Source organism: Bradyrhizobium sp. MV1.5 (genome assembly GCF_055807615.1).
Genome location: NZ_JBVVPL010000022.1, coordinates 79,571 through 123,388, shown reverse-complemented (window position 1 = coordinate 123,388; position 43,818 = coordinate 79,571). Strand labels below are relative to the sequence as shown.

The window sequence follows — 43,818 nt, the reverse complement described above, 5'->3', positions numbered from 1 at the left end:
CACACGGTTTCACGATTCTGGAATCCCCAGATGCCGATCTGAGTCAATCCGCCGCACCAGATATGTGCATGCCCTAGGGCCTTCGCCGGGACGACAATGGAGCGAGAGTGTGCTTCAATTCGCCCGCACCTCCGCCCGTATCATATCCGCCGCCTTCTCTCCGATCATGATGGTCGGGGCATTGGTGTTGCCGCCGATCAGTGTCGGCATGATCGAGGCGTCGACGACGCGCAGACCCTCGATGCCGTGCACCTTCAGCGCCGGATCGACCACGGCCATCGCGTCGGTGCCCATCTTGCAGGTGCCGACGGGGTGATAGACGGTGTCGACGCGCGCGCGCAGGATGGCGCGGATGTCGTCGTCCGTTCTCACATCGGACGTGAACATGTCCTTCTTCTGCAACGCGCGCATCGCGGGCGTCTCCATCAGCCGTCGCGTGGTCTGGAAGCCCGCGACCATCGTCTCGAGATCCTCCGCCTCGCCCAGGAAATTCGGGTCGATCATCGGCGCTGCCAGCGGATCGGCGCTTTTCAGCCAAACGCTGCCACGACTCTTCGGTCGCAACAGGCAGACATGGCATGAGAAGCCCGCCTCCTTGTGCTTCTTGCGGCCGTGATCGTCGAGCATCGCGATGATGAAGTGCAGCTGGATGTCGGGCACATCGAGGTCGGCTCGGGTCTTCAGGAAGCCGCCACACTCGGCGAAATTGGTGGTCATCAGGCCGCGCCGCTCCCGGCGGTATCGCTGGATGGCGCGGAGCAGAGCTGGCAGCCGACCGATCGACGAATGGACAAAGTGCGGATAGTCGGAGGCGTAGACGAACACGAAATCCGGATGATCCTGCAGATTGCGTCCGACGCCCGGCAAATGATGCACGACGCCGATCCCGTGCGCGGCAAGCGCCTCGCCGTCGCCGATGCCCGACAGCATCAAAAGCTGCGGTGACTGGAATGCGCCGGCGGCGAGGATCACCTCGCGGCGGGCGCGCAGCTGCTTTGTCTGCTTGCCCTGGATGTATTCGATGCCGACCGCGCGCCCGCCTTCGAACAGGACGCGCGTGGCATGCGCTCCCGTCTCGACACGCAGATTCGCGCGCTTGTCCATGTGGGGATGCAGATAGGCGCGCGCGGCGCTCCAGCGCTCGCCATTATGCTGGGTCACCTGGTAGCTGCCGAGTCCCTCGTGATCCTCTTCATTGAAGTCCTCGCGGATGCGGAACTGCGCCTCGCGCGCGGCCTGATGGAAGACGTCGTGGATCGGATTTTCGGAGCGCAGCCTGTTGACATGCAGCGGGCCGTCCTTGCCATGATACGCGCCGTCGAAATCTGCGTTGTTCTCGGAAGCCTTGAAATAGGGCAGCACGTCCGCATACGACCAGCCGGCATTGCCGAGCGAGGCCCAGTGGTCGTAGTCCCATTTGTTGCCGCGGATATAGACCATGGCATTGATCGCCGAGGACCCGCCGAGCCCCTTGCCGCGCGGTTGATAGCCGATACGACCGTTCAATCCCTTCTGCGGCACCGTATCGAAGCCCCAGTTCGCGGCCTTGTATGGCAAAGCGAGCCCGAACGGCGTGGTGATCCGCCAATTGTCGTTCCGTCCGCCGGCATCGAGCAGCGCCACGGATGTCCCCGCATCCTCCGACAGCCGCCCCGCCACCGCGCAGCCGCCGGAGCCCGCGCCCACGACGACGAAATCGAATGTGTCAGTCACTGATGTTTCCCCCGTTATCGTCATTCCGGGGCGATGCGGAGCATCGAACCCGGAATCTCGAGGTTCCGGGTTCGCTACGCGCCCCGGAACGACCGCCCCTACGACATGAACCGCATCATCTTCTCCAGCCGCGCGATCTTGCCGCCATAGGGCGGATAGAGGTCGGCGAGGCGGTTGAGTTTCGAACGATAGAACACCGGCTTCAGCTTGCTGAACGTGCGAAAGCCCCACTCGCCGTGATAGGCGCCGGTGCCGGATGCGCCGACGCCGCCCATCGGCTGGTTGATTTGCGCGAAGTGGAACAGGCAGTCGTTGATGGTGACGCCGCCGGAGACGGTGCGCGCCAGCACCTCGTCGCGCGCAATGCGGTCCTTGCCGAACCAGTACAGCGCCAGCGGCCGGTCGCGGGCGTTGACGAAGGCGATGGCGTCGGCCGGTTCGCGATAGCCGAGCACCGGCAGCACCGGTCCAAAAATCTCCTCCTGCATCACGGCCATGTCCTCGGTCGCGCCCTCGATCAGCGTCGGCGGGAATTTGCGGTGTGCCTTCCAGTTGGGATCGTCCGCCTTCGCCGGCTGCAGGATCTTGGCGCCGCGACGTGCCGCATCCGCGACGAGATTTTCCAGCCGCGCATAATGCCGGTCGGAGATCACGGAGGTGTAGTCCTTGTTGGCGGGATCGGTGCCGAACATGCGCCGCATCTGCGCACGGACTTTTTCGGCGAAGGCCTGCAACGCGCGCTCGGGCACCAGCACATAGTCGGGCGCGATGCAGGTCTGCCCGGCATTGAGCAGCTTGCCGTAGGCGATGCGCTCGGCGGCCTCGTCGAGATCGGCCGAAGCGTCGATGACAACAGGCGACTTGCCGCCGAGCTCGAGCGTGACGGGCGTCAGATTGCGCCCCGCTGCCTCCGCCACCAGCCGCCCCACCCGGGTCGAGCCGGTGAACACCAGATGATCGAACGGCAGGTGTGCGAAGGCCTTCGCGATCTCGTCCTCGACGCCGGTGACGAGCAGCTCCGCAGCGTCGAATTTTTGCGCGACCGTCTCCTTCAGCAGCGCTGAGAAATGCGGCACGAGCTCGCTCGGCTTGATGATGACACGGTTGCCGGCGGCGAGCGCGCCGATCGCGGGCGCGAGCGTCAGCTGCAGCGGATAATTCCAGGGCGCGATGATGCCGACGACGCCGAGCGGCTGCGGCATCAGCCGATTGCGCGCGGGCAAAAATTGCAGCGCCGTCGAAACGCGCTGCGGCGCCATCCAGCTCTTGAGGTGTTTCGTGGCATGACGGATCTCGGAGAACACCATCATGGTCTCGGCGATATTGGTCTCGACCGCGCAGCGGTGGCCGAAATCGGCCGAGATCGCCTGCCGGAAGCGCTCCTCGTTGTCGGCAACGACAGTGCGCAGCCGCGCCAGCCGGTCGAGCCGCTCGGCGAGGCCAGGCGCCGGCTCGGCCCGCGACCGCGCGACCATGGTATGGAAGGCGTCTTCGACGGCCCGAAGCGGGGCGCTCGGCGGGGGGCGGTCCAAGGGGCGATCGGAAGGGCGATCGGAGGGGCGGTCCAAGGCGTGGTCCATGGCGTTCTCCCTCTTTAAGTGGCGTTTCCGCCTGGTTTTGTTGCCGCAAGCTGGCCCCTCGTGGAACTTCTGGCAAGGGCGGGCCAAACAGGCCACAAATTCGTCCACTGCGCTGTCATAAAGTCGAAAAAAACGTCCCCGCAGCCCTTTCCAAAGCCACCCCGGGTTGGTACATACCGCCCGCACCCAAGGGCTTTGCCCGGGGTTGCCTTCCAAGGAAGCCTTTGGGACGGACGAAGCAAGCCACGCGAACAGCGCCGGCCCTTCATTCACCGTCCCCGGCACTTTCACGAAGGCAAAGCAACGGTTAACGCGGGGTGGAGCAGCCCGGTAGCTCGTCAGGCTCATAACCTGAAGGTCATAGGTTCAAATCCTATCCCCGCAACCAAGTTCGGACCTTACCGGTCCCGATCCGAAAATGGCCCGCATCACGCGGGCCATTTTTGTTTTGGGAGGCGCTGCGGCGGAAACGTTGGCCGCACCTTGCGCAAGAGTGGGGGAAGCCCTCACTCCGGATAGCTAAGGATCATCTTCAGCAGCTTCGGAAACCGCGCATTGATGTCCTCCTCGCGCAGGACATTGCGGTGCTGGACGCCTTGCTTGGAGGTCCGGATCAGGCCGGCCTCGCGCAGGATGCGAAAATGGTTCGACAGGGTCGACTTCGCCATGTCAGGGCAGGGCGCCGCCTCGGTGCACGACATGCAATCGTTCTGCGCGGCCAGGCTCTTGACGATACGCAGCCGCATCGGGTCCGCGAGCGCTCCCAGCACCCCAGCCAGTGAAATCTCGCTCCGCGGTGGGTGAACGAACTGCACCATGAACAAAATATAGCACCTCCCTTGAACTCATTCAATAGTTCACTAGTATTGAACTATTGAATATCGGCGTCGTGCCGGACGGTGGAGAATATGTGATGACCAAGAGACTCGAAGGAAAAGTTGCGCTCGTGACCGGCGCTTCCAAAGGCATCGGCGCCGAAATCGCCGCTCGGCTCGCGGCCGAGGGCGCGGCGGTCGCCGTCAACTACAGCTCCAGCAAGCAGGCCGCCGACCGCGTGGTCGCCGCCATCGTCGCCAAGGGTGGCAAAGCCGTCGCGGTCCACGGCAATCTGGCCGACGCCAAGGACGTGACAAACGTGGTCGCAGAGACCGTAAAGGCGTTCGGCGCGATCGATATCCTCGTCAACAACGCGGGCATTTACGAATTCGCCCCGCTCGAGGCCATCACGCCTGAGCATTTCCATAGGCAATTCGACCTCAATGTGCTTGGCCTGCTGCTGGTCTCGGGCGAAGCTTCGAAGCACTTCAACGCCAATGGCGGAAGCATCATCAACATCAGCTCCGGCGTATCGACCATCGCGCCGGCGAACACAGCCGTCTACACCGCGACCAAGGCGTCGGTGGATGCAATCTCCGCCGTCCTGGCGAAGGAGCTTGCGCCGCGCAAGATCCGCGTCAACGCCGTCAACCCGGGCATGATCGCGACCGAAGGCGTCGTCTCGGCCGGCCTGCACGAAGGTGATATGCGCACCTGGATCGAATCCACCACCCCGCTCGGCCGCATCGGCAAGGTCGAGGAGATCGCCGCCGCGGTCGCCTTCTTCGCTTCGGACGACGCGTCGTACGTCACGGGCGAGACGCTGCATGTGACAGGCGGCCTGCGCTGACGGAGCGCGAAGCTTAAGGGTTCTATGAGGAGATGGCCCGCGTCGTGCGGGCCATCTTTATCGCGCGTCTCTCAAAACTCTTTAATCGCCTTCCCGTCCGCCCCCACCAAACTCGACGGCGCCTCGCCGAACACCAGTCCCTCCGGCTGAAACTTGATGGTCTTTCCGCCCTCGACGAACTCCGCAAAATTGCGCGGCGTCGCCGAGTGCACGCCGTTCTCCAGGAAGTCGTCGATCTCGTAGCAGGTGTCGGGCTTGCCACCGGAGCCTTCGCCCAAGAACTTCTGGAAATTCTGGCTCGTCACCTTGGCCTTCTTGCGCGCCGACCAATTGGCGTAGCGGCGGTAGAGCTTTGGCATGATCACCGGGCCCTTGTCGGTCGCGAGCACGTCGGTCTCGTTTGTCTTGGGTTCGCGCAGGTCGAAGTCGAAGGCGGGAATCGTCCTGGCGAGGTGCTTCCAGACCGGCAGCTTCCTCGTTCGCGCGGTCTTGGCCAGCGCGAGGAAAGCTTTGATTTCGTCGTCGTTCATCGAGGAGTAGAACGTCGGATAGGCAAAGCCCTGCTCGACCAGCCATTGATTGATGTCGACCTTGTGGCCGCTGACCGTCACCTCGATGTCGCCGACCAGCCGCCCATAGGTGTCGAACACCTCGTTCGGCGCATCGACATGGGTGAAGACCCGGCAGGCGAGCGTCGCTTCGCCGGCGCTGCTGAGGAAATCATGCAGCGCCTTGCTCGCGGTGGCGCCGAGGAATTGCCGGTAGGAATGGGTGACCTCGTGATAGGCCTGCCGTTTGGCGTCCGTCAGCCCCTTCTTCTCCGCGGGCGAGAGCGGCGAGGGCTGGTAGTGCAACTCCGGCGCGTCAATGCCCTGGAGGCGGATGGTGAGCTTGCCGTTCTTGATCGGCGCCGTGTTGGTTCGGCCCTTGACCTTGGCGTTGTCGAACACGTGGGTCGACTGGAACGGCGAGCTGTCGTTCTTCCGGAAGCGGATCGCGTCCGGCGCGACGGCCACCACGAGCTTGGTGGTGTCGGCGTCCGACCGCCCCTCCGGCCAGAACTGCTTGACCTCGATGGTGCCTTCGACCTCCAGCAGTCCAACGGGCATCGGCCGCTCCTGTCATGGTTCAGGAGGCAGCGAATCATTTTCGTACGACAAGCCCGTGACGGAAGATGGGACAGGAACGGCACCTCGCGGACGCGCCGGAGGTTCTAACCCGCGCGCTTGTAGCCCGCGGGCGGAGACGATCTTCCGAACGAAGCAGAATGTATCTTCAGCTCAGGATCTGTGCGGGCAGACCATCGTCAAATTGAGCAGCGTCGGCTTGTCCGAGCCCTTCTTGTAGTCCCACTCCAGCCGGATCTCGTGCCGGTGCGCGAAAGCGTCGCTGGCTTCGTGGGTGATGATCTTCGTCTTCATCGGGATCGGCGGCTCGGAGTTGAAGCATTTCCGGACGCAGGCATCGAGCAGATCGCATCGCGTCAGGGGAATGACGCCCGGCTCATCCCTGGACAGGGGAACTGTGTTCGGCTGGGTGCTGAGGTCGAGACGGGCCCGACCCTTCTCCTTGTGCCAGTACTTGGCGCTTTCCTGCGGCCAGCTCGACGCCGGCGTCAGAATCAGGTGGTACTGGCCATACTCCAGGGTCGGCAGATCGATGTCGTCCGACGCTTTGAGCTTCGCCACGCTCTTTTTCATGTTCGCCAGCGGGTAGTAATTGCTGTTCATCAAGTCTCTGAACTGCTTGCCGTTGTAAGTCCTCGAGCCCATCGCCTTTTCCCTCAATATGTCCGTGGCCTTGCCAAAATACATGCAGCTCCGCGGCGCCGGTCAGTTTGGCCAAACCTCGCGCCGCCGAACATATGACCCATCTTTGCTGGGATTTAGTTACGCTACCACTCAGGACTGTGTTTCGTCCAGATCGCCAACCGCGCCATGCCCCGCTCATGGTGAAGGCTGAGCCCGATTGCTAAGCGGTTCTCGATAGGTATTCTTATCGAGAGGTGCTTGCGGTTCTGGTCGACAGAATGACCGCGGCCTTTGAGGCGCAGGAATGAATTGCTTCACGTGTCAGTCTGCGATCGGTCCGGACGATAGCTGGTGCTCCAAATGCGGGGCGGCGGTCCGCCAGCGCGTCGATCCCGACAGCGAACGAAGGTTTGTGACGATTCTGCGCGCCGACGTCGTCGACTCCACGGGTCTTGTTGCCGAGCTGGAGCCGGAGGCGGCGGTATCGCGCCTCGAACCGGCTCTTGCGGCGATGAGAGGCGCGGTGCGCCAGTTCGGCGGCATCGTCAGCAAGGAGTTGGGTGACGGGTTGGCCGCCGTCTTCGGCGCCCCGATCGCCGACGACAACCACGCCCCCCTGGCCTGCCACGCGGCCATCGAGCTGGTTCGGCGCGTTGGCAGTCTGGGCGATCCAGGACTTCAAGTCCGGGTCGGCATCCACTCGGGTCATGTGGTGGCCTACATGGTCGCGAGCGAATTTTCCAAGGTCTACGAGATCGGCGGCGCCGCCCAGCACCTGGCGGCGCGGCTGGAGGCAGCGGCCGAGGCGAACCAGATCTACGTGTCCGAAGCCTGTCAGAAGCTTGCGGACGGACATGTCCGCTTTGATTTTCTTGGCCGCAAGACTCTGCGCGGCTTTAACGAAGCTCTGCCGGTCTATCGGATCATTGGAGCAAGCGATCTTTCGAGCTGGCGGGTGCGACGCGCTCGTAGCGTCTCCCGGTTTGTCGACCGGACGACGGAGCGGGCGCTGCTATGGCGCGCTGCGGAGAAGGTTGTCACCAGCGGGCAGACGGTTCTGCTGATGGGGGATGCGGGCATTGGAAAGTCGCGGCTTGCGCACGAATTTGCGCAGGACCTCAGGGCTGACGGCTGGCGGTTGCTCGACGTCGAGTGCAGCCCAAATCTTCAGGGCGCGCCATTTAGCACCCTGAAGCGACTGGTGCTTTCCCTCCTGGAGGCAGTCTCCAAGGACTCAGATCGCCTGGCAGACCCTCGAAAGGTATTGTCGGCGGTCCATCAGTTTGCAATCGACGCGGTGCTGGATTTGCCTATTTCCGATCCGCGTTGGAGCGAATTGGAGCCCTACGCGCGGGGGCGGGCGATTTCGGAGGCCAGCTGCGCAATCCTGGAAGGCGTGGCCCGTCACAGCGGCACCGTTCTTCTCATCGAGGATCTGCACTGGGTTGATCGAGCCAGCGACACAGTTATTGCCGCCATAGCGTCGCTACAGGTGCCGAATCTGTTTGTTTTCCTCACGAGCAGGCCGAACGGAATGCCGGAATGGATCGCGCGTTGTCGTGCAGAAGTGATCGCGATGCGGTCATTGGATGATGAATCTGGAATGGCCATGTTGGCCGACATGCTCGGCACGTCCGTGACAAATGCAGGCTTGAAGGACCGGATCATCTCTCACACGGCCAACGTTCCGCTGTTTATCGAGGAGGTCTGCCGTGGTCTGAAGGATAACGGCACACTTCGCGGCCAGTGGGGTGATCTGGCCCTGGTGCGTCCGATAGAAGAGCTAGGTATCCCCACAAGTATCCAAGGTGTGATTGCGGCGCGGCTCGATCGGGTGTCGAGGCAGGAGCGCCTGGTTTTGCAGGTCGCTGCCGCATTGGGGCCGCGATCCAGCGAAGCCGTCGTGCGGAAAGTCTCCGAGTTGCCCGAAGACGCCCTGCGGGACTGCCTTGCAGCGCTCGATCGGGCCGAGCTGCTGGTCAAGATCGACAGCGACATCGCGGACTCGCTTGAGTTTCGACACGAGATGGTTCGCCAGGTGACCTACGAGACGATGGTCGAAAAGGTCCGCGAGAGCGTACATGCGCGGGTTCTCGCGGCATTCGAGAACGACGACATATCGAGAGATGATCCTGACGCCCTCTGCTACCACGCAATGCGTGCCAAGGACTGGCCCAAGGCGTTCAACTATGGGAGAATCGCCGCACAGAAGTGTCTTTTGCGCTCGGCATATGCAGACGCGGTCGACTACTTCCGGACAGCGATGAGTTCACTCGATAAGACGCCAATAACCAGTTCGAGAGAGACGAATGCCATTGATCTCCGGATGGAGGCGCGCATGGCGTTCATCTGGTCCGGCCGGGTTGCCGAGTGGATCGATCTGGGAAAGGAAGCCGACCAACGGGCCAGCGAGATCAATGATGTCGGCAGAAGGGTTGCCGCCAAGACGGTCATGGCGGGTGGGCAGAACTTCTATGGGACACCTACGGAGGCCGTTACGCTTGGCGAGGAGGTCGTTGGTCTTGCCGAAGAGTCCGGCAATCCCGGTTGGCGCAACCTTGCGCAATACAATCTCGGGCAGGCCTATTTTCTTGCCGGGCGCTATCGCGAGGCGGAGCGGACTATCGCACGAGCCCGTGCCCATCTGATGGGCCCGGACGCGAGTGCGCCGTTCGGCACGCCCCCGAAATACACCCTCCTGCTCTGCTGCATGATGAAAAGCTTCACCCACACCGTGATGGGTGAGTTCGAGGCCGCCGAGCAGCTCCAGCAACAGGCCGCCGCGATCGCGGAGGAGACCGGCCGCCCCTACGACCGCGTCGCCGCTGCCTATAGCGGCGGCTGGCTGAAGCTCGGCCGCGGCGAGCCGGCGGCGGCCGCCGGCATTCTCGAGGACGGTTTTGTCCTGGCGCAGAAGCACGGCATCCGGCTGTTCGTGCCGGTGCTCGCCTGCCATCTCGGCATGGCCTATCTGGAGCAGGGGCTGTTCGACCGGGCGCGCGGCATGCTGACGGAGGCGCGCGAGGAGGCCAAGGCGGTCGGCTATACCTCGGCGGTGCTGCGCAGCTCGATCTACCTGGCGCTCGCCACCCACCGTCTCGGCGACGTCCAGGCCGCGCAGAACATGCTGCGCGAAGCGCGCAACACTGCGCGGCAACAGGGGTTCTCCGGCCTGGAGGCGGAGGCCCTGTTCGGCGAGGCCGTGGTGACGCCGCCGTCGGATGCGCAGGCCAAGGCGGCCATCCTCGCCGCCCTGCGCGCGACCATCGCGATCGCCGCCGAGAGCGGCGCGCTGCCGCTGCGGCACAAGGCCGAGGCGATGCTCAACGAGATGCAGGCGACGGGTGACGAGCTAAGCTGACGGCGGCGGCGGCCGGGCCGCCGTCGCTGCCGAAATCTGCCCGACGCGTCAAATAAATTCAGCAGGCGCCGCAAGGAGTTAGCTACTGTGCATGGGGTTGTTTTTGCCCTTTTATCTTGAAGGGCCCTTCATGGTGCAGCGCGGAGGACGGCACGCTTGTGCGGCGCTCCGATGACTATGCTCTTGCACGCGCAGCAAGGTCGGCTACCGTCAGCCCTGGCCACACGGCCAGGCGACTTTTGATTTCAATTTTTTAGCATCCGATTTTTCGGCGCCGCGACGGCGCGACGCCCACCGAACGAGGCGGGGCCATGATCATACGGGACCAGTCGGCGCTGCTCGCTCCGGTCGAGCGCGACCTGCGGCTCGATCTCTTCCGCGGCATCGGTCTGTGGATGATCTTCCTCGACCACATCCCGCACGACGTCGTGGCCTGGCTGACCTTGCGCAATTACGGCTTCAGCGATGCCGCCGAATTCTTCGTCTTCATCTCCGGTTATCTGGTCGGCTGGATCTACGGGCCGATCGTCGCGGGCGGCTGGTTTGTCGCCGCGCTGAAGCGGCTGTGGCGGCGCGCGGCCGAGATGTATGTCGCCCACATCATGCTGTTCCTGCTGTTCACGGCGCAGATCGCCCGCACCGTGCGCCGCTTCGACAATCCCATGTACGAGCACGAGTTCAACGTTCACAATTTCCTCGAGCATCCGGACGTTCTGATCGGGCAGGCGCTCTCACTGCGCTACAAGCCGGTCAATCTCGACGTGCTGCCGCTTTACATCACGCTGGTGTTCGCTGCGCCCTTCATCGTGTGGTGCCTGGTGCGCCGGCCGAACCTGACGCTCGCCGCGTCCGTGGTGCTCTACGTGCTGTCGCGCTGGTTCAACTGGAACATCGCCTCCTATCCGCCCGGCACGACCTGGTACTTCAACCCGTTCTGCTGGCAGCTGATGTTCGTGTTCGCGGCCTGGTGCGGCATCGGCCAGATCGAGAAGATCGCGAGATGGGTGTGGTCGAAGGCGGCGCTGACGCTGGCCGCGGCCTGGCTCGCCTTCGCGCTGCTGATCGTGATGACCTGGCACGTCCCCGCGCTCGAAGCCCTGATCCCGAAATGGATGATCAAGGCGATCTACCCGATCGACAAGACCGACCTCGACATGCTGCGCTTCACGCATTTTCTGGCGCTGGCGATCTGGGTGACGCATCTCATCTCGCGCAAATGGCGGACCCTGCACGGGGCCTGGCTGCGCCCCGTGATCCTCTGCGGTCAGCATTCGCTGCCGATCTTCTGCCTCGGCGTCTTCCTGTCGTTCTCGGCGCACTGGATCCTGACGCAATACACCAGGGGCGTCTGGGAGCAGCTCGCGGTCTCCGCCGTCGGCATCGTCATCATGATAGCAGCCGCCTGGCTGCTCGACCGGGCCGAACGGGTGCCGAACCTGTTCGTGAAGGTGACGGAGGTCGAGGAGGCCGACACCGCCCTGGAAAGCGCGCCTGCGGACAGGTCTGCCGTGGCGCCCGCGGGTCATTGAGTACCGCCCGCATTTCGTCGAGAGGTCCAACGGAGAGGTTTATGTCCAGACTTGTGTTGACGATCGCCGGCACCCTCCTGCTCCTGATCTCGGGTGCATCGGCGCAAGCACCCTCGCCGGAGGCGATGAGCGCGGCGCGCAAGCTCGTGGTCACCTTGAAGATCGGGGATCAGTATCGCGCGCTGCTGCCGCAACTCCTGCTCAAGCTGAGGCCCGTGGTCGCGCAGGACAGGCCGGAGATCGAGCGCGACTATGACGCGGTGACGGCACCCGGCTCCGAGATCTACACCCCGGCCCTCACCTCGATGGTCGACCAGGTCGCCGCCCTCTATGCCCAGAGCTTCAGCATCGACGAGCTGCGCCAGATCGAGGCCTTCTATGCCCAGCCGGCCGGGAAGAAGCTTCTGGAGAAGTCGGATGCGCTGGCACAGGCAAGCGCGCAGATCGGCCAGGACGTCAGCCAGAAGACGGCCGACGAGCTGAAGCTGCGCCTCATCGAGGCGCTGCGCAAGAAAGGGCACAAGCTCTGAGCTCAACTCTTGCGTAACGGCGCCGCGCTCCCTGATTTGACGCGGCCGTTCGCGCCGACTACGCTTTTGCAAAGACAAGAAACGCGTGAATGCCGTGGCCTGATTCTGTGCTCGGGGCGGCCCTCACGCCAAGAGAAAAATTCTGGGAAGCGGAAATGACCGGCGACATCGCAGCCACCATCTCGAAGGCCCGCGAGCATTCCATCGGCGACCTCCTGCGCCGCGCAGGCAGCCGCGATCCGGGCAAGCTCGCGGTGAGCTGCGGCAATGTCAGCTGGACCTTTGCCGAGATGGACGCGATCTGCAATCGGCTCGGCCGCGGCCTGCTTGGCCTCGGCGTGAAAAAGGGTGACCGCCTCGCCGTGCTCTCGCGTAATTCGCACGCCTTTGCGGCACTCCGGTTCGCGTTGGCCCGGATCGGCGCGGTGCTGGTGCCGATCAACTTCATGCTCAATCCGGACGAGATCAATTTCATCCTGAAAAGCTCCGGCGCAAAGCTGCTCGCGGCCGGCCCTGATTTCGTCGAGCCCGCGCGCGCGGCCAGCGCCAGGGATTGCGCGGTCGAGAAGATGATCTGGCTGCCGGGTGAGGATCCCGCCGCGGCGCCCGCGGGCCTCACCACCTTCGACGATCTCCTCGACGCCAACGACTCGTACCTCGATGCGTCCGTCGACAGCCGCGATCTCGCGCAGATCGTCTACACCAGCGGCACGGAGTCGCTGCCCAAAGGCGCGATGCTGACCCATGAAGCGGTGATGTGGCAGTATGTCAGCTGCATCATCGACGGCGGCATGAGCGTGGACGACAAATTCCTGCACGCGCTTCCGCTCTATCATTGCGCGCAGCTCGACGTGTTCCTGGGGCCGCAAATCTATCTCGGCGCCTCCGGCGTGATCACGGGCAAGCCGGCGGCCGACAACATTCTGTCATTGATCCAGACGCACAACATCACGTCGTTCTTCGCGCCGCCGACAATCTGGATCGCGATGCTGCGCTCGCCCAATTTCGACAAGACGGACTTGTCGACCTTGCAGAAGGGCTATTACGGCGCCTCGATCATGCCGGTGGAGGTGCTGCTCGAGCTTCAGCGCCGCCTGCCCAGCGTGAAATTCTGGAATTTCTACGGCCAGACCGAGATCGCGCCGCTCGCGACCGTGCTGGGACCTGCGGACCAGCTGCGCAAGGCCGGCTCGGCGGGCAAGCCCGTGCTCAATGTCGAGACCCGCGTCGTCAACAGCTCGATGGAGGATGTGAAGGTCGGCGAAGTGGGCGAGATCGTGCACCGCTCGCCGCATCTGCTCTCCGGCTATTACAACGATCCGGTCAAGACGGCGGCGGCGTTCTCCGGCGGCTGGTTTCACTCCGGCGATCTCGCCACCGTCGATGACGAGGGCCACATCACCGTGGTCGATCGCGTCAAGGACATGATCAAGACCGGTGGCGAGAACGTCGCGAGCCGCGAGGTCGAGGAGATGGTCTACCGCATCCCCGCCGTGTCCGAGGTTGCGGTGGTAGGCCTGCCCGATCCGCGCTGGATCGAGGCGGTGACTGCGATTGTCGTGGTCAAGAGCGGCGAGAAGCTCGACGAGGAGTTCGTCATCAAGCATTGCGCCGGCCAGATGGCGCATTTCAAGGTGCCCAAGCGCGTCATCTTCGTCGATGCCTTGCCCAAGAACCCGAGCGGCAAGCTGCTCAAGCGCGAGCTGCGCCAGCGCTTTGTCGGCGGCGAAACGCTCGACAAGGCGATCCAGAAGAATTTTGGCACGTGAAGCGGAGCGCCCGACCATGAAAGTCTGGCAAATCGCGCGGGACTGGTCGATCGAGGGAATGGAGCTCGCCGATCTACCCGAGCCCAAGCCCGGTCCGGGGCAGGTCGCGGTGCGCATGCGGGCGGCATCGCTGAATTATCGCGACCTGCTCACGGTGCAGGGCAAGGGTGGCGTCACCAGATTGCCGCTGATCCCGTTCTCCGATGGCGCCGGCGAGGTGATCGCCGCCGGCGACGGCGTTTCCCGCGTAGCAGTCGGGGACCGCGTCTGCTCGATGTTCTTCCAATCGTGGATCGACGGAGCGGTTTCAGCCGCGAGCCGGCGCTACGCGCTCGGTGGCACACGTCCGGGTGTGTTGCAGGAAGTCATGTTGCTGGACGCGGAGGGTGTCAGCCGCATTCCGTCGCATCTCTCTTTCCAGGAAGCGGCGACGCTGCCTTGCGCCGGGCTAACCGCCTGGCGCGCGCTGTTCGAGGAAGCCAAGGTGAAGCCCGGCGACACCGTTCTGGTGCAGGGTACCGGCGGTGTGTCGATCTTCGCATTGCAATTTGCCAAACTTGCGGGCGGGAGCGTGATCGTAACGTCATCGAGTGACGAGAAGCTCGAACGCGCTCGTGCGCTCGGCGCCGATCACACGATCAACTATCGCTCGGTTCCTGAGTGGGCCAAGGCCGCGGCAGAGTGGACCGGCGGCGGCGTCGACCACGTCGTCGAGGTCGGCGGCAAGGATACGTTCTCGCAGTCACTCGAGGCGGCGCGGATCGGCGGTACCATTCTGGTGATTGGCGTGCTCTCCGGCTTCTCGCAGCAGATCGCGATTCCAAGCCTGTTCTCCAAGAACTTGCACGTCGTCGGCCTCTCTGTCGGCAGCCGCCGTATGTTCGAGGGTATGACGGCAGCGATCAGCCGCAATGGCATGAAGCCGGTGATCGACCGCAGTTTTGCCTTCGATGCCGTGCCCGACGCGTTGCGGTTGATGCAGCAAGGCGGCCATTTCGGCAAGATCGTGGTGGAGTTTGGTTGAGCGGAATTCGGCGAGAGCTGTAGCGCGCAACTCGCCCTACAGCCTGGATTGCTTCGTCGCTTCGCTCCTCGCAATGACGGCTGAGAAGGCTGACCTCAATACTTCTTTACAGCCGCGCCGAACGCGAACCACAGCGCCATGGACGCGAGGCCAAAACCGCCGAGCAGCAGGAAAGTCGGGCCGTAGCCGATCCATTGCGCGATCCAGCCGCCAAGCGCGGGACTGAGGCTCGCGCCGACGCCCTGCACGGTGATCACGGCACCCTGGCCGAGATTGATGCGGCCGGTGCCGTTGAGCGAGCGCGCGACCATGCCGGGGACGGCAACCGTCTGGAGTCCCGTGCCGATGCCGTCGAGCACCTGCATCGGCACAACGCCCCACCATCCCGTGACGAAGAAGGCGAGCACGCCACGGATGGGCAGGAACATGAAGGAGACGAGGATCACAGGCCAGTAGTTGCGCTTGCTCGCCGCCTTCATTGCGATCAGCGATGTGATGATCATCACGCCTTGCGCGATCACCACGGTGGTCGCGACGAAGCTCGGGCCGTTGGCCTGGCCTTCGGCGACCGCCGCCAGGCCATAGAGTGGAACGATGGCGGCATTGCCGAGATGGAATAGTGCGAGCGCCAGTGCCAGCACCAGCAGCGCGCGGTGCTTGAGCAGCATCGTGAACGCGTCCGGCGCGCTGTCGGGATCGTCCTCCTTGCTGCCGCGCGCGGCGCGGTCGTCGATCGCCTTGGCCGGGATCATCATCACGCAGGCGATCGCGATGGCGCCGAACACCGCCGCCAGCACGAACACGGAGACATAGCCGAACTTGTAACCGAGATAGCCCGACAGCGCGGCGCCGACCATGTTGCCGGCGTGGTTGAACGCCTGGTTGCGGCCGTTGAGCGCGTTGAAGCCCTTCTGCTTGGCGATGCCGAGCGTGATGCCTGTAACCGCCGGCACGATCGCGGCGCTCGCCAGGGATTGTGCGACCTGCGAGAACGTCACCGCCCAGAAATTCTGCGAGATCAGGATGATCGCGGACGCGAGCACCACGCAAATGCCGGGAATGACGACCCACATGCGCTTGTTGCGGCTGGCGTCAATGAAGCCACCGATCGGCGTCGTGATCAGCATGCCCGCGACATTGCCGATCGTCATCGCGGTACCGATCAACCCGCTCGCCCAGCCGCGCTCCTGGAGAAATACGCCGACGAAGGGGCCGATGCCCGACTGCATGTCGGCCATGAAGAAGTTGAGAGCGAACAGGGGCCAGATACGAGACGAGGAGGGGGACCGCGATGTCATCGATACCAAAACGTGGTCTCAGCCGGGAAACGGCGGATGGGACAGTATCCTTTCAGCCAATCGTTCTGGCGCGGACGAGAGTTTAACGAGCGCTGCTCGGGTTGGTTCCAACCCTTACCCGGGCGGCGGGCCTTGCGGTCATGGCCAGCGAGTCCCTATTGAAGTTGGATCGTCTCTGTTGGGAGTACGGCATGCCTCTCTGGACCTGCGAAACCTGCGGCGCGCAATTCCCGGATGGCGAAAATCCGCCAACGTCCTGTCAAATTTGCGAGGACGAACGGCAATACGTCGGCTGGAAGGGGCAGACTTTCCTTACGCGCGAGGCGCTCTCGGAACGTCACCGCATGGTCTGGCGCGACGATCTCGGCCTGACCGGCATCGCACTCGAGCCAAGCTTTGCCATCGGCCAACGCGCGCTGCTGGTGCCGCTCGCGGATGGCTGCTTGATGTGGGACTGCGTCCCGCTGGCGACACCCGAGGCGATCGCGCATGTGCGATCACGCGGCGGGCTGAAGGCGATCGCGATCTCGCATCCGCATTACTATGGCGCGCTCGCCGACTGGAGCGAGGCGTTTGGCGAGGTGCCAGTCTATTTGCACGCCGATGATCGCCAATGGGTGACGCGTCCGCATGCGTCGATCGTGCACTGGACCGGCGAAAGCCATCGCATCTCCGACGATGTGCTGCTGCTGCGCACCGGCGGTCATTTCGCCGGCGCCACCATGCTGCACCATGCGAGTGGTGCGGAGGGCAGGGGCGGGCTGCTCACCGGCGATATCGCGCAGGTGACGATGGATCGCCGCTTCGTCAGCTTCATGTACTCCTATCCGAACTACACGCCGCTCAATGCCGCCGCGGTGCGACGGATCGCGGCTGCCGTCGAGCCGCTGGCCTTCGACCGCATCTACGGCGCCTGGTGGGGTCGCAACATCGCCGCAGGCGCCAAGGCCGCATTCGCTGCCTCTGTCGCGCGCTATCTGGCAGCCATCTCCTGAGCCGCCTCGCGACCGGATCTATCTTGCCGATCCGCAATAAATGGACTATAAGTACAGTTATTGAGCGTGACGCAGACGATGCGTCTGCGGGACCGGCATGATCGATGCATCGCTGTTTCCGCGGCGCGCTTGCCGCGTGAGCGGGAGTTCGGTCCATGACGGCAGGGCGCGACTACCAGATATTCGAGGCCGGCGACGTCACGCTCCGGTCCGGGGCCGTCTTCCCTTCGCTCAAGCTCGCCTACAAGACCTACGGCACGCTCAGTCCGGACAAGGACAACGTCATTCTCTACCCGACCTCGTTCAGCGCGCAGCACACTGACACCGACTGGCTGATCAGTCCCGACGGGGTGCTCGACCCCACACGCTACTTCATCGTGATCCCGAACCTGTTCGGTAACGGCCTGTCGTCGTCGCCGTCGAATGCCGCCGCGCCATTCCCGATCCTGACCTATCACGATGCCATCGCGGTCCAGCATCGGCTGCTCGCCGAGCGGTTCGGCATCTCGAAGCTTGCCCTGGTCTATGGCTGGTCGATGGGCGGCATGCAGGCCTATCACTGGGCGGCGCTGCATCCTGAAATGGTCGAGCGGGCGGCCGTCGTCTGCGGCAGTGCCCGCTGCGCGCCCTATAATTACGTCTTCCTGGAAAGCGTGAAGGCCGCGCTGACCGCCGATCCCGCCTTCCGCGACGGTCGCTTCGTCGACAAGCCCGTCGCCGGCTATCGCGCCATGGGGCGCGTCTACGCGGGTTGGGCGATGTCGCACGGTTTCTATCGCGACGAGATCTGGCGCGAAGCGGGCTTCACCTCGCTGGACGACTATCTCGTCCGCACCTGGGACGCGGCGTTTGCCCGGCGCGACGCCAATGATCTCCTGGCTCAGATCGGGATCTGGCAGAACGGCGATATCAGTCGCTGCGCCGCATTCGGCGGCGATTTCGATCGCGCGCTCGGTGCGATCACGGCCCACATGCTGCTGATGCCCGGTGCGACCGACCGCTATTTCGACGTTCGCGACAACGAGGACGAACTCGGCCGGCTGGTCAATGCGCGCTCTGCGGTGCTGCACCCGATCCCGTCGCTGCACGGCCATCGCGCCGGCAACCCCGTCAACAATCCGCGCGATCGGGCCTTCATCAAGGCCGAGATCGCAGGGCTTCTCGGCAAGTAGGGCAGACATCCGATCATGAGCGACGCAACCGTTTCAGAATCCGGCCATCGGCTGAAGCCGCTGGCGCCGGCGATGCTGCGCGAATTGTCGATGCGGTCCAACTTCAGGGGCGCCGTGCAGAGCCTCGGCCACTACGGCTTGGTCGTACTGGTCGGCGCGCTGATCTGGAGGGTCTCTTCGACCTGGGGTGTCCTTTGGGCGTTGCCGCTGATGGCGGTGCAGGGCTATCTCGTCGCCTTCCTGTTCATGGCCGTGCACGAGACCGCGCACAAGACCGCGTTCAAAAGCCGCGGCCTCAATCTCGCCGTCGGCTATCTCTCAGGCTTCATCATCGGATTGCCTTACGAGTATTACTGCCTGTTTCACTGGGACCATCACCGCTACACCCAGGATCCGGACAAGGACCCCGAACTGATCGTCGGCGTGAAACCGAAATCCGACACGCAGCTCGCGCTCGCCTATAGCGGCGTGCTGCAGGTCGCCGGACGCCTGCGGCTGATGCTCGGCCATGCCGTCACCGGGAAGGTCGTCGTGCCCTGGATCCCCGAGAACAGGCGGCCCATCATCGTCACCGAGGCGCGCGCCTATGCCGCGCTCTATGCGTTGCTGCTCGTGCTGTCGCTATGGTTCTCGTCGCCGCTGCTGCTCTGGGTCTGGATCGTGCCGCTGATCATTGGGCAGTTCTTCCTGCGGCCCTATCTCTACGCCGAGCACACCGGCTGCGAGCGCACCCGCAGCGCATTCCAGAACACCCGCACCACCTACACCGGCGCGATCGTCAAATGGATCGCGTGGAACATGCCCTATCATGTCGAGCATCACGCTTATCCCTCGATCCCGTTCCACGCACTGCCGAAGCTGAACGGGATCGTCGACGGCGAGATCGTCCATCGTGGCCGCGGCTACGTCAGGACGACGCGCGAGACCTGGGCCTGGTTTCGCCGGCAGCGGCAGGGCAGTTAGCCAAACGCAAAGGCCCCGATCGCGGTGCGATCGGGGCTTTGTCGTGAATGCTGGATATCAGTAGATCCCGTACGCGCACACGTTCACGACGCGGACGCGCAGGCCGTGGCGGGTCTGGACGACGCGCTCCTGATAGCAATTGTTGACGCCGCTGTTGACGTAGACGCCGCCAAAGCCCCAGCTGGGACCCCAGTGATGGTGGAAGCCGTGGGCCGACGCGGCGGTGGGAGCGAGAGCGGCAATGCCGAGCGAGCCGGCGGCGATCAGACCAAGTGCAAGCTTACGAAACATCTTCATTCTCCAGAATGGCGCAAGGGCCGTTGTTGTGTCCCTGCATCTCGGTCGAGCCGAAACGCGAATGCGTTCATGCGGCGAGTAGAGAATCGTGTTTCAGGAGTGTTTCGTCGGTCGCGGCCGGTTGCGCCGCGGTCCTGTTTTCCGCGCCGCGCGATAGCGCACGGCCATCGCCCCTGTCAGTTCCGCCATCTTCTCGCGCAGATCGGCCGGCTCCAGCACTTCGGCCTCGGGACCGAGCCGCAACAATTCGGCGGCGGAATGCCATGACGTCTTGCCGGTCGGTACTCTGGCGATGCGCCAGCCGTCTGCATCAGCGGTCTCTTCAAGCTGCGTCCGCGCTTTGACGTAAGGTTGGCTCAGCGCGTCGAGCAGTTTCACGCCAAAGGGCGACAGCCGAACGATCGCGACATTGGGATGCATCTCGGCCTCGAGACGCAGCGTTGCGTCCCGCCAATAGGCGGCGAGATCGAAACCGGCGGGCCGCTCACAGCGATCGTCGAGCGCGGTGCAGTCGAGCACGCGCGCGACGCGATAGGTCCGCACGCTGCCGTCGACCAGACCTGCGAGATACCAGCTGCCACCTTTCAGCACGAGACCAAGCGGCGCGACGCGGCGCTGCTTCTCGGCGCGCCAGCTCTGGTAGCGAATCTTGATCAGTGTCCCGCGCAGGGTCGCGCCGGCGATGGTGCGCAGGTGCCTTGGTTGTTCCGCCTCGCCGAACCAGCCCGGCGCGTCGAGATGAAAACGCTCCTGCATCCGTCCGGCGTCTTCACGCAAATTGGCTGGCAGAGCGGCCATCAGCTTGTTCTGTGCCGCGATCATCGCCGCATCCAGCCCGAACGCCGCCGCCGGGCCCGGTAATCCCGTCAGAAACAGCGCTTCCGCCTCGCTTTGCGACAGACCGTTCAGCCGCACGCGATAGCCGTCGAGCAGGCGATAGCCGCCCTCCGCGCCGCGGTCGGCATAGACAGGGACGCCGGACGCCGCGAGCGCGTCGATGTCACGGTATATCGTGCGCACCGAGACTTCGCAGGCCTCGGCGAGCTCAGGCGCGGTGACCTGCCCCTTGGCCTGGAGGGTGGTGAGGATCGACAGCATCCGGCTCGCGCGCATGATCCCTTAAACCATACCTGACACAGGATGTCAGGTATGGTCCGCTACAACGCCATCGCCAGCCGGCCAGATGGAGACCTGCCATGACCGATCCGAACCGCATCACGCTATATTATTCGCCGCAAAGCCGCGCCACCGGCACGCGGGTGCTGCTGGAGGAACTGGGGGCGCCTTATGATCTTCATGTCCTCAACATGAAGGCCGGCGAGCAGCGCCAGCCGGCCTATCTCGCCATCAACCCGCTCGGCAAGGTGCCGGCGATCCGCCATAACGGGCAGCTGGTGACCGAACAGGTCGCGATCACCATCTATCTCGCCGATCTGTTTCCGCAGGCGGGGCTGACGCCTGCGCCGGACGATCCGCTGCGCGGCCCTTATCTGCGCTGGATCGCCTATTACGGCGCCTCGTTCGAGCCGGCCCTGATCGACAAGTTCATGCAGCGCGAGCCGGCGCCGATCACGCAATCGCCGTATGCCGACTATGACACCATGCTCGGCGCGCTCGAGGCGCAGCTGTCGAAGGGACCGTATCTGCTCGGCGAGCGCATGACGGCCGCGGATGTTCTCTGGGGTGTTGCGTTCAGCTGGACCATGATGTTCGGCATCGTGCCGAAGAAGGATGTGTTCGTCCGCTATGCCGAACGCATGACCTCGCGGCCGGCGTTCCAGCGGATCACTGCGGCTGACGATGAGATGGCCGCGCAGCATGCCGCGGCTGCCGGTGGGTAAGGCGCACGAGCCTCACATTCTGTGTCGTCCCGGCGAAGGCCGGGACCCATAACCACAAGGAGAAGTTTGGCGAAGACGCGTCGTTCGGGATCTATACCATCCGCAATCGCTAGACCTCGCGGTATGGGTCCCGGCCTTTGCCGGAACGACACCGACGAATAGCGGCTGCAGCTCCGCTCATTCAAAACCGCGGCGGTCGCTTTTCCGCGAACGCCTTGATGCCTTCCTTGATTTCGTCGCCGCGCATGCTGTCGCGGTGGCGCTGATCGGCGGCTTGTGCGTCCAATTCGCCGCGGGCGAATTCGTTGATGGCGCGCTTCATGCCGCGCATCGCCTGCGGCGCGTTGCCGGCGAGGATGTTGGCGAGCCTGTCGACCTCCTCGTCCAGAAATTCCATCGCCACCATGTCGGTGAGATAGCCGATCCGTAGCATCTCCGGCGCGCTGATCTTTTGCGCGGTCAGGAATAGTTTTTTTGCATTGTCCACGCCGAGCCGCGTCACATAGCGTTTGATGCCGCTGCTGTAATAGTGCAGCCCGAGCCGGGCCGCGGGCATGAACATCTCCGCGGTGTCGACGCCGATGCGGAAATCGCAGGCGAGCGCGAGGTCGGTCGAGCCGCCATAGACGCCGCCATTGAGCCGGCAGATCGTGGGTACGCCGAGATCCTCAAGCCGGTTGACGACCACCTCGAAGGCGGAGCCCGCGCTCTGCTGCTCGCTCGCGCTGACCGCGCGCTCGGCAACGGAATTGAGGTCATAGCCCGCAGAGAAGGCGCGCCCCGTGCCGGTCAGCACCAGCACGCGGATAGCAGGATCGGCCTCGACCCGGTCGAACAGTTTGACCAGCTCGCCGAGGTCCTCGGCCTGGAGCCGGTTGAGATGTTTGGGCCGGTTGAGGCGGATGGTGGCGCGTGCGCCAATGAGTTCGAGCACCGGGCCAGTGGCTGCGTCGGCTGTGTCCGACATTCTTGTCTCCATTTATTTGCTTATCGCGATTTATTTGTTCTCAAGCGTGCGCCGCTTCGCCTCGGCATCGATGGTCTCGGCGAGATCGGGATGCCGCGCCATCAGCACGCGAAAGTCGACGAGGTCGAGCACGAGAAGCCGCGACACCTTGGTGGTCGAGACATTGGCGCCGCGCAGATTGTTGCCGAGCAAGGCCATCTCGCCGAAGAAGGCGCCGTCGCCGAGCTGCACCTTCTTGCCGGGCAGGTCGACCTCGACCTCGCCAGCGGCGATGAAATACATGCAGTCGCCCTGCGTACCCTTGCGAATAATCATGGTGCGCGCCGGCAGCTCCATGGTCCGCAGCATGTGGGTGACGTCGGCGATGGCGGCCGGTCCAAGCGCCGCAAAGAACGGCACCTTGCTGACCGATTCCCAGGTCTTGAGGAAATTGTCGCGCCGGGTCTCCGCGGCAAAGCCGGTCGCCAGGATGCCGGTCCAGAGGCCGAACACGCCGAGGCCGGAGATCATCACCAGCGCGGCCACCATCCGGCCCAGCGGCGTCACCGGCACGACGTCGCCATAGCCCGTCGTCGTCAGCGTCGCGACGGCCCACCACAGCGCGGCCGGCACGCTGCCGAACGTCTGCGGCTGCACGTCCCGCTCCAGGAAATATTCGGCGACCGAGGCCAGGAAGACCACCATCAGGAAGATCACGAGCACGCTGACCAGCGGCCCCGATTCGAGCACCAGCACGCGGCGGAGCTGCCGCAGGCCGGGAATGCCCGGCACCACCTTCAGCACCCAGAGCACGCTGAGCAGCCACGCCGTCCTGGGCTCGATCCCCAGAATCAGCGCGGCCGGCACGGCCAACGCTCCGACGGCGTCGACCAGCCCGGCGGAGGAGGACATGTAGAGTGCCAGGCGCCCCTGTCGTGCCATATGGCGCAGCCGGACCACCCATTCGAACACGAAGTAGATGAGGCAGGTCCAAAGCAGGGCATCGACCCAGCGATGCGCCGTCTCATAGGCCGGGTTGACCGTCAGGAGCACCATGGCGAGCACGCCGACGGTGACGGCCACATAGGCCGCCCTGGTCATGTTGCGGCCGGCCGTGGCGGCCGCGAACTGGGCCAGAGCGGAGATCAGCGGCTTGGACATGCGGGAAGGCGGCTCGGTTTTGTCTTTGCGGTCCCCGGCTGGAACCTCGGTGCCAAAGTGCCTGCCCAGGCCGAGGCCGTCAACGACGGGCGCGTCCGCCGGACCACGCGCCGCTACTTGAAATGCGGTGGTTCGTCGTAGCCGCGACGGCTGCTGAAGAACAGCAGCACCATCAAGCCGATGCCGACAAGAACGGAAAACCCGGCCCCCAGCGCCAGCGCCACATAGCCTTCCGTCGGGATCGGCTCGCCCTCCACCGCCATCGCGGAATAAGCGAAATAGCCAACCGCTGCCAACATTCCCAGCAGGAAGATGATGAGGAGTGCACGCATGGCGCGGTCTCCGGTTGATCCGAGAACAAACGGTTGTGGACGGGGACGGTTCCCTGACTAGGGCCCCGGGTCGCTTGTGGGGGAATGACGTCTCAGCGGCGCCTGAGCGAGCGCCTCGTCCTTCGAGACGACCGCTTCGCGGCTTCCGCAGGATGAGGCTCAGCTGCAAGCATCTGCGTTCAATGCTGCCGCATACTCATCCCTCATCCTGAGGGCCCGCCGCAGGCGGGCGTCTCGAAGGATGGCCGCAGCCGAGCTTCGATAGCTCAGGCACTCTGAGCTGTCTTCACCACCACGATGTTACTTTCGTCGTGCTGGGGAGGGGCCACATCCTGTGCGGCCTTCGCGCCCTCGCCGGCATGGCGCTTGAGGTAGTCGCGGCGCATGCCGATCTCGTCGCGGACGAATTCGTAGCCGAGCTTGAACGTGTCGAGCCCGTCGGTACTGATCGTGCCGTCTCTGAGGCCGATGACGGCGCCGCGTAAAATGCCTTCCAGCTCGTCCTGGAGACATTCGAGCTGGTCCAGCGAATGCGCGTGTTCGATCCGCTCGCCGATGTCGAGGATGGCGGTGGAGAGCTCGCTGGCCTTCTCCGGCGCGATCCGGGTGATCTTGGCGTAGATCGCGGCGAAGATCGAACCGATGACGCTGAGCGCGGCAGCGCCCAGATACATCAGGTCGCTGTACTTATCCATAAACGACTTGGTGTCGTCATTGATGTAGTCGGCCGCCCCTTTGTGCGCCATCACGAAGGCGTCCTTCTCGACGGAGGCGGGCTCGATTCTGCTGGCAAAGCCGCCGTCGAGCCCGAGCGCGGACTTGTTCTCGTAGACGGTGCGCGCGAGCTCCCCGGCCGCCGTCGGCGACATCCTTGATTGGGCGACCAGCAGCCATTCGAGCCCGATCGTGTCGAGATCGTCGTCGGGAATTTCCGGTGATGCAGACAGCGTGCCCGCCGTCAGCGTCTCGCTGGAAATGCCGGGGATCTTGCGTGCCAGCGCTTTCGCCTCGTCGATCGCGTTCAGAGTGAAGCCGCCGCGCCTGGCGACCTGCTCATACGCAGTGTCCCGCACCGCCCGCGAGGCGTGGACGATGGCGACGACCGCGCCAAAACCGCTTGCCGGCGCGAACAGCTTGTCGAGCGTTGCGCCCTGCGGCGCCATCTGGATCTTCGCCGCGTCCGCACCGTCGGGAATGTCGAGGATGCCGCGGACGAAGGCGAGCGAGGATTCGTTCTCGGCGAGGACGGCGACCTTCTTCTTCTTCAGCTCGGCGAGCGACTTGATCTTCTTGTTTCCCGGCCCGAGCAGCAGCACGAGATCGTGCTCGAGGATCGCGAGCGTGCGCGCCCGCAGCGGCACCTTGGCGTCGGTGCGCAGCACCGCGAGGTCGGCCTGCTTGCGGTCGAACTGGGCGATCGCCTTGGCGTTGTCGGCGTTGTTGACGATCTTGATCCGGAAGCGCGAGGCGTTGTTCTTCAGGACGGCGGCGAGCTTGGCTGCGAACAGCGCCTCGTCGCTGTTGGGGGCGCCGACGGCAAAGGTCAGCGTTTCCGAATTGTGCACCAGCATGCGGCCGCCCCAGACGGTGGCAAGCGACAACAGCAGGGTCAGCACGACATAGAGGAAGACCTGCTGCTGGTTGGTCTTGATCACCTTGGGTCGCCGGGGCGGCGGCTCGATCGGCGATGAGGTCGGGCCCTCAGTACTCATGGCAGCACTCTGGCCTTATGCTTCCGGTGGCGGCGGCTCGCGGATGTGATCGCTGCGGTCGCCCTGTAATTCGTAAACGTCTGAAAAAAGAACGATATTCTCTACTGGCGATGATAGCGCGCAGGCCGCGGAATGCAAATTCCGAGCCGAAGGTAACCTTACTCAACTCGGCCGCGGCGATTGGCCATCCTATCACCAGTTAGCCACAGTTGGCGATTTTCCGGTTCCCCCGGCTGCATTCCGCCGCGGGAGGTGTCATAAATCGCAAGTCCCGGCGATTTGACCGGTCCAGGAAGAGATTGCGCTGAACGCTCCAATTCTTCTTGTCACGTCAACGAGGGCGCCTTGTCGTTTCCACCCCTGTCATCGGCGGTCCCGGTCGAAGCGCTCATTGGTTGGATGTTGCTGCTGACGTTCAAGCACATCATCGCCGATTTCGTCCTCCAGACCGCGTGGATGGCGCACGGCAAGGACCAGAAGCACGGCTGGGCCCTGCCGCTCCTGGTGCACTGCCTGGTTCACCTTGCGGTTGCGCTGCCGCTGATCCTGATCGTGGCGCCGAAATTCTGGTTTGTGGCGTTGATCGACTTCGTGATCCACATCACGATCGACCGCGCCAAGGGCCTCGTCTCGGCCAATTTCGGTGTCGATCTTGCGCATCCCTGGTTCTGGACCCTGATCGGTGTCGACCAGGCCCTGCACCATCTGACCGGCTTCGGCCTCTCCATTTTCATGGCGGCGAACTGAGGGACGGCGGCCCTCTGGAGTGGCTGCCGGGCCTGCATGGTTCGAGACGGCGCTTCGCGCCTCCTCACCATGAGGGGTGAGATTCTTTCAGCAGGAACAGACCTCATCCTGAGGGCCCGCCGAAGGCGGGCGTCTCAAAGGATGGCCAGAGAGAAAACCCTTTCCAGCCCATTGATTCGCGGCTCACGCGCAATGACCCCGGGTGACTACCGGGCAGCGTGGTTAACCTTTCGTTAGAGAATTGCACTGCATCTTCCCCCACGAGGGAGAACTGCAATGTTTTCAAGCCGCGATACCTTTGAAGGCGATTCGTGCCCGGTCCGCGACGAACTCCTTGGCGAGATGTACCGCGCCAGCGAGAGTGGCCTGCCGAGGCTGGTTGAAAGTGTTTCCCCTGACGCGCGCGCCAGGCTGGCGCTGTTCTGCTATCGCCGCAGCCATCTGCACTCGCTGGCGGTCGCGATCGCCGGCAGCTGTAACGAGCGCGACCTGATCGAGAATGGCGGCCGTGTCGGCTCGACGCTCTACGCGCTTGCGCGCGAAGGCGCGGCGAAATCCTCGCCGTCGCTGTCCGGTGGCCGCAAGCCGATCACGCTGTCGACCAAGCCGCTCTCGGTGCTCGCGCCGCTGGACGACGAGATCGACGACGAGATCAGCGAAGCCGTCCCGGCCTAAAGCGCGATAGATCGCGCTTTAGCTCTCTATTGGCGCATGATCTCGGCGGAAAACCGCTGCACACTTTTCCGGATCATGCGCTGGTCGCCTCGATCACCGGCAGCCCGAATTTCCGTCGCGCCATCGCGCATTCGGCATCGCCCGGCATGCAGGTGCGGCACACCTCCGGCCGCACTGCGTAGATGCCACACGCGGTCGCTTGTCCGATCTCTCCATGCAACGCTGAACAGCGATCGCCTTCGCAGCGCATGCCGGATTGACGGTCGTTGACGAGCGCTTCGGGAATCGCGGCAAGCTCCTCGTCGCTTTCGATCGAGAAGCGCGGCCAGTTTGCCGAATAGCCGCAGCAGGCGCCGCAACTCTGGCAACAGCTCGACAGGTCGATGGGGGCGTTCTCATCCATCGTCACGTGTCCTTCACGTATCCTTGGGCGGGCCCCAGACCAGGCTCTGGCGCCATTTCGCGCGCAGCACGTCGCGCCTCTCAGGATATCTCTCGTCGGGATAGCTCGCATCCACCACGCGGTCGGTGCGGAAGCTGCGGAAGTCTCCGCGCAGCTCGCACCAGGCCGCGAGCAGGCGCACGGCTTCGAGATAGCCGATCGAAATCGGCCAGATCATGCGCTCGCTGGCGCGGCCCTGCTCGTCGCGATAGCGCAGCATGATCTTCTTGCCTTCGTGGATCTGGGTGCGCGTGCGTGCCATGTCCAGGCGGTCCGGCTCCCTGTTCCAGCTCGGCCGGGCCCGGCTTGCCGGCTCCAGCACGAAGGGACGCAGGCGCTCAGGGACAGTGTCGGCGATCTTGGCCATCAAGTCTTCAGCCGCACGCGCCAGCGCGGGATCGGCATGGCCGGCGACCCATTGCGCGCCCAGCACCGCCGCCTCGATCTCGTCGGGTGTCAGCATCAAAGGCGGCAGATCAAAACCCTTTTCCAGGATGTAGCCCATGCCGGCTTCGCCGCGGATGGGCACGCGCTGGCCGATCAGCGTGGCGATGTCGCGATAGATCGTGCGTTTCGAGGTCTCGAGCTCGGCCGCGATGGCGTCCGCCGTCAGCGGCTTACGCGTGCGCCTCAGCACCTGGATGATTTGAAACAGCCGGTCGGCGCGTCTCATGACGGGTCTCTTGTCGGTGGTTTTTCAGAAGGCGGCGCGCGGCTGCTGACAGGATGTTGGCAGCAGGGGAGTTCTATACCGGGTCAACACGTCGACTGAAGAGGATTTGTCCATGATCATTCCAACTCACTTCGGCCCGGCCGCTACCCTGTGGCGGACCCAGCCTTTACGGGTCCCGCCTTTGCAAGTCCTGCGTCTGCAAGTCCTGAGTTTGCAAGTCCGAGCTTGGTACGCATGGGCGTTCGGCCGCCTCGTATCCCTTGATCTCATGGTCGTCGACCTCCGCCTTGCGCTCGCGACCGTGGTGGCTCGCTTCCTGGTCCAGGCCGCGGACGCGCTGGTCCGTCATGTCATGGCCCGCGCCTGGCGGGGAGCCCGTTTCGCAGAAGATATCACGGCTGCTGCCACCATGGTGGCAGCAGCCCGCGGCTAAGTTCCCTCAACTCTTTCGGTCGTTTCAGGAGAGCCTTCATGATCACGCTTTACGGCTTTGGCGCCGGCTTCGGCCTGCCGGAAATCAGCCCCTTCGTCACCAAGACGGAGGTGCAGCTCAAGATGGCGGGACTGCCCTACCGGAAGGAGCGGGCGATGCCGCCCGCCTCTCCCAAGGGGCAGCTGCCTTTCATCGACGATGGCGGCGAGGCGGTGGCCGATTCCACCTTCATCCGCGCCCATATCGAGCGCCGCTACGGCTTCGATTTCGACGCCGGTCTGTCGCTCGTCGAGCGCGCGCAGGCTTGGGCATTCGAGCGCATGATCGAGCACCACGTTTATTTTGCGCTGGTCGGGGCGCGCTGGGTCGACCCGGTCAACTTCGCCAAGGGGCCTGCGCATTTCTTCGACGGCGCGCCGGAGCACAATCGCGAGAAGTTGCGCGAGGACGCGCAATTCCGTGTCGCCGAGAACTACCTGCTCTCCGGATTAGGCCGGCACGCGCCCGATGACGACGTCGATCTCGCCGTGCGCTCGCTGTTTGCGCTCTCGGTGCAGCTCGGCGACAAGTCCTATCTGATGGGCAACAAGCCCTGCGGCGTCGATGCCACCGCCTTCGGTGCACTCGCCGGGATCCTGACGCCGTTTTTCGAATCCACGCTGCGCCGTCGCGCCGAAGGATTTCCGAACCTCACCGCTTATGTCGACCGGATGATGGACATTTACTATCCGGAGTTCGCCTGGACCCCGCTGCGGCAGGCGGCCTGATGACAGCGCGCCCGCAGGCTCGGTGCACCTCTCCCGCTTGCGGGAGAGGTCGACACGCTCGCAGAGCGTGGCGGGTGAGGGCTATCTCCTCTGGGGGGCTTTGCCCGTAGACTCAGACAATCCCAATGCGGAGGCACCCTCACCCCAACCCTCTCCCGCAAGCGGGAGAGGGGGCGCAGCGACACCGGAGGTGCGGCTCGCTCATACAGCCAAAACAAAAGAGCCGGCCCATCGGGCCGGCTCTCGTCGTCTCAATCCTGCCGCTGCGTCTATTTCACCAGCATGTACTTGCCGTTCTTCACCGTGAGCAGGATGCGCGAGCGCTCGTCGAGGCCGTAGCGATCCTTCTCGGTGAAATTGTAGACACCCTGGCTCGCCGCAAGCTCCTTCTCCGACAGCAGCGCCTGGCGGATCGCTTCGCGGAATTCCGGCGTGCCGGGTTTCGCCGTCTTGAGTGCCGCCGGGATGATGCGCTTGAGAATCTCGAACGCGTCGTAAGAGTGACCGGCGAACTGGCTGCGGCTGTTCGGGCCGTACTTGGCTTCATAGGCCGAGTTGAGCGCGAGGCCCGGCTTCTTGGTGGCGGCTTCGTCCGGCTGGTCCTCGGGATCCATGACGGGACCAGAGGCCATCAGCACGCCTTCCGCCGCTTTGCCGGCGATGCGGATGAAGTCCATGCTGGCGGCGCCGTGGGTCTGGTAGATCAGGCCCTGATAGCCACGCTCGCGCAGCTCGGTCTGCGGCAGCGCGGCGGCGGTGCCGGAAGCGCCGACCAGAATGGCGTCGGGATTCGCCGCCACGAGCTTCAGCACCTGTCCGGTCACCGAGGTATCGGGGCGAGCGAAGCGCTCCTCGTCGGCGATGGTTATGCCCATCGGCACGGCCTGCGCCTTCAAATCGTTGAACCAGAGGTCGCCATAGGAGTCGGAATAGCCGATATAGCCGACGGTCTTCACGCCCTTGGCCTTCATGTGGTTGTACAGCACCTTGCCCACGATCGGGATCGGCTGCGGCATCGCCACCGACCACTTCATGCGCTCCGGTGTGATCGGGAACGGCGCCAGGCCGAAATGCGGAATGCCGGCTTCGTTGGCGACGTTGGACACCGCGATGGTCGGCGGCGTCAGCGCCGAGCCCATGATGATGTCGGCCTTGGATTCGGTCACGAAGCGGCGGCCGTTGGTGGTCGCGGTGGTGGGATCGCCGCCGTCGTCGAGCACGATCACCTTCAGCGGAACGCCGCCGATCTCCTTCGGCACGAACTCCAGCGCATTGCGCTCGGGAATGCCCAACGCTGCGCCCGGGCCGGTCGTGGTGGTGGTGATGCCGATGGTGACCTCGGCGGTCTGGGCCAGCGCGGGCACGGCCGGTAGCGCAAGCGCGGCCGCGGTGACGGCGGCGGTCAGGTAAAAGCGTTTCATCTATTCCTCCCTTTATGTGTTTCTTTGAAAGCAGAAATCGGGGGGTAATTCAGCCCCCTCTTTTGGTGATGTGGCGATTTAGCTCCGGGCCTCGCTCCCCGTGAATTTGGCTACCATTTCCGCAGGAAACGGTGCCGATTTCAGTTTGTCGGGGTTAACGGGGTCGCGGCCGACCAGGACACGGGTCTCGAAACCCTCGATCGCCAGCGCCTCGCCCTTGTAGACGCTGTGCTTCACCTCGAAACTCGAGCGCTTGATGCTCTCGACCTTCGTCTCGATGGTGATCCAGTCGCCGTAAGTCGAGGGGATGTAGAACTTGGCGCGCGTGTCGACCATGGGAATGCCCACCAGGCCGTATTTCTTGACCAGGTCCTGCTTGGAGAACCCGGCGACCTCGAACAGGGTCGACGTCGAATCGTCGAACATCGCGAAATAACGCGGGTAATAGACGATGTTGGCGGGGTCGCAGTCACCCCACTGGATCTGGACGTCGCGCCGGTTCACGAACATATGTCGCGCCCTATTTCGGTGCCATGCGCAGCGAGCCGTCGAGGCGCACCACTTCGCCGTTCAGGTAGGAATTCTCGACCATGTGCAGGGCGAGCGCCGCGAACTCGTCGGCGTGGCCGAGCCGGCGCGGGAACGGGATTGCGGCGGCGAGTGAGTCCTGGGCTTCCTGCGGCAGGTTGGCCAGCAGCGGCGTGAGGAACAGGCCGGGCGCGATCGTCAGCACGCGGACGCCGAACTGCGCCAGCTCGCGCGCGATCGGCAGCGTCATGCCGACGATGCCGCCCTTCGAGGCCGAATAGGCCGATTGCCCGATCTGGCCGTCATAAGCGGCAACGGACGCCGTGTTGATGATGACGCCGCGCTCGCCGGTTGCCTGCGGCTCGAGTTTGGACATCTCGTTCGCGGCAAGGCGAAGCATATTGAAGGTGCCGATCAAATTGACCTTGATCACCTTGTCGAAATCGGCGAGCGCCATCGGGCCGTCGCGGCCGACGACGCGCTTGGCAACGCCGATGCCGGCGCAATTGACCAGCACGCGCGCGGGTCCATGGGCCTTGGTCGCCTGCGCGATCGCCGCCTCAGCGGAAGCCGCATCGGAAACATCGCAGGTCACCGCGACGCCCTTGATCTCGGCGGCCACGGTTTCCGCGAGCTTGGCATTGAGATCGAACACTGCGACCTTGGCGCCCTGCGCCGCCAGCTTTCGCGCGGTCGCCGCGCCCAGTCCCGACGCGCCGCCCGTGACGATGACAGCCTGATCCTTCAACAACATGGCGTTCTCCCTGTAGTTTTCTTACCCGACCGATATCACACGGTCCGATGGATTGGCAGCGTAGAGCTCCTCGATCAGCAGGCTGCGATGCTCGAGCACCGCGCGCTGGTTGATCGAGCCCTTGTCGGTGACTTCGCCCTTGTCGATCGAGAGTGGCGTGTCCATGAGGATCGCGCGCGTGATCCGCGTCGAGGAGCCGGTAGCCGCGCCGAGAAAGCGGGTCAGCCGTTCACGAAATGCCTCGCGCACCAGCCGGTCGCGGGTCGCGACGACGAGATCGTCGGTCGGCAGCGTCGGGTTGATCAGCCGGCAGCCGTCGAGATCGAGCACGACGAGCGCGGAGACCTCGTCACGGTTGATGCCGGCGATGACGACGTCGCGCACCAGCGGTGCGCAGGCCGCAACGAAGCGCGCGCGCAACGGGCCGACGCTGACCCAGGTGCCGCTGCCGAGCTTGAAATCCTCACCGATGCGGCCGTCGAAATCGAAGCCGGCGTTGAGATCATCGGGATCGACGGGCTTGAGGGCATCGCCCAGCTTGTAGAAGCCCTCTTCGTCGAACGAATTTGCGGTGATGTCGGGCTGGCGCCAGTAGCCGGGCATCACGTTCGGCCCCTTGCAACGAACTTCCATCTTGCCGTTGTTCGGCACCAGCTTGGCGTCGTTGCCGGATACGGGAAGCCCGACATGGCCGGAGCGGCTGGTGCGCGGGTTGACGGACATGAAGAACGGCGCGGTCTCGGTTGCACCCAAGCCGGTCAGCATCGGCACGCGGTAGCCTTTTTCCTTCACCGCGAGCTCGTCGAGGCTGTTCCAGACGAACGGAGACAGCGCCGCGCCCGAGAAGAACATCGCGTGCAGCCGGTCGAAGAATTTTGCGCGCAGGCCCTGGTCGTCGCGCAGATAAGGCAGCAGCGACTCGTAGCCCTTGGGCACGTTGAAATAAACCGTCGGCGAAATCTCCTGGAGATTGCGTACGGTTTCCTCGATGCCTCCAGGCACCGGCTTGCCGGCATCGAGATACATCGAGCCGCCATTGTAGAGCGTCAGCCCGATATTGTGGTTGCCGCCAAAAGTGTGATTCCAGGGCAACCAGTCGATGATGACCGGCGGCTCGTCCTTGAGGAAGGCGAGCGTCTCGCGCAGCATCACCTGGTTGGCGCAGATCATGCGCTGGGTGTTGATGACCGCCTTGGGGTTGCCGGTCGAGCCCGAGGTCAGCAGGAATTTCGCGATGGTGTCGGGGCCGATCTTGCCGTGGATCTCCTCCAGATCGGCGCGGATCGGCGTCGCCATGAGGTCGGCGAGCAAGGTGACGTCGCGGCCCGGCACGCGGCCGTAGGACGCCGCGATCTCGGTGCCGAGCGAGACGTTGACCGCGAGCGCGTCGGCGAATTTGTCGGCGTCCTCGGCGAAGACGAGGCCGGGCGTCAGCAGCTTCATCAAATAGGAGAGCTTGCCGTAATCCTTCGACACCAGCGAATAGGCCGGCGACACCGGGCAGAACGGAACGCCGGCATAGAACGCGCCGAACGCCAGCAATGCGTGGTCGATCGAATTGCCGGAGAGGATGACGACCGGCCGTTCCGCCGACAACCCGCGCGCAATGAGCCCTGAGGCGATGTGCCGGCTCGCGGCGAGCAGCTCGGCGTAGCTGATCTTGCGCCAGAAGCGGCCGCCTTCGCGCTCGGCCATGAAGACGCGATCCGGCGTCGCGCTCGCCCAGTGATGCAGGCGGTCGGTGATGCGGGCCGGATAGTCGCCGAGCGGCTGTTTGGGCCGCAGGTAAATCGTGCCGTCGTCGCGCCGCTCGATATTCACGACGGGATCGCCGAATGAAATGGGCCGCAGCGGGGAAGTGCTCGCGCCGCGCTCCATGCTGGAAGAGGACGACGGCTGCGCGCTCATGATTTCGGCTTCACCTTTGCGGTCTTGTGTTCGAGGAACTCGCGAATCCTGCGCTTGGCTTCCTTGTCGCTCTGCGCCACCGTCGCCATCAGCGATTCCATCAACAGGCCGGTCTGCGGATTGGCCTCCGCGATCATCGGGAGCGCCTGGAGCACGGCGAAATTGGTTAGCGGCGCGTTGGAGGCGACCTTGGTCGCAAGCTCCATCGCCTTGCCGAGGCCGTTGCCGGCTTCCGTGACATATTGCGCAAAGCCGTAGGAGGTGCCTTCGGTCGCGGAATAGACGCGGCCGGTCAGCATCATGTCCATCATCCTGGCGACGCCGATCAGGCGCGGCAGGCGCACCGAACCGCCGCCACCGACGAAGATGCCGCGCTGCCCCTCCGGCAGCGCGAAATAGGTCGACGGTTCGGCGACACGGATATGCGCCGCACAGGCAAGCTCCAGCCCGCCGCCGATCACGGCGCCTCTGAGCGCCGCGATCACCGGCACCCGGCTGTACTGGATGCGGTCGAACACCCGGTGCCACATCTGGGAATGGAGAAGGCCGCCGGTGGCGTCATGGTCGGTCAGTTCGGAGAGATCGAGACCGCTGGAGAAATGGTCGCCGATGCCATGGATGACGACCGCGCCGATATCCTCGGGCAGGGACGCAAAACACTCGCCGATCTCCAGGATGATGCCGTCGTTGAGTGCATTGCGCTTCGCCGGCCGATTGAGGCCGACGGTCAAAACCCGATCCGCCCGCTCGATCTTCAATAGCCCGGAGGCGCCCGCGTCAGCGGTCTCGGCGTTTCCCTGTGTCATTTGCGTCCTTGTCAGAATAGTTATGTTGTATAACGAATTCAGGGGGAGTCAATACGGCTGACAGCGGGGAAGCCGATCCATAGTCCGCAAAAGGGACGACAGTCCGGGTGCAGCGCCCGTACCCGAATGCCGATGCGCAAGATTGGGATGAATATCGCCGACGCCGATGCTATCCGGCCGCTACGCCGCCTTGGTTCCGCTTTGGGGTTGCGCCACAAGATTGATACCCATGGCGTGGAGAACTTTTATCACAGTGCCGAATTCGGGTTTGGCCTCGCCGCCAAGCGAGCGATACAAGTTCTCACGGGATAGACCGGCCTTTTCGGCAATGGCGCCCATGCCCTGAGAGCGGGCTACGGCGCCGATTGCCATCGTTATTGCGGACGGATCGTCGGATTCGAAGGCTTCGGTGAGATAGGCCGCAATCATCTCGGGGCTGTCGAGGTACTCCGCAGTATCAAATGATTTCACTTTTGCCATTGCTCAGACCTCCAATTCGCTCGCGATCTTCTTTGCCAACGCTATGTCCCCCGGCTGAGAGCCTTTATCGCCCCCGCAAAGGAGAACAATGATCTCCTCGCCCTCGGGGCAACGTAATAGATCCGGTAGCCGGCGCCCTCATGGACTCTCATTTCGCTGATGCCGCCTCCGACCGGAGCAACGTCTCCGGGATTGCCGAGCGCCAGCCGCTCGATCCGGGCGAGGATTTTCGCCTTCGCTCTCCGGTCTCGCAGGTTTCTAAGCCAGTCAGAGAATTCGTCGGTTCTCTTGATCGTTGGCATTTGTAGCGTATACGCTACAGATGCCGTACTGTCAATGGACTAGCCGGTCCTTGGGTGCGGCGCGCGTTCACATCACCTGATGCACGTCGATCACGACGCGATCCGCATGCCGCGCTGCTGAACCGACAAAAATGTGCTGCATCAGCCAGCGGTAGTTCTCGTGCCCCGTTTCGAATTTCGGCACGGTGCGGAAATAGATCAGTTTGGGATCCACCGGCTCGCCGCGCTTGAGCTTTTGCAACAGCTCGACCGGGCCGAAGCGCATGCCCTTGTTCTCGACATAGACGACGGCGCCGTCGTCGGTTTCGAACGCGTACTTCGCTTCGAGATCGATCAGCTCATTCGGGCGGATGGTCTGGAAGTCGGCACCGAACGGCAGCACGCGGCCGGTGATCGCGCCCGTCACCTCGCCGCCGATGATCGGGATGATGCGGCGAATGCCGATGCCGGTCTCGCCGGCGGTGACGACGTCGCCGATGCGTGCGGTAACGGTGAAGACGTATTTGGTTTCCAGTACGGGTATGGTCATCGCTTCACCTCATCAATGCGCCATCATCCGCGTCGGCAGCCACGTCGCCAGCAGCGGGAAGGCGATCAGGATCACCAGGCGCACGAGGTCTGTCGCCACGAACGGAATCACGCCCTTGAAGATGGTGGAGAAGGAGACGTCCTTCACCACGCTCTTGATGACGAAGACGTTCATGCCCACCGGCGGATGGATCAGTCCGAGCTCGACCGTCATGACGATGATGACGCCGAACCAGATCGGGTCGAAACCGAGATGCATGATCACGGGGAAGATGATCGGCACGGTGAGAATGATCATCGCCATGGCGTCCATCAGGCAGCCGAGCACGAGATACATCACCATGATCAGCGCCAGCACGCCGTAGGGGCCGAGACCGAGGCCGGTGAGGAATTCCGTCACCTTCTGCGGGGTCTGCGTCACCGTGAGGAAATAGCCGAAGATCAGTGCGCCGATCAGCACGGTGAACACGGCCGCCGCCGTGCGCGTCGCCTGGAGCAGCGAGGCCAGAATCTTCTCGCGGTCGAGGCGGCCGGTCGCCACGCCGATGATGAAGGCGCCGGCAGCGCCGACGCCGCCCGCTTCCGTCGGCGTGAAGCGCGGCAGATAGGGCAGGCCGTAAAGGCCGCCGATCACGAACACGAACAGCAGCACCGGCGCCCAGATGTCCTTCAGACCGGCGAAGCGCTCGCGCCACGGCAGCACCTTGCCCTTGGGCAGGAAGTCCGGCCGGAAATAGCCGATCAGGAAGATCGTGATCATGTACATGGTCATCGCCAGGATGCCCGGGATGATGCCGGCGATGAACAGCTTGCCGATGTCCTGCTCGGTGATGATGCCGTAGACGGCGAGCACGGTGGACGGCGGCAGCATCGCGCCCAGCGTGCCGCCGGCCGCGATCACGCCGGTGGCAAACGATTGCGGATAGCCGAAACGGCGCATCTCGGGGTACGCGACCGCTGAGAAGGTCGCGGCGGTCGCGACCGAGGAGCCGCAGATCGCGGCAAACCCGCCGCAGGCGCCGACGGTGGCGATGCCGAGCCCGCCGCGCAAATGGCCGACGAAGCCGTTGGCGGCGCGGAACAGCTCACGGCTCATGCCGGAATTGCTGACGAAGGAGCCCATCAACAGAAACATCGGAATGACGCCGAAGGTGTAGTCGGTCACCGTGCGCATCGAGGTCTGGCCGACCAGCTTCAGCGCCGGCGTGGCGCCGACGAGATAGGAGAAGCCGGAGACGCCGACGAGGCCCATGGCCATGCCGACGGGCACGCGCAGCAGCATCAGGGCGAACAGGGAAACAAAGCCGATAACGGCGACGGCATCGGTGCTCATGATTACTCCGTCGCCTTCAGCTTGGGGTCGTGCATCTCTTCGGGATGGAAGATCAACCGGTAGGTGCGGATCGCGATCAGCAGCACGGCCGAGACGTCGCCGATCCAGGCGATCGCGAAGAACGGCCAGGTCGGCATGTGCATGTCGAAGGTCTGGACGTTGTCGTTGTAGGTGCCGCGCACCTTGTCGAACAGCGTCCAGGTCTGCACCGTCACGACGAACAGCAGCACCAGTGTCGCGAACACGTCGATCCAGCGCTGGTAGCGCGGCCCGACATTGCCCCAGACCAGATCGACCGTGATGTGGGTGCCGCGATAGGAGGTTGCGGCGATGCCCCAGAAGATGAGGATGCCGAGCAGCATGCGGCCGATGTCGAAACTATCGGGGATCGAATAGTTCAGCGTGTTGCGCAGCAGCACCGACAGGAAGATGTCGAGCGCGACGATGCCGACGAAAGCCGCGGCGATCCATTCGATCGAATCGATAACGCGATCCATCCAGCTGCGCTTCATGGGAGCTTCCAAAGAGATGCCATCCTCAGACGGGAGAGGGAGGGAACGCGCGATGCGCTCCTCCGTCTCGACCCGCTTGCAGAACAACGGCGGCGAGATGCATCCCGCCGCCGCATGTGTTTCGACGCGGAGCTACTCCGCCAGCGCGTTGTATTTCTTCAGCGAGGCCTTCAGCTCGCTAAGCGCCGCGTCCGGATCCGCGCCGGCCTTCTTCGCGCCGTCGGACCAGGTCTTCACCAGCGGCTCGGCGGCCTTCTTCCAGGCGGCGGTCTGCTCGGGCGTCAGCTTGTAGACCTCGTGGCTGGTCTCCGCCTTGACCTTGTCGATGCCGGCATCCTCGAACTTGCCCCAGTGCTCGCCGACCACGCCTGCCATCTCGACCGTGCAATTCTTGTCGATCGCCGCCTTCTGCTTGTCGGACATCGCATTGTACTTGTCCTTGTTCATGACGAACACGAAGGTCGTGGTGTAGAGCGGCGCCTCCATGTCGTATTTGGTCACCTTGTCGATGCCGAACAGCACCAGCGAGCCCCAGGGAAAGGTGACGCCGTCGGCGACGCCGCGCTCGATGATGTCGCGCACTTCGGGCGCGGAGGACTGCACATTGGTGCCGCCGAGCGAGGTGACGAAATTCGCCATGGTGGCGTGGGCGGGGCGGATCTTCAGCCCCTTCACGTCCTCCGGCATCACGATCTTCTTGGTCTTGGAATGGAAGGAGGAGGGCGAGTGGACGAAGGCGAGGCAGTACTTGACGTCCTTCATCTCCTTCTCGGCGTATTTGCGATACCAGGCATCCAGCCCCATCGAGCCGCCCTTGGCGTCCGAGATCAGGAACGGCAGCTCGCCGGCGCCGATGATCGGGAAACGGCCGGGCTGGTAGCCGGGATTGACGTAGGTGACGTCGGCGATGCCGTCGCGCGCCATATCGTAATGGTCGAAGGCCTTGCCCATCTGCTGGGCCGGGAACACCTTGCCCTTGATGGTGCCGCCGGAATCCTTCTCGACCGCGGCTGCCCAATCCTCGAGCGATTTCTGCAGCGGATGCGAGGCCGGCACCCAGTGCGAGATCTTCAAATCGAAGGTCTTATCCTGCGCGAACGCAGGGCTCACACTTGCTGCCAGCAGCAACGCCAGACAGGCTTTCCTCATCACGCGTCTCTCCCTCTTTTGACGGCGGGCTTCGATGGCCCGGTCTCGTTAATTAACATGTTATCTAATTGGCCGGCGCGTTCAAGCCGGAACTGGCGCGGCGTGCCGCCGCGCACTCCCTTTTGCCCAACCGTTATATGATATAATTATCGTGCGCGGACGGCTGCGACAAGCGAGCCGCGACGAAAGCCTACAGGATCGGGAGGAGCAAGTATTGCGGACAAAAGTCGCAATCATCGGGGCAGGGCCGGCTGGATTGTTGCTTGGGCAACTGCTGCACCGATACGGCATCGACAATGTCATTCTGGAGCGGCAGAGCCCGGATTATGTGCTCGGCCGCATCCGTGCCGGGCTGCTGGAGGAGGGAACCGTTGCGCTGCTCGACCAGATCGGCGCCGGCGCACGGGCGCATGCCGAAGGGCTGGTGCATGAAGGGATCGAGCTCGCCTTCTCGGGGCGCCGGCACCGCATCGACATGAAGGCTGCGACCGGCAAGACGGTCATGATCTACGGCCAGACCGAGGTCACGCTGGATCTGATGAATGCGCGCACGGCCGCCGGCCTCACCTCGGTCTACGAGGCCAGGGACGTGCAGCCGCATGATTTCGACGGCAGTCACCCGCGCGTAACCTACGTGAAGGATGGCGTCACCCACACCATCGATTGCGATTTCATCGCCGGCTGCGACGGCTTTCACGGCGTGAGCCGCGCCAGCGTTCCGGCTTCGGCGATCGAGGAGTTCGAGCGCATCTACCCGTTCGGCTGGCTCGGCATCCTCTCGGAGACGCCGCCGGTCAGCCACGAGCTGATCTATTCGAACCACGCCCGCGGCTTTGCGCTGTGCACCATGCGCTCGACCAGACGCAGCCGTTACTATGTGCAATGCGCGCTCGACGACCATGTTGACCAATGGCCGGACGACCGTTTCTGGGACGAGCTCAAGCGCCGGCTCGATCAGGACGCCGCGGACAGCCTCGTCACGGGTCCCTCGATCGAGAAGAGCATTGCGCCGCTGCGCAGCTTCGTCGCCGAGCCGATGCGTTTCGGCAAGTTGTTCCTGTGCGGCGACGCCGCCCATATCGTGCCGCCGACCGGCGCCAAGGGGCTGAACCTGGCCGCGAGCGACGCGCATTATCTGTCGAGTGCGTTCCGCGAGTTCTACGATGAAAAATCCAGCGCCGGAATTGATGGCTATTCGGCGAAGGCACTGGCGCGGGTCTGGAAGGCCGTGCGCTTCTCCTGGTGGATGACCTCGATGCTGCACAAATTCCCCGACACCGGCACGATCGGCGCGCGCATCCAGCTCGCGGAACTCGATTACGTCACGCAGTCGCAGGCCGCGATGACGTCGCTATCGGAGAATTACGTGGGGTTGCCGTTTTAGAGGCGCGGCTGGTACCGCATACTCCCGTCATTGCGAGCGTAGCGAAGCAATCCAGTGTCCCTCCGAGGAGGCAGTCTGGATTGCTTCGTCGCATCAGCGCAAAATTGCTTTGCAATTTTGTCGCGAGCTCCTCGCAATGACAGGGGGGCGACCATTTCAAACGCCCGCGCAAATGTCGTTTAAAACTTTGTAGGTGATGCAACCGTCACGTCCCTCGCGTTCAATGGCGGCCGCCACCAACGCGAGACAGACATGACCAGCACCGACATTCCGCTCGGCTTCGAGCCGCATTTCCGCAAAGCCCCGCTCACCGACCCCTGGGAGCCGCTTTACTCCAGGAAGACCGACAACGGCGTCACCGTGGGATTGCGGCTGGCAAAGCCGCACACCAACGCGCGCGGGCTGATCCATGGCGGCCTGATCGCGGCGCTGGCCGATGCCGCCATGGGCTACAGCTGCGCGCAGGCGACAGGCTGGACCACCTCGTTGGTCACGATCTCGCTGTCGGTCGATTATGTCGGCGCCGGCGAGATCGGCCAATGGCTCGCGGTCGAGGGCGAGGCGATCAAGACCGGTAGCACCATCTGCTTCGCGCAGTGCCTCGCGAAGGCCGACGACGCCGTGATCGCCCGCGCCAGCGGCACCTTTCGCGTCGTGCCGAAGAAGGGGTGACGTCTCCGTGCCCCGGACGCAGCGCAGCGCTCTTGCGTTGCGCTGCAGAGCCGGGGCCCATTCATCCACGCGCAAAGAACTGGGTCCCGGCTCGCGCTGCGCGCGTCCGGGACACGAGATCTACCCAAACCTCCACTCCGCGGTCTCGACCACGAGATCGACGAAGGCGCGCACCTTGGCGGAGAGCAGGCGCGAGGTCGGGTAAACGATGTGGATCGGCAGCGCCGGCTGCTCGTAGTTCGCCAGCACGATCTTGAGCCTCCCGCGCCGCAAGCCTTCGGCGGCCTGATAGGCCAGCACCCGGGTCAGGCCGCCGCCGGCCTCGGCATATTGCAGGGCGGCGTCGGCGCTGTTGCTGGCGAACCGTGGATTCGGCGCCACCTCGATATCGCGGCCGTCCTGCACGAACCGCCAGTTCGCAGATGCACCGAACGCGATGGTCTCGTGCGTAAGCAATGCCTCCGGCGTTTTCGGCTCGCCATGCCGCTTGAGATAGCCTGGCGTCGCCACCACGATCCGCCGCATCTCGCCGACCTGGCGCGCGACGAGGGAGGAGTCGGAGAGATGGCCGATCCGCACCGCGACGTCGACGGCATCTTCCACGAGATTGACCATGTTGTCCGACAGCCGCAATTCGCAGGCGACCTCGGGATAGCGCTTGAGGTAGGCGATCATGACAGGCCCGACATGGAGCCGGCCGAAGCCGACCGGCGCCGACACCACCAGCCGCCCGCTCGGCCGGTTGCGCTCCTCCCGTGCAGAGCCGTCGGCCTCCTCGACATCGGCGAGGATGCGACGCGCACGCTCAAGATAGCGCGTGCCCACGTCGGTCAGCCCCACCTGCCGGGTGGTTCGCTGCAACAGCCGCGCGCCGAGATGCTCCTCCAGCGCCGCGATCAGCCGCGTCACCGCGGAGGGGGACAGCCGCAGCTTTCGTGCCGCCGGTGCGAAGCCGCGCAGGTCGGCGACGGTGACGAAAACATGCATGGCTTCAAGGCGGTCCATGACATTGTTGCATATACCGCAATGATGAAGTGTCAAGCGGCCTGATTGTTTTAGCCGGTGAAAAGTCCATTTTAGATGGCGAAGACGCAGGGATGCGCCGGGATTTCAGGAGATGCTCCGATGACGGCAACTCACACCTACGCCAGCGACGTGGCATTCACGCCGGCGGTTAAGTCGATCCAGACCCGAAAGGGATCACGCGAAGGCTATGCGCATGCCGAGCAGCGCGGCTGGCGCACCGAGGTTGATGAGAACCTCGCGGCGTTTCTGGCCGACGCCAACAGCTTTTATCTCGCCACCGCCTCGGCCGACGGCCAGCCCTACATCCAGCATCGCGGCGGCCCGAAGGGCTTCTTGAGGGTGCTGGACAAGCAGACGCTGGCTTTCACGGACTACGCCGGCAATCGGCAATACATCACGCAGGGAAACCTGTCCGAAAATCCCAAGGCCTACATCTTCGTGATGGACTACGCCCATCGCCGTCGAGTGAAGATCTGGGGCGAGGCGCGGGTGGTCGAGGACGACGAGGCGCTGACGACATCGCTGATGCCGAAAGGCTATCGCGCCCGGCCCGAGCAGGTGATCCTGTTCAAGATCGAAGCGTGGGACACGAACTGCCCGCAGCACATCCCGCAGAAGTTCGACGCGTCGGATGTTGCGGCGGCGCTGGCGGCAAGGGATGCGAAAATCGCGGAGCTGGAAGCGGAGGTCGCGGCGCTGAAGGGGGAGACGAAGTCACCATCCAGTGAAAGCTAGAGCGGCTGGCGCGGTGCACCCTCTCCCCTTGCGGGAGAGGGTGGCTCGTCGCGGAGCGACGAGACGGGTGAGGGGTCTCTCTCCGCAGCCGATGGTCCCACGTCGTCATTAGCGGAGAGAACCCATCCGGTGCTTCGCGCCACCTTCTCCCGAAAGGGGAGAAGGAAGGCGAGTTCGCGGCGACGTTACAACCCGTTCGCGGCTTCGTGCTGGAAGCCGAGATAGCTGGCGGCGACGCGCTCGTTCGCCGCGATGTCGCTGGCCTTGCCGCTGAGCACGAACTCCCCGAGCTCCATGACGTAGGCCTGATCCGCGATCTTGAGCGCGGCCTGGGCGTTCTGCTCGACCAGCAGCACGGAGACGCCGGCGGCGCGCAGTTCGGTGACGATGCGGAAAATGTCGGCGACGATGATCGGGGCGAGGCCGAGGCTCGGCTCGTCCAGCATCAGGAGCTTGGGATCGCCCATCAGTGCGCGGCCCATTGCGAGCATCTGCTGCTCGCCGCCGGAGAGCGTGCCGGCGAGTTGCTTGCGCCGCTCCTTGAGCCGCGGAAACAGCGTGTAGACCCGCTCCATCGAGGTTTTCGCCTTGCTTCTCTCGATGCGGAAGGCCCCTAACTCGAGATTGTCCTCGACATTCATGGTCACGAACAATTCGCGGTGCTCGGGAACGAGGCCAAGCCCCATGGCAACGCGGTCCTCGATGTCGAGCCGCGACAGGTCCTGACCTGCGAATGAAACGCGCCCCTTCAGCGGCAAGATGCCGATGATGGCGGAGAGCAGCGTGGTCTTGCCGGCGCCGTTCGGGCCGATGATGGTGGTGATGGTGTGTTTTTGGCCACAGAAGCAGACACCCCGCCCCCGCCCCCCCCAAGCAGAAATCACCAATGGGGGCGGCCGCCGC

The 43,818-nt window shown here is 64.0% G+C and carries 43 protein-coding genes, 1 tRNA gene and 1 pseudogene; 18 read left to right on the top strand and 27 right to left on the bottom strand.

Annotated features, from left to right (window positions below; all coding sequences use genetic code 11):
- Positions 1 to 114: 114 nt before the first annotated feature.
- Positions 115 to 1,713 (bottom strand): GMC family oxidoreductase, encoded by a 1,599-nt coding sequence (locus AC0L2J_RS21260; RefSeq protein ID WP_473393889.1) that lies wholly within the window; start codon positions 1,711 to 1,713, stop codon positions 115 to 117.
- Between the two features lie 98 nt (positions 1,714 to 1,811).
- Entirely contained in the window at positions 1,812 to 3,293 is a 1,482-nt protein-coding gene (locus AC0L2J_RS21255; protein ID WP_473393886.1) for a coniferyl aldehyde dehydrogenase, read from the bottom strand.
- A 311-nt stretch (positions 3,294 to 3,604) separates the two neighbouring features.
- On the opposite strand from AC0L2J_RS21255, the gene AC0L2J_RS21250 reads away from it, so the two are divergent.
- Positions 3,605 to 3,681 (top strand) — tRNA-Met (locus AC0L2J_RS21250).
- Positions 3,682 to 3,799: 118 nt separating this feature from the next.
- On the opposite strand, the gene AC0L2J_RS21245 is transcribed toward AC0L2J_RS21250, so the two are convergent.
- A complete protein-coding gene (locus AC0L2J_RS21245) occupies positions 3,800 to 4,111 on the bottom strand; it encodes an ArsR/SmtB family transcription factor (RefSeq protein ID WP_035973552.1) in 312 nt (103 codons plus the stop codon).
- Between the two features lie 95 nt (positions 4,112 to 4,206).
- Between AC0L2J_RS21245 and AC0L2J_RS21240 the strand changes: the two genes are divergently transcribed.
- On the top strand, positions 4,207 to 4,959 hold the full coding sequence (locus AC0L2J_RS21240; protein WP_473393883.1) for an SDR family NAD(P)-dependent oxidoreductase: 753 nt from the start codon (positions 4,207 to 4,209) through the stop codon (positions 4,957 to 4,959).
- A gap of 71 nt (positions 4,960 to 5,030) precedes the next feature.
- On the opposite strand, the gene AC0L2J_RS21235 is transcribed toward AC0L2J_RS21240, so the two are convergent.
- Positions 5,031 to 6,068, bottom strand: coding sequence for a thermonuclease family protein (locus AC0L2J_RS21235; protein WP_473393880.1), 1,038 nt, complete (start codon positions 6,066 to 6,068; stop codon positions 5,031 to 5,033).
- A gap of 171 nt (positions 6,069 to 6,239) precedes the next feature.
- Positions 6,240 to 6,731, bottom strand: coding sequence for a hypothetical protein (locus AC0L2J_RS21230; RefSeq protein ID WP_473248204.1), 492 nt, complete (start codon positions 6,729 to 6,731; stop codon positions 6,240 to 6,242).
- Between the two features lie 283 nt (positions 6,732 to 7,014).
- On the opposite strand from AC0L2J_RS21230, the gene AC0L2J_RS21225 reads away from it, so the two are divergent.
- The 5 genes from AC0L2J_RS21225 to AC0L2J_RS21205 all read left to right on the top strand — a co-directional run bounded on the left by AC0L2J_RS21225 (position 7,015) and on the right by AC0L2J_RS21205 (position 14,923).
- Positions 7,015 to 10,071 carry an ATP-binding protein gene (locus tag AC0L2J_RS21225; protein ID WP_473393876.1) on the top strand — a complete coding sequence of 1,019 codons (3,057 nt, stop codon included), beginning with the start codon at positions 7,015 to 7,017 and terminating at the stop codon, positions 10,069 to 10,071.
- Positions 10,072 to 10,382: 311 nt separating this feature from the next.
- Positions 10,383 to 11,600, top strand: coding sequence for an OpgC domain-containing protein (locus tag AC0L2J_RS21220; protein ID WP_007605241.1), 1,218 nt, complete (start codon positions 10,383 to 10,385; stop codon positions 11,598 to 11,600).
- A 41-nt stretch (positions 11,601 to 11,641) separates the two neighbouring features.
- Positions 11,642 to 12,130, top strand: coding sequence for a DUF2059 domain-containing protein (locus tag AC0L2J_RS21215; RefSeq protein ID WP_473393870.1), 489 nt, complete (start codon positions 11,642 to 11,644; stop codon positions 12,128 to 12,130).
- Between the two features lie 155 nt (positions 12,131 to 12,285).
- Positions 12,286 to 13,899, top strand: a complete 1,614-nt coding sequence (locus AC0L2J_RS21210) for an acyl-CoA synthetase (protein WP_473393866.1) — start codon at positions 12,286 to 12,288, stop codon at positions 13,897 to 13,899.
- 16 nt (positions 13,900 to 13,915) lie between these two features.
- The gene (locus tag AC0L2J_RS21205) at positions 13,916 to 14,923 is read left to right on the top strand and encodes a zinc-dependent alcohol dehydrogenase family protein (protein ID WP_473393862.1); all 1,008 of its coding nucleotides are present in this window, start codon (positions 13,916 to 13,918) and stop codon (positions 14,921 to 14,923) included.
- A gap of 95 nt (positions 14,924 to 15,018) precedes the next feature.
- Here AC0L2J_RS21205 and AC0L2J_RS21200 read toward each other — a convergent pair whose 3' ends face one another.
- Entirely contained in the window at positions 15,019 to 16,221 is a 1,203-nt protein-coding gene (locus tag AC0L2J_RS21200; protein ID WP_473393858.1) for an MFS transporter, read from the bottom strand.
- A 191-nt stretch (positions 16,222 to 16,412) separates the two neighbouring features.
- On the opposite strand from AC0L2J_RS21200, the gene AC0L2J_RS21195 reads away from it, so the two are divergent.
- The 3 genes from AC0L2J_RS21195 (at position 16,413) to AC0L2J_RS21185 (ending at position 19,351) form a co-directional block, all read left to right on the top strand.
- The gene (locus AC0L2J_RS21195) at positions 16,413 to 17,216 is read left to right on the top strand and encodes an MBL fold metallo-hydrolase (RefSeq protein ID WP_473393854.1); all 804 of its coding nucleotides are present in this window, start codon (positions 16,413 to 16,415) and stop codon (positions 17,214 to 17,216) included.
- A 155-nt stretch (positions 17,217 to 17,371) separates the two neighbouring features.
- The gene (locus tag AC0L2J_RS21190) at positions 17,372 to 18,388 is read left to right on the top strand and encodes an alpha/beta fold hydrolase (RefSeq protein WP_473393850.1); all 1,017 of its coding nucleotides are present in this window, start codon (positions 17,372 to 17,374) and stop codon (positions 18,386 to 18,388) included.
- A gap of 15 nt (positions 18,389 to 18,403) precedes the next feature.
- Positions 18,404 to 19,351 carry a fatty acid desaturase gene (locus tag AC0L2J_RS21185; RefSeq protein WP_473393847.1) on the top strand — a complete coding sequence of 316 codons (948 nt, stop codon included), beginning with the start codon at positions 18,404 to 18,406 and terminating at the stop codon, positions 19,349 to 19,351.
- A gap of 57 nt (positions 19,352 to 19,408) precedes the next feature.
- Here AC0L2J_RS21185 and AC0L2J_RS21180 read toward each other — a convergent pair whose 3' ends face one another.
- Positions 19,409 to 19,642, bottom strand: a complete 234-nt coding sequence (locus AC0L2J_RS21180) for a hypothetical protein (RefSeq protein ID WP_007605255.1) — start codon at positions 19,640 to 19,642, stop codon at positions 19,409 to 19,411.
- A gap of 99 nt (positions 19,643 to 19,741) precedes the next feature.
- On the bottom strand, positions 19,742 to 20,761 hold the full coding sequence (locus AC0L2J_RS21175) for a helix-turn-helix transcriptional regulator (RefSeq protein ID WP_473393842.1): 1,020 nt from the start codon (positions 20,759 to 20,761) through the stop codon (positions 19,742 to 19,744).
- Between the two features lie 83 nt (positions 20,762 to 20,844).
- Here AC0L2J_RS21175 and AC0L2J_RS21170 point away from each other — a divergent pair, with 83 nt between their 5' ends.
- Complete coding sequence (locus tag AC0L2J_RS21170) at positions 20,845 to 21,489, top strand: glutathione S-transferase family protein (RefSeq protein ID WP_473393838.1); 645 nt, start codon at positions 20,845 to 20,847, stop codon at positions 21,487 to 21,489.
- Between the two features lie 181 nt (positions 21,490 to 21,670).
- Here the strand turns inward: AC0L2J_RS21170 and AC0L2J_RS21165 are convergent, their stop codons facing one another.
- The 4 genes from AC0L2J_RS21165 to AC0L2J_RS21150 all read right to left on the bottom strand — a co-directional run bounded on the left by AC0L2J_RS21165 (position 21,671) and on the right by AC0L2J_RS21150 (position 25,640).
- The gene (locus AC0L2J_RS21165; protein ID WP_473248215.1) at positions 21,671 to 22,456 is read right to left on the bottom strand and encodes an enoyl-CoA hydratase/isomerase family protein; all 786 of its coding nucleotides are present in this window, start codon (positions 22,454 to 22,456) and stop codon (positions 21,671 to 21,673) included.
- A gap of 30 nt (positions 22,457 to 22,486) precedes the next feature.
- A complete protein-coding gene (locus tag AC0L2J_RS21160; RefSeq protein WP_063994634.1) occupies positions 22,487 to 23,596 on the bottom strand; it encodes a cyclic nucleotide-gated ion channel in 1,110 nt (369 codons plus the stop codon).
- A 113-nt stretch (positions 23,597 to 23,709) separates the two neighbouring features.
- Complete coding sequence (locus AC0L2J_RS21155; RefSeq protein WP_007605264.1) at positions 23,710 to 23,928, bottom strand: hypothetical protein; 219 nt, start codon at positions 23,926 to 23,928, stop codon at positions 23,710 to 23,712.
- 266 nt (positions 23,929 to 24,194) lie between these two features.
- A complete protein-coding gene (locus AC0L2J_RS21150; protein WP_473393835.1) occupies positions 24,195 to 25,640 on the bottom strand; it encodes a TAXI family TRAP transporter solute-binding subunit in 1,446 nt (481 codons plus the stop codon).
- 399 nt (positions 25,641 to 26,039) lie between these two features.
- Between AC0L2J_RS21150 and AC0L2J_RS21145 the strand changes: the two genes are divergently transcribed.
- Positions 26,040 to 26,387 (top strand): DUF3307 domain-containing protein, encoded by a 348-nt coding sequence (locus tag AC0L2J_RS21145; RefSeq protein WP_018458457.1) that lies wholly within the window; start codon positions 26,040 to 26,042, stop codon positions 26,385 to 26,387.
- Positions 26,388 to 26,663: 276 nt separating this feature from the next.
- Positions 26,664 to 27,062, top strand: coding sequence for a hypothetical protein (locus AC0L2J_RS21140; protein ID WP_007599645.1), 399 nt, complete (start codon positions 26,664 to 26,666; stop codon positions 27,060 to 27,062).
- 73 nt (positions 27,063 to 27,135) lie between these two features.
- Here AC0L2J_RS21140 and AC0L2J_RS21135 read toward each other — a convergent pair whose 3' ends face one another.
- Both AC0L2J_RS21135 and AC0L2J_RS21130 read right to left on the bottom strand, forming a co-directional pair.
- Positions 27,136 to 27,465 carry a YkgJ family cysteine cluster protein gene (locus AC0L2J_RS21135; protein ID WP_063994637.1) on the bottom strand — a complete coding sequence of 110 codons (330 nt, stop codon included), beginning with the start codon at positions 27,463 to 27,465 and terminating at the stop codon, positions 27,136 to 27,138.
- Between the two features lie 13 nt (positions 27,466 to 27,478).
- Entirely contained in the window at positions 27,479 to 28,177 is a 699-nt protein-coding gene (locus AC0L2J_RS21130; RefSeq protein WP_007599649.1) for a helix-turn-helix transcriptional regulator, read from the bottom strand.
- A 112-nt stretch (positions 28,178 to 28,289) separates the two neighbouring features.
- Between AC0L2J_RS21130 and AC0L2J_RS21125 the strand changes: the two genes are divergently transcribed.
- Together AC0L2J_RS21125 and AC0L2J_RS21120 are read left to right on the top strand one after the other, a co-directional pair.
- Positions 28,290 to 28,610 (top strand): hypothetical protein, encoded by a 321-nt coding sequence (locus AC0L2J_RS21125; RefSeq protein WP_473393831.1) that lies wholly within the window; start codon positions 28,290 to 28,292, stop codon positions 28,608 to 28,610.
- Between the two features lie 38 nt (positions 28,611 to 28,648).
- Positions 28,649 to 29,377 (top strand): glutathione S-transferase family protein, encoded by a 729-nt coding sequence (locus AC0L2J_RS21120; RefSeq protein ID WP_007605274.1) that lies wholly within the window; start codon positions 28,649 to 28,651, stop codon positions 29,375 to 29,377.
- Between the two features lie 269 nt (positions 29,378 to 29,646).
- Here the strand turns inward: AC0L2J_RS21120 and AC0L2J_RS21115 are convergent, their stop codons facing one another.
- The 11 genes and pseudogenes from AC0L2J_RS21115 to AC0L2J_RS21065 form a co-directional block, all read right to left on the bottom strand.
- Positions 29,647 to 30,798, bottom strand: a complete 1,152-nt coding sequence (locus tag AC0L2J_RS21115; protein WP_473393825.1) for an ABC transporter substrate-binding protein — start codon at positions 30,796 to 30,798, stop codon at positions 29,647 to 29,649.
- A gap of 78 nt (positions 30,799 to 30,876) precedes the next feature.
- On the bottom strand, positions 30,877 to 31,308 hold the full coding sequence (locus AC0L2J_RS21110; protein WP_473393821.1) for an acyl-CoA thioesterase: 432 nt from the start codon (positions 31,306 to 31,308) through the stop codon (positions 30,877 to 30,879).
- 10 nt (positions 31,309 to 31,318) lie between these two features.
- On the bottom strand, positions 31,319 to 32,080 hold the full coding sequence (locus AC0L2J_RS21105) for an SDR family NAD(P)-dependent oxidoreductase (RefSeq protein ID WP_473393818.1): 762 nt from the start codon (positions 32,078 to 32,080) through the stop codon (positions 31,319 to 31,321).
- Between the two features lie 21 nt (positions 32,081 to 32,101).
- Complete coding sequence (locus tag AC0L2J_RS21100; RefSeq protein ID WP_473393815.1) at positions 32,102 to 33,988, bottom strand: feruloyl-CoA synthase; 1,887 nt, start codon at positions 33,986 to 33,988, stop codon at positions 32,102 to 32,104.
- Complete coding sequence (locus AC0L2J_RS21095; protein WP_007605285.1) at positions 33,985 to 34,794, bottom strand: crotonase/enoyl-CoA hydratase family protein; 810 nt, start codon at positions 34,792 to 34,794, stop codon at positions 33,985 to 33,987. Before AC0L2J_RS21095 ends, AC0L2J_RS21100 begins: the two co-directional genes overlap by 4 nt.
- A gap of 180 nt (positions 34,795 to 34,974) precedes the next feature.
- Positions 34,975 to 35,274 (bottom strand): addiction module antidote protein, encoded by a 300-nt coding sequence (locus tag AC0L2J_RS21090; protein WP_473393808.1) that lies wholly within the window; start codon positions 35,272 to 35,274, stop codon positions 34,975 to 34,977.
- Between the two features lie 3 nt (positions 35,275 to 35,277).
- Positions 35,278 to 35,576, bottom strand: a pseudogene (locus tag AC0L2J_RS21085) (type II toxin-antitoxin system RelE/ParE family toxin).
- A 67-nt stretch (positions 35,577 to 35,643) separates the two neighbouring features.
- A complete protein-coding gene (locus tag AC0L2J_RS21080; protein WP_473248221.1) occupies positions 35,644 to 36,105 on the bottom strand; it encodes a DUF3237 domain-containing protein in 462 nt (153 codons plus the stop codon).
- A 12-nt stretch (positions 36,106 to 36,117) separates the two neighbouring features.
- Positions 36,118 to 37,437 (bottom strand): TRAP transporter large permease, encoded by a 1,320-nt coding sequence (locus AC0L2J_RS21075; RefSeq protein ID WP_007599671.1) that lies wholly within the window; start codon positions 37,435 to 37,437, stop codon positions 36,118 to 36,120.
- A gap of 2 nt (positions 37,438 to 37,439) precedes the next feature.
- Positions 37,440 to 37,949 carry a TRAP transporter small permease gene (locus tag AC0L2J_RS21070; RefSeq protein ID WP_007605289.1) on the bottom strand — a complete coding sequence of 170 codons (510 nt, stop codon included), beginning with the start codon at positions 37,947 to 37,949 and terminating at the stop codon, positions 37,440 to 37,442.
- A gap of 132 nt (positions 37,950 to 38,081) precedes the next feature.
- Positions 38,082 to 39,098 carry a TRAP transporter substrate-binding protein gene (locus AC0L2J_RS21065; RefSeq protein ID WP_063994644.1) on the bottom strand — a complete coding sequence of 339 codons (1,017 nt, stop codon included), beginning with the start codon at positions 39,096 to 39,098 and terminating at the stop codon, positions 38,082 to 38,084.
- Positions 39,099 to 39,312: 214 nt separating this feature from the next.
- Between AC0L2J_RS21065 and pobA the strand changes: the two genes are divergently transcribed.
- Together pobA and AC0L2J_RS21055 are read left to right on the top strand one after the other, a co-directional pair.
- Positions 39,313 to 40,482, top strand: a complete 1,170-nt coding sequence (gene pobA / locus AC0L2J_RS21060) for a 4-hydroxybenzoate 3-monooxygenase (protein WP_473393802.1) — start codon at positions 39,313 to 39,315, stop codon at positions 40,480 to 40,482.
- Positions 40,483 to 40,734: 252 nt separating this feature from the next.
- Positions 40,735 to 41,154 carry a PaaI family thioesterase gene (locus tag AC0L2J_RS21055; RefSeq protein ID WP_063994646.1) on the top strand — a complete coding sequence of 140 codons (420 nt, stop codon included), beginning with the start codon at positions 40,735 to 40,737 and terminating at the stop codon, positions 41,152 to 41,154.
- 120 nt (positions 41,155 to 41,274) lie between these two features.
- Here the strand turns inward: AC0L2J_RS21055 and AC0L2J_RS21050 are convergent, their stop codons facing one another.
- On the bottom strand, positions 41,275 to 42,159 hold the full coding sequence (locus AC0L2J_RS21050; RefSeq protein WP_007605294.1) for a LysR family transcriptional regulator: 885 nt from the start codon (positions 42,157 to 42,159) through the stop codon (positions 41,275 to 41,277).
- Positions 42,160 to 42,279: 120 nt separating this feature from the next.
- Here AC0L2J_RS21050 and AC0L2J_RS21045 point away from each other — a divergent pair, with 120 nt between their 5' ends.
- Complete coding sequence (locus AC0L2J_RS21045) at positions 42,280 to 42,915, top strand: pyridoxamine 5'-phosphate oxidase family protein (RefSeq protein WP_063994648.1); 636 nt, start codon at positions 42,280 to 42,282, stop codon at positions 42,913 to 42,915.
- Positions 42,916 to 43,100: 185 nt separating this feature from the next.
- Here the strand turns inward: AC0L2J_RS21045 and AC0L2J_RS21040 are convergent, their stop codons facing one another.
- Positions 43,101 to 43,799 carry an ABC transporter ATP-binding protein gene (locus AC0L2J_RS21040; RefSeq protein ID WP_473393891.1) on the bottom strand — a complete coding sequence of 233 codons (699 nt, stop codon included), beginning with the start codon at positions 43,797 to 43,799 and terminating at the stop codon, positions 43,101 to 43,103.
- Positions 43,800 to 43,818: the final 19 nt, after the last annotated feature.

Excerpts from the sequence above, each read along its gene's own strand:
- AC0L2J_RS21255 (WP_473393886.1), bottom strand. The coding sequence starts at position 3,293 with ATGGACCACGCCTTGGACCGCCCCTCCGATCGCCCTTCCGATCGCCCC.
- AC0L2J_RS21245 (WP_035973552.1), bottom strand. The coding sequence starts at position 4,111 with ATGGTGCAGTTCGTTCACCCACCGCGGAGCGAGATTTCACTGGCTGGG.
- AC0L2J_RS21240 (WP_473393883.1), top strand. The coding sequence starts at position 4,207 with ATGACCAAGAGACTCGAAGGAAAAGTTGCGCTCGTGACCGGCGCTTCC.
- AC0L2J_RS21235 (WP_473393880.1), bottom strand. The coding sequence starts at position 6,068 with ATGCCCGTTGGACTGCTGGAGGTCGAAGGCACCATCGAGGTCAAGCAG.
- AC0L2J_RS21230 (WP_473248204.1), bottom strand. The coding sequence starts at position 6,731 with ATGGGCTCGAGGACTTACAACGGCAAGCAGTTCAGAGACTTGATGAAC.
- AC0L2J_RS21225 (WP_473393876.1), top strand. The coding sequence starts at position 7,015 with ATGAATTGCTTCACGTGTCAGTCTGCGATCGGTCCGGACGATAGCTGG.
- AC0L2J_RS21220 (WP_007605241.1), top strand. The coding sequence starts at position 10,383 with ATGATCATACGGGACCAGTCGGCGCTGCTCGCTCCGGTCGAGCGCGAC.
- AC0L2J_RS21215 (WP_473393870.1), top strand. The coding sequence starts at position 11,642 with ATGTCCAGACTTGTGTTGACGATCGCCGGCACCCTCCTGCTCCTGATC.
- AC0L2J_RS21210 (WP_473393866.1), top strand. The coding sequence starts at position 12,286 with ATGACCGGCGACATCGCAGCCACCATCTCGAAGGCCCGCGAGCATTCC.
- AC0L2J_RS21205 (WP_473393862.1), top strand. The coding sequence starts at position 13,916 with ATGAAAGTCTGGCAAATCGCGCGGGACTGGTCGATCGAGGGAATGGAG.
- AC0L2J_RS21200 (WP_473393858.1), bottom strand. The coding sequence starts at position 16,221 with ATGACATCGCGGTCCCCCTCCTCGTCTCGTATCTGGCCCCTGTTCGCT.
- AC0L2J_RS21195 (WP_473393854.1), top strand. The coding sequence starts at position 16,413 with ATGCCTCTCTGGACCTGCGAAACCTGCGGCGCGCAATTCCCGGATGGC.
- AC0L2J_RS21190 (WP_473393850.1), top strand. The coding sequence starts at position 17,372 with ATGACGGCAGGGCGCGACTACCAGATATTCGAGGCCGGCGACGTCACG.
- AC0L2J_RS21185 (WP_473393847.1), top strand. The coding sequence starts at position 18,404 with ATGAGCGACGCAACCGTTTCAGAATCCGGCCATCGGCTGAAGCCGCTG.
- AC0L2J_RS21180 (WP_007605255.1), bottom strand. The coding sequence starts at position 19,642 with ATGTTTCGTAAGCTTGCACTTGGTCTGATCGCCGCCGGCTCGCTCGGC.
- AC0L2J_RS21175 (WP_473393842.1), bottom strand. The coding sequence starts at position 20,761 with ATGCGCGCGAGCCGGATGCTGTCGATCCTCACCACCCTCCAGGCCAAG.
- AC0L2J_RS21170 (WP_473393838.1), top strand. The coding sequence starts at position 20,845 with ATGACCGATCCGAACCGCATCACGCTATATTATTCGCCGCAAAGCCGC.
- AC0L2J_RS21165 (WP_473248215.1), bottom strand. The coding sequence starts at position 22,456 with ATGTCGGACACAGCCGACGCAGCCACTGGCCCGGTGCTCGAACTCATT.
- AC0L2J_RS21160 (WP_063994634.1), bottom strand. The coding sequence starts at position 23,596 with ATGTCCAAGCCGCTGATCTCCGCTCTGGCCCAGTTCGCGGCCGCCACG.
- AC0L2J_RS21155 (WP_007605264.1), bottom strand. The coding sequence starts at position 23,928 with ATGCGTGCACTCCTCATCATCTTCCTGCTGGGAATGTTGGCAGCGGTT.
- AC0L2J_RS21150 (WP_473393835.1), bottom strand. The coding sequence starts at position 25,640 with ATGAGTACTGAGGGCCCGACCTCATCGCCGATCGAGCCGCCGCCCCGG.
- AC0L2J_RS21145 (WP_018458457.1), top strand. The coding sequence starts at position 26,040 with ATGTTGCTGCTGACGTTCAAGCACATCATCGCCGATTTCGTCCTCCAG.
- AC0L2J_RS21140 (WP_007599645.1), top strand. The coding sequence starts at position 26,664 with ATGTTTTCAAGCCGCGATACCTTTGAAGGCGATTCGTGCCCGGTCCGC.
- AC0L2J_RS21135 (WP_063994637.1), bottom strand. The coding sequence starts at position 27,465 with ATGGATGAGAACGCCCCCATCGACCTGTCGAGCTGTTGCCAGAGTTGC.
- AC0L2J_RS21130 (WP_007599649.1), bottom strand. The coding sequence starts at position 28,177 with ATGAGACGCGCCGACCGGCTGTTTCAAATCATCCAGGTGCTGAGGCGC.
- AC0L2J_RS21125 (WP_473393831.1), top strand. The coding sequence starts at position 28,290 with ATGATCATTCCAACTCACTTCGGCCCGGCCGCTACCCTGTGGCGGACC.
- AC0L2J_RS21120 (WP_007605274.1), top strand. The coding sequence starts at position 28,649 with ATGATCACGCTTTACGGCTTTGGCGCCGGCTTCGGCCTGCCGGAAATC.
- AC0L2J_RS21115 (WP_473393825.1), bottom strand. The coding sequence starts at position 30,798 with ATGAAACGCTTTTACCTGACCGCCGCCGTCACCGCGGCCGCGCTTGCG.
- AC0L2J_RS21110 (WP_473393821.1), bottom strand. The coding sequence starts at position 31,308 with ATGTTCGTGAACCGGCGCGACGTCCAGATCCAGTGGGGTGACTGCGAC.
- AC0L2J_RS21105 (WP_473393818.1), bottom strand. The coding sequence starts at position 32,080 with ATGTTGTTGAAGGATCAGGCTGTCATCGTCACGGGCGGCGCGTCGGGA.
- AC0L2J_RS21100 (WP_473393815.1), bottom strand. The coding sequence starts at position 33,988 with ATGAGCGCGCAGCCGTCGTCCTCTTCCAGCATGGAGCGCGGCGCGAGC.
- AC0L2J_RS21095 (WP_007605285.1), bottom strand. The coding sequence starts at position 34,794 with ATGACACAGGGAAACGCCGAGACCGCTGACGCGGGCGCCTCCGGGCTA.
- AC0L2J_RS21090 (WP_473393808.1), bottom strand. The coding sequence starts at position 35,274 with ATGGCAAAAGTGAAATCATTTGATACTGCGGAGTACCTCGACAGCCCC.
- AC0L2J_RS21080 (WP_473248221.1), bottom strand. The coding sequence starts at position 36,105 with ATGACCATACCCGTACTGGAAACCAAATACGTCTTCACCGTTACCGCA.
- AC0L2J_RS21075 (WP_007599671.1), bottom strand. The coding sequence starts at position 37,437 with ATGAGCACCGATGCCGTCGCCGTTATCGGCTTTGTTTCCCTGTTCGCC.
- AC0L2J_RS21070 (WP_007605289.1), bottom strand. The coding sequence starts at position 37,949 with ATGAAGCGCAGCTGGATGGATCGCGTTATCGATTCGATCGAATGGATC.
- AC0L2J_RS21065 (WP_063994644.1), bottom strand. The coding sequence starts at position 39,098 with ATGAGGAAAGCCTGTCTGGCGTTGCTGCTGGCAGCAAGTGTGAGCCCT.
- AC0L2J_RS21055 (WP_063994646.1), top strand. The coding sequence starts at position 40,735 with ATGACCAGCACCGACATTCCGCTCGGCTTCGAGCCGCATTTCCGCAAA.
- AC0L2J_RS21050 (WP_007605294.1), bottom strand. The coding sequence starts at position 42,159 with ATGGACCGCCTTGAAGCCATGCATGTTTTCGTCACCGTCGCCGACCTG.
- AC0L2J_RS21045 (WP_063994648.1), top strand. The coding sequence starts at position 42,280 with ATGACGGCAACTCACACCTACGCCAGCGACGTGGCATTCACGCCGGCG.